Here is a 49465-nt window from a genome sequence, read left to right on the forward strand (position 1 = left end):
TCATTATTGGCATTTAGCTATAAAAATGAGTAAGATTGAGCAGAATTAGCTAGATTTTCTGGAACTGCATTTACCCCCATTTTTCGCTGTTGGCGGAGTCTCGCGACAGGGACTGGGAGCCTAACAAGCTTTCCTCTAGGTGCATCCTTTGCTCCATCTGGCGGAGGAAATAGCCTGTCATCATTGCCGAAGCCAGCAGACCAGCCAAGTTTTCCCGGTCAGTGGTAATTTGAACGTTAAAATGCTCCCCTGGTAACATCCCGACCAGACCCTGAACGTTGTGAGAAATAATTTGCTTAATTTCGGGACTGGCCGCCTTGGCTACAAGGGCTAAAACCTCCGGTGATTGGTGCTGTAGATAGGTCAGCAGGGGATTGGCTTGGACATCTTCGGTGCCGGAACTTAAATAGTCAGGATTGAAAACCATGAGGCTCCTAAATATTTCATTTAATTCTAATCTAAACGAGTCACAGATGGGAGCAGGTTTTGGAGGCGGGTAACCCGTACATTCTTTGGTGGTGATGCCGAACGAACAGGTTCTAGCTTCTCAAGCTTGGGTCGGCTCATCCACCTGCTGTGGCAGTCGATCCACTTGAAAATACTGATGAAATTTGTCGGTCACCTGTAGCCGATAGGATCGACTATCTGCTTGACGACGTTTGTGAATATAGCCCAGTTCCACGAGTTCCTGCACTTGCTGATAGGCTCCCGAACCCCGCAAATCGACGAGTTCTGTTTGCGTGAGGGGGCCTTTGAGGGCGATCGCAGCTAGCGTCCGCAAAGCTCCCACACCTAATTCTGATGGGATCAAATTTTGCATTAAGCCCTGAAATGATGTCCGCAGTTGCAGGCAGTAGCCCTCCGCTGTTTCGACGACTTCCAACGCGCTATCTCGGTGGGCGTAGTCAGCCATGAGTTCCAGCAGTGCTTCTTCGGCTTTGGCCTTGCTGCATTCAGCATACTCTGCGATCGCCGCAATTGAAAGAGGTTGTCCTTTTAGGTAGAGAATGGCTTCAATTTTAGTTGCTAAACGAGGCATTATGATGTGGCTGTTGAACTGGAATCTCGATCGTATTCGCCGTAGGCGTTCCCCAAGGGTAGCACGATCGCAAACTCCGCTCCCTCGACTGGCGCTGAGATACACTTCAATTCTCCACCGTGTTTTTCCACCACAATTTGGTAGCTGATAGCTAATCCCAAACCAGTACCTTTGCCTACGGGTTTCGTTGTAAAGAAAGGATCGAATATTTTACGGCGTACCGCCTCTGTCATGCCGGGGCCATTATTGGCAATGCAAATCGCGATTCGATTATCGTTTAAGACTTTGGTGCTAATCCGAATAGTTGGTAATTGCTTATTTGGATTTTCTGAGCCTTTACCCATTCCCTCATCCAAAGCATCAATAGCATTGGTGAGTATGTTCATAAATACCTGATTTAGCTGACCTGGATAGCATTCCACAAAAGGCAATTTACCATAATCTTTAACTATCTCAATAGCAGAAGAAGTAGCCTTTTCTTTCAACCGATGTTGCAAGATTAGTAACGCGCTGTCTAGTCCTTCGTGAATATCGACAGGCTTCCTTTCAGCTTCATCCAGACGGGAAAAATTACGTAAAGACAAAACCAGTTGGCGAATGCGATCGGCCCCGACCTTCATTGATGCGATCGTCTTTGGCAGATCTTCAGTCAAAAACTCTAAGTCAATAGTATCAATTTGTTTAAGAATCTTAGGAGTAGGATCGGGGTAATCCTGCTGGTAAAACTCTAGTAGATTTAGCAAATCTTCAGCATATTCATCAATGTGGGTGAGATTGCCGTAGATAAAATTGACTGGGTTGTTAATTTCGTGGGCAATACCAGCTACTAGCTGACCCAAACTCGACATTTTTTCTGTTTGAATTAGTTGAGATTGGGTTCGTTGCAGTTCGTCGAGGGCTAACTCTAGCTGTCGAGCTTTCTCCGTTGCTGTGGCGGCAGCAATGCGGCTTTCTTCGTATAGTTCCGCTTGATGAATTGCGATCGCAGCTTGATCCCCTAACTGTTGCAGCAGATCGATTTCCCCAGCCTGCCAAACTCTTGTAGAATAACACTCATGGGCAATTAGTAATCCCCACAGATAATCGCTTCTCCTAATCGGTACGACTAAGTTACCTTGTACCTGAATCTTTTGTAAAAATTCTACGTGACACAGACTCAAACCTCCCTCAAGTATATTACCAATAGCCCGAACCCTTCCCGCTTGGTACTGATAGGTGTACTCCACTGGAAAACAGTTAGCGTGGTAAACTTCTCCCAAGATTGACAGGTTTTGGTCAATAACTTCTTCGACCACCACCTTGCCGCTCCAGGTTTCCAGGAACTGATAGATTATAACTCTGTCTGTGTTTAACAGAGCGCGAACTTCTCGGACAATAGTTTGCAAAATAGTCGGCAAATCTAAAGTGCTGCGGATTAGATTTGTCACTTGCTTGAGGACTCTGGCTAATTCCAACGACTGCTGCAATTCCAGCGTTCGCCGCTGCAATTCCAGAGTTCGCTGTTCAATTTGATGCTCCAAATCAGTATTCATAACCTGCACTTGTTTGTAAAGATGATTCTGCTGAATTGCTATCTCTAAAAGTAGATGTACTATAAGACGGTTTCTTGCTTAAATATGACTTTAGTTATAAAACTTATGTTTTATTTACAAATTTTAATTGTACAGAATTTACTTCTGGGAGGGATAAAAGGTAATTGTTGCTAAATTGTCAAACAAGAAACAAGGAAAAAACCAAATTTAAGAAACTGCAAACTAGAGCATCGGTTGAGTATAAAAGTTGAAAGATAAAAGCCAAAAAAAAGGTAAGCGAAATATCAAAAACCTGGCTTACTTAAATCGCACTATTCTTGAGGGGCTCTTTCCGAGTTGTTATGCTTTTGTTCACTGTGTTTGTACGGCTGACCTTGCACCTTACTATACAGACAAACTTGCTGACATGGTTTTAGTTATCAAAGATACCTTAACTAAAAGTTAACTTTTTTATAATCTTTATAACATAAATTTTTAATCTTTCCATAAAGTTACATAATAAGCTCTTAACCATAAACAGGTATCCTACTAAAGTTCAGATTTAAATGGCGCTTAGCGTCAGGGAGAAAACAGTATGGTGGTGAATAAGCTCAAATTCAAGCTTAATCGCTTGACGTTAGTAGGTGTTATGGCAATTGTAGCTACCACCATAGGCGTATCAGTATCGTCTGTCAAATCCCAAAGTCCAGCCTTAATTAAAATTGATGGGTCGAGTACGGTTTACCCCATTAGTGCAGCAGTAGCAGAAGAATTCCAGCGGGCTAGAAGAAATGCAATCAGAGTTACCGTTGGCATTTCTGGAACTGGGGGAGGCTTCAAAAAGTTTTGTCGTGGCGAGACGGATATTTCTAACGCATCCCGGCCAATCCTAGCCGAAGAATTGCAGGCTTGTAGAGCAGCTGGCGTTCAGTTCATCGAATTACCAGTGGCTTACGATGCGCTAACAGTAGTGGTTAACCCCCAAAACAACTGGGCCACTAACATGACTGTTCCTGAACTTAAGAAAATGTGGGAACCTACGGCACAGGGTTCTATCACAAAATGGAATCAAGTACGTCAGGGATGGCCTGACGCGCCCTTGAAATTATTTGGCGCAGGTGCCGACTCTGGTACGTTTGACTATTTCACCGAAGCTATTGTTGGTAAATCTAAGTCCAGTCGCGGTGATTACACGGCCAGTGAAGATGATAACGTATTGGTACAGGGAGTGAGTCGCGATCGCAATGCCTTGGGCTACTTCGGCTATGCTTACTACGAAGCCAATAAAGCCCGACTGAAGGCGGTGGCGATAAACGGCGTGCTGCCTTCTCGCCAAGCAGTTGAGAATGGTTCTTACAAACCACTTTCTCGGCCTATCTTTATCTATGTCAATGCCAAGTCTGCTCAGCGGAACGAGGTAAGGGATTTTGTCAATTTTTACATCAGCAATGCGCCCCGTTTAGTACCAGTGGTGAGATATGTCCCCTTACCGGCCCAGGTTTATAGAATTGCGACAAGCCATTTCCAAAATCGCAAGCTCGGTACGGTATTTGCCGGTGATGCACCAGTTGGACTGACAATTCAGCAACTACTACAGCGCGAAGCTAGCCAATAAAATGTTTTGATTCAAACGAAAAGCGATTAGCATTTGAAATTTAATTGCTAATCGCAAACCGATTACTGATTTTATGAACGACAAACAACTGCAACTATCTAAGCAAAAGCAAATAACCCCAAAGCTAATCCGCGATGTACGAGAACGAGCGATCGAGTTTTTGTTGTTTCTAGCTGCCTTTTCCTGCGTAGCGACTACCGTTGAGATCCTTTTTATCTTGATTTCTGAATCCGTAGCTTTCTTCGAGAAAGTTTCGATCGTAAAATTCCTCACGGACACCCAATGGACGCCCCTATTTTCTGATGCCCACTACGGGATATTACCTCTTGCTTCAGGTACTTTTGTCACCACAATGGTGGCTTTGTTGGTGGCAATTCCGCTAGGTACTATCTCTGCCATTTACCTGAGCGAATTCGCCGATAACCGCCTGCGCGAGTGGATCAAACCCTGTTTAGAATTGCTGGCAGGTATCCCCACAGTAGTTTATGGGTATTTCGCCCTGGTTTTTGTCACTCCCCTGTTGCAGAAGTTTTTTCCCGAACTGTCAGGGTCCAATATGTTAAGTGCGGGGCTGGTTATGGGAATCATGATTATTCCATATATCAGTTCCGTGAGTGAAGATGCCATGCGTGCGGTGCCGGTACAGTTACGAGAAGGTTCTTATGCAATGGGGGCGACGCGCCTAGAAACGGCTTTGCGAGTCGTATTCCCGGCTGCCATTTCTGGAATTTCAGCGGCTTACATCTTGGGAATTTCTAGGGCAGTGGGAGAAACAATGGTAGTAGCGATCGCAGCTGGCTTGCAGCCCAATCTCACTTTGAACCCAATGGAACCCGCCGCCACAATCACCGCTTACATTGTACAAGTAAGTCTCGGTGATTTGCCTCATGGTAGTATTGGATATCAAACCATTTTCGCTGCTGGACTTACACTGGTTCTAATTACCCTGGTATTGAACATTGCGGGACATTTTTTGAGTAAACGCTATCGAGAAATTTATTAATGTCAGGAGATAATCTACAGGAAATACGAAAACTTATTGCACGTAAAAATGTCTGGGACAGAATTTTTGCTGCGATCGGCTTGTTGTCTATGCTAGTGGGAATTGTTACCCTGCTGGCGTTGATAATTGACCTGTGCAGTGACGGCTTACCGCGTCTTTCATGGCAATTTTTGACTTCATTTCCCTCCTACAAGCCTGAACAAGCAGGCATTCTCTCTGCCTGGGTAGGAACAACTCTCGTCATGTTGTTAACTGCAATAGCTGCAATTCCATTAGGTGTAGCAGCTGCGATTTACCTAGAAGAATATGCCCAGAAAAACTGGATTGCCGATTTAATCGAGATCAATGTAACCAACCTAGCGGGTGTTCCCTCAATTATCTACGGGCTTTTGGCTTTAGGCTTGTTCGTTTATAAACTCAATCTGGGTGAGAGCATTATGGCAGCCGGGTTGACTTTAGCACTGTTGATTTTGCCGATAGTCATTGTTACCACTAGGGAGTCTATCCGCGCCATTCCCAATATTATTCGCGAAGCGGCTTATGCCCTTGGCGCAAGCAAGTGGCAGATGATTTGGGATCACGTATTGCCCTATTCAATTGGGGGAATTATGACGGGCGTTATTGTTGGTTTGTCGCGAGCTATCGGCGAAACTGCCCCTATAATTACGATCGGCGCTCTCACTTTTATCGCCTTTTTGCCGGATTCCCCAATTAAGAACGAGTTTCCCTACATTTCTTTTTCATGGCTGATGTCTCCCTTCACAGTCATGCCGATTCAGATGTTTAATTGGGTGTCCAGTCCAGAGCCTGAATTTCAGGTAAATGCAGCAGCGGCAGGAATTGTGTTAATTCTGATGACGCTAGCGATGAACTCCTTAGCAATCTATCTGCGCTATCGTTTTCGCAAAAATATCAAATGGTAGAAAAAACAACCAATTCCATGTCCGAATCAATTGCAGTCAAGCCTAAAGCTGAGGTGAATAACCTCAATTTTTACTACGGTTCTGTACAAGTTCTTAAAAATATCAACCTAGCACTGGCGTCAAAGCGGGTTACGGCGCTGATTGGGCCTTCAGGCTGTGGCAAAACCACTTTGTTGCGGTGTTTCAATCGTATGCACGACCTTTACCCCGGCAATCGTTACGAAGGGGAAATCATCTTAGACACTGATGGGATCAACATCCTGAGTCGTCGGGTCGATCCGATCGAAGTCCGAATGCGGATTAGCATGGTGTTTCAGAAGCCAAATCCCTTTCCTAAGTCAATTTATGAAAATGTGGCCTATGGTTTGCGGGTGCGGAATGAATCGAGACGTAACGTTATTGATGAAAAGGTGGAAAAAGCCCTACGAGGTGCTGCTTTGTGGGATGAAGTGAAAGACCGCTTGAAAGACCAAGCTTACAACCTTTCTGGCGGTCAACAGCAGCGCTTGTGCATTGCTAGGTCACTAGCGACCGAACCTGAGATTATTCTGTTTGATGAGCCTACATCTGCGATCGATCCGATCGCAACTATGAGCATTGAAGAATTGATTGAGGATTTGACGCAACAGGTGACAATTCTAATTGTGACTCACAGTATGCAGCAGGCCGCTAGGGTTTCTGAGTTTACCGCTTTTATGTACATGGGCGAGATAGTGGAGTTTGACGACACTAAGACCATTTTTACTAATCCCTCGAAGAAGCAAACAGAAGATTATGTTAAAGGAAAGTTTGGATAATTTCAAAGCTATAGCTAGGGACTAGGGGCTAGGGGCTAGGGGCTAGGGGCTAGGGAAGAGGAAAAAGCTTGACGAAGTAAGGGATTATGGACTAAAGGTAGCTTAACCAGGATTTGGTATAAGCTATAGTTGTGCGATCGCAACTTGCCACTTGCCTTTTTTCTGTTCCACCTTAAAAGAGGTAAAATACTGCAAAAATTTAAGTAAATTACCGTTTAGCTTCAAATTATCCTTAATAATTGCATTAATCGAATAGCCATATTTCTTGCTAAATTCCGTGCCGATGACTTCCAGAGAAATCGATCTTCCGGGATAATTAACAGTTAACTCATTTACAAGCATAAGTAACACTTTTTCTAAATCTGCTGATGAAGTAATTGCAGACATGAGATTATTCTTAGGCTCGCCTCGATCTTGCTGTTCGTCACCTTTACTTTCTCCATTGTTTGCTGGTGGGGTATGAAACAAACTCACATAAAGAGGAGATTGACTTGATGGCTGGTGTACCACAAAATCAGTAGGGTACTCATAAAAAATATCTCTAGATTTTTTACCGGGAAGATGAGTAGATACGACTTGGCTAATGGTTAAATTGTACTTAGTTTGAAAAAGGTTGGCAACTCTAGATAATTTTATCCATTGCAAACCAGTTCTTTGTTGCTCATCCTTGATTAAATCCTTCAGTTGGGCGAGGGATTGAGTCAGAGATGGAATAACGGGTAAAGGCTTAAGCGAATGTTTCTTTATTTCGGAAGTCTTGCTATTTAAAACTGTAATAAAATCGCCTTGTTTGCGAACCCGATACACAGTTAATCCGTGGGTTTGCAATGTATTGTATAAATGAGTTAATCCGTTGTCCGAAGAACAGACTAAAACTTCCTTCGCATTGGGATAATGTACAAAAATAGACGAGCCAACGGTTGCCATTTTGAAATCTGCGCTATCTTTGCCCGGTGGTACGTGAATCAGTTCGTAACTGCGTCCGTGAAATTCCAAATCTTGCTTTCCCATACTGCGCCAATTGGCGAAGGCAACTTTAATTTGGATGGGATACTTGCAGATTCCAGCCAAGAACTTTTCTGTTTCCAGATCGAGTTGTAAATTTTCCGCGTCTAGAAGTAGAATAGCAATACTATTACTCTGAGCAACAGACTCCGCAACAGGTTCTGCTGATGTTGGTATTTCTGATATTTCACTTTTTGCTGTTAGCTTTTTATCAATAGAAATCTCTTCCCTGGGTGAAATAATTTCTAGCTGAGTTATTTGCCTAACTTTTACCATTAAAGACTTAAATTCAGTCGCGTCAAAAAAGCTGCGAACCAGAAGAATTTGGAGAAATTTTCTGACTTTAAGAAGTAAAACCTTTCGATCTGTGGTATTGCCAATCTCTTCTTTCAATCTTCCCAGAAAGATAGATTGGCTTTTAGCATCGCGCCAGTTAACCTTCTTGTACTTTTCATTCAGCCACTCAGGCTGGTGCTGGTGAATATCAAGGAAGGCTTGATAAACACAGGTGCTGATTTTGTCGATAATGGCAGATTCATTCACGTTAGGCAAATTTGAGTTAACTGGCATAGCCCTCTACGCGCAGGGGGTCGGGGTTAAGTCCATAATATGAGGAAGACAAAGCTTCACATATTTTAATTATGACTAGAGACTTGCGGGGATTCATCAAACTGCTGGAAGAAAGGGGACAATTGCGGCGAATTTCAGTGTTGGTTGACCCAGATTTGGAAGTGGCCGAAATTTCCAACCGGATGTTGCAACGGGGTGGCCCAGGGTTACTGTTTGAAAACGTGAAAGGGTCGCCGTATCCTGTAGCTATTAACCTGATGGGGACGGTGGAACGGATTTGCTGGGCGATGAATATGGAACGTCCAGAGGAGTTGGAAGGACTGGGTAAAAAGCTGAGTATGCTGCAACAGCCTAAGCCGCCGAAGAAGATTTCGCAGGCTGTGGAGTTTGGTAAGGTGCTGTTTGATGTGCTGAAGGCGAAACCGGGACGTGACTTTTTCCCCGCTTGTCAGCAAATTGTCATCCAAGGGGACGATCTGGATCTGACTAAAATTCCGATGATTCGGCCTTATCCGGGAGATGCTGGTCAGATTATCACGCTGGGGCTGGTGATTACAAGGGATTGCGAGACGGGTACGCCGAATGTGGGGGTGTATCGGCTGCAACTGCAATCTCGCAATACGATGACGGTGCATTGGTTGTCGGTGCGGGGTGGGGCGCGGCATTTGCGGAAGGCGGCGGAACGGGGGAAGAAGTTGGAAGTTGCGATCGCACTCGGCGTCGATCCCCTCATCATCATGGCAGCCGCCACACCCATCCCCGTAGACTTGTCGGAATGGCTGTTTGCTGGACTCTACGGCGGTTCTGGGGTAAATTTAGCGAAATGCAAAACGGTGGATCTGGAAGTGCCAGCGGACTCGGAAATCGTCTTAGAAGGTACGATTACCCCCGGCGAAGTGTTGCCGGACGGGCCGTTTGGCGACCACATGGGATATTACGGCGGAGTGGAAGATTCGCCCCTGATTCGGTTCCAGTGTATGACTCATCGCAAAGACCCGATTTATTTGACCACGTTTAGCGGTCGTCCGCCGAAGGAAGAAGCGATGATGGCGATCGCGCTTAACCGCATCTACACTCCCATTTTACGGCAACAAGTAACGGAAATTGTCGATTTCTTTTTACCAATGGAAGCCTTGAGTTATAAGGCCGCAATTATTTCAATTGATAAAGCTTATCCCGGTCAAGCACGACGTGCGGCTTTAGCTTTTTGGAGTGCATTGCCGCAATTTACTTACACCAAATTCGTCATTGTTGTGGATAAAGATATCAACATTCGAGATCCGCGTCAAGTGGTGTGGGCAATTAGTTCCAAAGTCGATCCATCAAGAGATGTGTTTATTCTGCCCAATACACCTTTTGATAGTTTGGATTTTGCTAGCGAAAAGATTGGTTTGGGCGGACGAATGGGAATTGATGCAACTACTAAGATTCCGCCGGAAACAGAACACGAATGGGGGGAACCTTTGGAGTCTGATTTGGATGTAGCGGCGATGGTAGAAAGGCGTTGGGCAGAGTATGGTTTGGCGGATTTGCAATTAGGAGAAGTTGACCCGAATTTGTTTGGATATGATATGAGGTAGACCCCACCCCCCCAACCCCCCAACCCGCAACGGGGAGGGGGGGGAAAAAGAAAGCAAAAAAGAAAGAAACTTAAATTGTGTTTGAGGTAATTTTATGCCTTCTCCTTTTCCCGGAATGAATCCTTATTTAGAACATCCTGAATTATGGTCTGGAGTACATCACTGGCTGATTATCGCCATTGCAGAGTCTTTAGTTCCCCAACTGCGCCCTAAATATCGAGTCGCAGTAGAAGTGCGAATTTATGAAACCATTGGGGATAAATCGCTGCTTGTAGGTGTTCCTGATGTGACGATGCGAAGTTTAAGGAATACAACAAATCAAACCAACCCGAATGTCGCTATTGCTGCACCCCCAACAGAACCTTTAACAGTGGCAATTCCTACACCCGATCCTGTTAGAGAAGGCTATTTGGAAGTGCGAGATGTGGGAACAAACGAGGTAGTGACAGCGATTGAAGTTCTCTCTCCTAAGAATAAGCTTTCAGGTGAAGGACGCCGCACCTACGAACGCAAGCGTCGCCGGGTGTTGGGAAGTTTAACTAATCTAGTAGAAATAGATTTGCTGCGTGTAGGGCGACCAATGCCTATTTTGAACGATCGCATCCAAACTCATTATAATATTTTGGTCTGTCGGGGCGATCGGCGTCCTTTAGCTAATCTATATGCGTTTAATTTACCAGATGCAATTCCTTTATTTTCCCTGCCGTTGCGAGATGAGGATGCTGAACCTTTGGTAGATTTGCAAACCTTGATAAACGGAGTCTACGATCGGGCCGGTTACGATCTGGTGATAGATTATAGAAACGAGCCTGTACCTCCTCTGTCGGAAGCAGATGCAGCTTGGGCAGATGCACTGTTGCGAGAGAAAGAGTTACGGTAAATTCTTCCGAGTATCCGTGGATCTTAATTTTTTAACCCGATGTCAGCGTCATTCTCAGAGGATGAAACTCTTTATAAAAAAGAAGAAGTTCGGATTACCAGGACTTTGCTCGAAATCGACGGTACTCAATATCAAATTCGGAATATCGATACTGTCAAAATTGTTACAAAAAAACCCGATCGCAGTCAAGCTTGGAATTGCTTTCTTATTGGTGTTTTAATGCTGATAGCGTGTGTGTTTTACCCATCGCTGGAATTCTTCTTGGTAACGCTGATAGTAATAGGACTTGGAATTAATTGGCTGATTTCTTTGAAGGATACACACACACTTTTAATCGCCACTACTGGAGGCAACCAGACAAGTTATAGTTCTGAGAATCTTGAGGAGATTAAAGCGATTCGATCTGCATTAGAAGCAGCGATGGCGAGATTAGCATAGAGATATGGAACTGCAAACAAAAATTATGACTAATGACTAAAATTGACGCGACCAATCTTTTGGCCATCGCTCCACAACCACTTTAGTTTGCGTGAAGAATTCGACAGCATGACGCCCTTGTCCGTGCAAATCTCCAAAGAAACTTGCCTTCCAACCGCTGAAGGGAAAGAAAGCCATTGGAGCTGCTACGCCTATATTAATACCGATATTCCCAGCATCAACTTCGTAACGAAATTTTCGCGCTGCTGCACCACTGGTGGTAAACAAACAAGCCATATTTCCCCATTCACTGCTATTTACCAAAGCAATAGCATCATCAATTGTATCCAAATGAATCAATCCCAGCACTGGGCCAAAAATTTCTGTGCGGGCAATTTCACTTTTGGGATTGACATTTTGCAAAATGGTTGGTTTAATAAAATTACCTTTTTCGTAACCGGAAATATTAGGATGGCGACCATCTACTAACGCCGTTGCGCCTTCATCAATTCCCTTTTGAATTAATCCCTCGATTCGAGTTTGACTTTCGCGGGTAATTACTGGCCCCATTTGCACTTTTTCATCCAAACCATAGCCCACAATTCGCGTTTCGGCAACTTCAACAATAGCTTCTGTAAATGTCTCGCGTGCTTTTCCCACTGTGACTGCCAAAGAGGCGGCGAGGCAACGTTGTCCGGCACAACCAAAAGCACTATCTGCCGCAATTTTTATGGTAGTTTCTAAATCCGCATCGGGCAATACAATAATAGGATTCTTCGCTCCTCCTTGGCATTGAGCGCGTTTGCCGTTGGCGGCGGCGCGACTGTAAACGTACTTCGCTACTGGTGTGGAACCGACAAAACTAATGGCGCGAATAATTGGATGATCTAAAATGGCATCGACGACTTCTTTGGCACCGTTGACTAAGTTAACCACCCCTTTTGGTAATCCGGTTTGTTCTAACAAATGGAAGATTTTTTGCATTGTCAGCGGCACTTTTTCTGAGGGTTTGACAATGGTGGTATTGCCGCAAGCTAAAGCGTATGGCATAAACCAAAAAGGAATCATGCCGGGAAAGTTGAAAGGTGCAATAATGGCAGTTACTCCGACTGGTTGACGGATCGAAAATTCGTCAATGCCACGCGCCACATCTTCCAGGTAGTCTCCTTGCATTAGGATGGGAATTCCGCAGGCGACTTCTACATTTTCGATCGCACGGCGAATTTCACCCTTAGACTCAACTAAAGTCTTGCCGCATTCGAGGGTAATGGTACGCGCAAGCTCATCAAAATGCTCTTCGAGGAGGTTTTTGAGTTTGAACAAGTATTGCACCCTTTCTGTTGGCGGAGTTCGCCGCCAGGTGGTAAAGGCAGTTCCTGCTGCGACAGCTGCTTGCTCCACTTCCGTTGCAGGCGACAATGGTACAGTACCCAGCACCTCGGCGGTAGCCGGATTAATCACATCCAGGTAGTTTGTAGCGCTGGATGTACACCATTCAGCATTTATATAGTTTTTTAACACGCCTATTCCTTAATAACGGTTACTATTATTTGAGTGGTCAGCGCTGTACCCTATCTGGGTATGCGTTTGGAGTATATCATTTCAGGAGTGTACAATGTCAGAGTTTCAAGATTTTTTGAAATATAAATGTGCCTACGTTGCTATTGGTGAGTTCAAACCGGGTAAGTTTCCAGAGGCGGAACAACTTTACGAACAAGCTGTTTCAAGCTACGGACAAGGTTTCAAGGGGTCTTACTTACTGCAAGAACCGGGGACTGATAAAGGAATTGCGATAATTCTATGGGAAAGTGCGGAAGATATGGAAGCGAATCAAAGCGAGGTTAACCAGGCTATTTTGCATGAGATAAATCATTTATTTGCTAAACCGCCGATGACTGGTTGCTATGAAATTGTTAGTGAAGTTCACCACACAGATTAAAGTGGTTAATCTTCATAGCTTAAGCGGGAATAGGTGAGGAAGTGAGGAAAAGCGAGCGCTTTATTTTAGAGTGAATTTCTTTCACTCACTTTCCACCATTTCTAGTGTCAAAATGCCTCTCTGTTTATTTACGGCTAACTCCATGATTTCTAGCCATCGCGAACCGATTAAAATGTCAGGAAGCGCATCTCCAACGTGAACGGGAATAATAAACTCTTGCCCATCCAAAATTACTTTCCCTTGATAGATGTCGAAGAACTCATCTCCCCGCGCTGTCCGCAACTCAATTTTAGACCTAATTAAAGGCCAGTCTAGCGCCTCTAGGTCTTGAACATTAATCGCCAGAAAACCTGTGGTAAAACCCGTGTCTAGCAGCGCTTCAACTGGGAAGCGTTCTCTGTTATTGGCAATCAATTCAATTTCAAAGAACAACTCCCCATCTTCCCCAAACCTGCCTGCTATCATATCCTTCCGCAGAATCCTTCTTCATTAAGGCGAAAAGTTGTTAACATAACCTTCTCATCGCCATACCGTTCCTTAATTTTTTGGATGATGCCTTCTAATTTGGGGTCAAGTACATACTCGCCAGTGTCCGGTTCTATGGCAATTAACCAATTGTAATACTTTTCCATCAGTTCCGGGCGGATTCGTTCAAAGATTGCTTTACAGCGCAGTCCGAGTTCTGTTCTTTCAGCTCTGCGTCGAGCTATTTCTTCAGGCGGGACGGTGTATTCTGGAAAGATTCTACCCCGTCGCGGTTGTCGCTTTTCTGGTAAGTCGCTCATATCAATTGCAAAGTCGATTATTGTATTATTTTATAATAGTACCTATTCAGTTAGTAGAGTGGGCAATACCGAATATACTCAAATTTGATTGTTAAAAGTAGCTAACTCAAGAGGATAGTCAATGGACTTTTTCACAGGAACAAGCAGGCGGTCTTTTATCTTTGGTCTTTTCGCCTTCCTGGCATCGGAATCAATTATTGCACAGATGGAGGAGATTGTAGTCAGCACGGTTGAAGAATTCGTTGCTGCGATCGGCCCCAACCGTACTATCAAACTCAAACCGGGAGCCTATTCTCTATCCGATCTCGATCCTGCCGCTAGTAGCAGATACGCCTATTTTGAGAAAGCCTTCGATGGCAACGAACTGATTATTTCAGGAGTAGAAAACCTGCAAATCATCGGTTTGGGTATTAAACCGCCTCTGCTACTCACCCGACCCCGTTATGGTGATGTTTTGAAATTCCGCGACTGTCAAGATATTACCATTAAAAATATCGAAGCCGGACACGGGCCGGAAAAAGGATTTTGCAGAGGTGGCGTCTTCACTTTTGACGATTCAGAAAATATTCAAGTGAATAGTTGCATCCTTTTTGGCAGCGGTATCTTGGGTATCAGAGCCAATAATGTTAATAATTTAACCTGTAGTAATACGGTGATTAAAGAATGTACCTATCACATTCTCAGTTTGTTCAATTGTCAAAATATTGCCTTTAGACAATGCCAGTTTAATAATAACAAAGAATACGAGCTAGTTAACGTACTTAACTCTCGAAACGTACAATTTTTACAATGTGGATTCCGCAATAATAGTATCAGGGTAGACTACGACTTTTTCTTCAATGTCAAAGACAGCGAGCCTGTGAAATTGCAAAGATGTACAATTGAGAACAACAATGTGCCATATTTCGCCTCGTCGCCGAGCTTGGTCAATTTGATTGAAACTGACTTAGAAAGCAATACTTTCCGCAAGGGCTCTGCATATCCACCCAACAGTTAGTATTAGTAGCATTTCGTAGGTTGGGTTGAGCAATAGCGAAACCCAACCTATAATTCTATTACTACCTAAAATTGACAAGAACTGCGGACTAAAGCTACTATCGCTGGAATTGTTGGATTGCTGGTTGATAGAGGGCCACAAGGATAGTCAATGCCGTTTCTAAAATACACACCTCCGCCATGATATTGAAGACCTGGTTTTTTAGGTATAGCTACATGAATTACTATTTGGCGACCATCGAAAAGCAAAATTAAATAGCGATAGTTTTCTGTTTCCAGTGAATAATTCAGATTGCTGGCATCGTCTGTAAAAACTGAATTTTCTAAATAGTAATTTCGCTCAGCCGTGATAAAATTTTTAATTCTAACGGTAGCTTCAACTCCTTTAGCTTTGTTCACTTGTTTGAGGAAAGAAGGCAAAGCAATAGCTGACAAAATCCCAATTATAAAGATGACGACGAGCAATTCGACTAGCGTTAATCCCTGCTCTGGATTTTTCAGGTAAGAATATCTCAAAAACTCATTTTTGAAGTTGTTCATAATTACCTCAGCGAAAAATAGGTTAACAGAAATTTATGTAATTTTAGTCTCTATTACCGCTTGCAATTGACTCAAGGATTCGTTATAATTAAGATGAGATGAGCAGATAAATTCTCGCCACATCCGGGGAATTTCGGCTTGATTCTGGCAAATTACTGGCAACCAACTAGCACAGGGAAATTTATCCTCCATGCGTTGCAACTTTTGTCGCGCTTCTCGCACAGAAACGTATAAAGATTTGCCCGAACAAAAAGTTGCGATCGCGTTTTTGAGAAATTCCTGTGCGACTAAATCGGGTACAGGTTCGCGCATCACAATGATTTGCGGGATGTGCAAATCTTCCAGTTGTTCCGCCAATCCCAAACCGTCGCAAGAGTTGAAAATTGCTAAATGCAAACCGCGATCGATCGCAGCTTTCAAAGCATTTTCCAACTGTTCTATAGTTAGCCTTTCTGTTTGATTAATATCAATCCAACCGTTAATTTTATCCCATTTAGTCGAACTGTGTCCCGAAAAGCAGAGGATATCCCAACCTTGTTCATCCCACAGATATTCATCAAATTGTTTGCGAGTTGGTTCTACTAAAAATACCGTTTCGGCGGCGGGTAAATTTTCTAGGATTTGCCTATCTTCTTCCAGATTCAATCCTTTGCTATTCCCCAGAATCGCCAAGATTCTCACTTTATTTCTGGAAGGAACAGATTTTGTCATTCTGTCACCTTTTGTAGCGCTCAAAGCGACTTCAGATTGGCGATAATCTTCGCACAAATCCCACAAATGCCAGGGAAGGCGTCGCACTTGGATATCTTCGGATTGGATAATTATTCGGATTTGGTCAGATATATTTAATTTTGTCCGTAACTTATTTTTAATTGGACTAAACGCTTCCGAGTTAAGCCAAGTATTGAGTTGCTTTTTCAACTCGTTAGCCAAACTTTCAATTTCTTTCTTTAACTTAGGAATATCTTGAATCGAAACCTGCTTTACCTGAGACTGTGGTTTGATGCGGGGAAGCACACCTTGCGCTTGATAGCACAACCTGAGATTTTCATATTTTACTTGCCATTGTTGATAAAGTGCCGGTATTTCTGGTTTGGCAGGTAAGCTGGCGGTAAAATTGGCGGGGAGGGGATTTTCGTCCCACCAAATCTGCGCCGTGACTGCGGGAAATCCTATCTGAAAATCGCCTTTTCCCAGATTCAAAACCACTAATTTTTCAGATATACTAGGTTTAGCAGCTATCTGTTTAATCACCGACAGCATATCTACATTTTGTTGATGATAGCGTTCCAGCAGGGCCGATCGATCTTTTAATTCAGCTTGATATTTTTGCTCTAAAGCTTTCAGGTTATCTTCATAAATTTGGATGAAATCGCTGTGAATTTTGGCTTTATTCGCATCGACAGGTACTCTGACCTTGACGATCACAACGCCATCGCCTTTGTTTTCAATGCTTTGGATATCGAGTTTAGTGCCTTCATTTTCGACTTGCACTTGTTGGAAAGATTGGGTGAAAGCTGTGGCGTCGATACCGTTGCGGAAAATCAAATCGACAGTGTTCAAAACCTCTTGAAACAGACTGGTAAATTCTCCTGGTGCAAACTCGCCGCTGCTGGGACGGCGTTCGCGATCGTCCGTTCTCGGCTTGGGATTTTCTAACAGATAAACCCACCGACAATCGACCCATTCCAGTATAGTGCTGCTGTCAATATTCCACGTTCCCAAACCGCAAGCGCCTGTTAGTTTGGCGTTCGTGAAATCAGTGCTAATTGCCTGAACTTGGGTTAAATTTGTCCACTCCAAACAGGCGTCCTCAAACGTAGCTTCGCTGAGATCCGCTTCTCTCAAATTAGCATAGCTGAGGTCTGCTGCCATCAGGTTTGCTCCTTTGAGATTAGCATTAGTATATGATTGCTCGCGTCCATTTCCGCTAACCAGAAAATCTCTAACTTTTGAGTTCATTAATATTGTACCACTTAATCTTGCCCAGTCAAGATTTATTGCTCTGTGCCATAAGGTGCGCGTTGTATTAGCAAATCTAATATCGGTGCTTTTGAGTGTGGCATAACTGAAGTTCGCATTAGTTAAATTAGCACCACGAAAACTGGTTCCGCCTATAGCTGCGATCGCAACGCCAATTTGGTGCAGAATGATATATTTATCGTCTTCTGCTAAAACTCGATCGGCAATGTAATTAGCCAATAAAACTAAAACAACAGCTAAGATTACGGCGATGGAAATGACGGTAATTTGAGCAGCAAGTGCCACCGATTGAGGTAGAGGAGGTTTTAATTTAAAAAAATATCTAGAACCATTGCGGGTGACGATCGCAGTGGCAATTATCGCGATCGCCATTGCCTCACCTACAACCAAAAATTTTATCCCCTCTCCCGCCACAACTACAGCTAAAAATACGGCTAAACCTAATGATACCACTACCGCAATGGTCGCCGCAACTGCGATCGCCAAATACAAAATTACATAAGCCGAACTTGACGCACCAGCTTGTCCGTTGGCAGCATAAATAAAATTACCTAATCTAAAAGCTCTAAACCAATCAAAAAACTTGTTGTTATCATTACTAATAGCGCTGAAAATCCCGATCGTAGAACCACACACAGCTACCACACTCGCGACAATGGCGATCGTTCTTTGGATGCCTTGGTTAATGGTGATAATCAACAATACTATATTGATAGCTAGGATGAAAAAGAAGCATAATAAACTAGCAGTGATTCCAAGTTGCCTATCTGGGTATGGTATTAAAAAAGTCGTTGTTCGATAAGCTGTAGTTACAGCCGCCACACCTGATATTGCTGATAGCAGTGCGGCAATAATTAATATTCCTATTCTCCAGTTAAGTGGGAGTCCCGCTTGAGCATTGGTGAAGTTAGCATTTGTGAGATTGGCATTAGTAAAATCTGCACCTTGGATGTTTGAATAAGAGAAATCGGTATTTGAGAGGTTTTCACCTCTGAAAGAACGTCCTTGGAGATTTCTGCGCTGTAGTTCGAGGTACATGATTGATGAGGAAAAATGTTAGTTAAGTTGTCCAGACCCGCCTGGGGTTCAAACCCCAGGCTAATAGCGAAAGTCCACTGAAGTGGACTGGAAAACAAAAAAACAAATATTTTGTCCAGACCCGCCTGGGGTTCAAACCCCAGGCTAATAGCGAAAGTCCACTGAAGTGGACTGGAAAACAAAAAAACAAATATTTTGTCCACTTTAGTTCACTGAAGTGGACGTTGGCTAAAAGCTCTTGCGTTTTCACCTCTGGTGGGCTATAAGGCGACTGCATAATGTTAATGAATTTAACTTTGTTCATTTATTCAGTCCACTTCAGTGGACTTGGGCTATTAGCCTGGGGTTTGAACCCCAGGCGGGCTATGAGGTTGGAGTTTTCACCTCTGGTGGGCTATGAGGTTGGAGTTCAAACCTCCGGGCTAATAGCGAGGGGCTACAAACAAAAGTCTTGCTTCACACTCGTTTCTCCCAGCGCCACGGCGACGGTGAAACGTTCTTCTAATTCAGCACTGAAATGCAACTGAATAAAATTATCCGCCTCCCTCGATTCTGTGTCAAGAACTATTTCTCCCGATTCATCTATTACCATCAACTTCACTCCCGGCGGCAAAAAAGTTTGACCTTTCATCGGATGCACCTGCACCCGAATATCTACTTCTGAATCTGGTTCTGGCGGCAGCATAACTACCAGCGCCAGGGACTGTTCCCCCAGTTCCATTCCTAAGTCAATCTGCTGACCCCGCGTAATATTCACGGCGCCTCTAAACATATATGCCAGTTCGACTTTTTCTAGGCTTAAAAGCTGCTCGATCGCTTGCCAACCAGCCTCAATTATCCCTGAAAACCATTGTCTCAGATTTACAGGTTCAGATTGTCGTTTTTGACACAAAAAATCTGTAAATTTTTCTAAAGATTGCAGTTGGCTGAGGTGGATTTCTTTGGCTGGGTTTTCGGTGAATCCCAACAATGTCGCTTCTTTCAAAGATTGGTTTAGCCGCACGGCAACATAGCCAAGCCTGTTTTCCCAAACATCGGGAGGAATGTGGCAAACTTCTGCATCTGGTAAGACGGGGCGACATTCTAATTTGCCTAGATATTTTATATCCAAATCGGCAACATCCATGAATTTCAGCATCACCGGATTGCGGCTATCACTTTGAGACCAATTGGTGTCAAATCCCAGGCAGCGGATGTAAAAATCAACGGCGTATACGGCTAATGTATTGAGATAAACCTGTTTGGCTTTTTGAGGTGATGGTTGATGTTTGCAGCACTGTTGGGCGATCGAATGGGCTTCAAAAGATAGGGGTACTGCGAATGTCAAATTTTCAGTTAGTTTACTCATAATTATCTCTTTTCCAACCTCTTTGGCAACTATTCCTGTAAATATCTATTGAAATAAGGCATTAAATTACGCAAATTCCGATTGAAAAAACTACAAAGAGTCTGAGGTGAAATGCCTAAGTTTTTGGAAAGTTCATCCCAGGAATAGTCTTCTACAAATCTTGCCCACGCTAAAATTTGAAATGTCACATCGGGACGGCCTCTGATTGATTCAGCTTGCAAAAGATTTTCTGGGTCGTCTTGGAGAAATCGCCGCACCAAAATGGCGTCGTCAAGGGTATCTTCCTGTGATGCAAACCTCTCTAAATCGTCGAGGGATGGAAGGGAGATTATCCTGTTGTTGTTATAGTCGTTGACAACAGCAATAAATTGATATCGCAGCAATGAATTCACCCACGCCATGACGGGATATTGTGGTTTGTATTTGTCTATATTTTGGCAAATTTCTAGCATGGTTCGCTGGCGGGCTTCATTATAAAGGTCTTCGTAAACATCAGGTAGCCATAACCCACTTTGGGGATGACCAAGCTGGTTTGATTGCCAAATTTCATTTATCAGTTTATTTAATGTTTGCAGCCGTTGACTGCTCTGGGGCGGGTGCTGTTGAGCTTCTATTGCTAGTTTCTGAAGTTGCCGATCGAAATCATCGCCTGGTGGGGCAACCATCTCACTCTCCTTGTTTGTTTGGGATTTTCTGTAGGACACTTCCGATAAGGCTGTGGGTGAACCTCTACTTGTTCTTATGGTTTAGCGCCAAGTTTTTACGCATTTACACCTGATTTGTTATAAAACTTTACTTTTACCTGGCTCTGAAAAAAAGTTTCGAGATTTGCGTAAAAAGTTTGGCGTTTTCCATAGAAGAGGTTAGCAGGGGTTGACACAAGTATCTTTGCTGTCAATTAACCCAAGGTTAAGGGGTGTGTGCGATCGGCTTTCTGTGAGGATATGCGATCTTTGCTCGCAATCTTTCTATTTTCAACTTCTGACTTCTGAAAGGAGTGAATTCTATGCCTACTTCTACTCTTGTGAAAAAACTAAAAAAGCTTTCCTTCTCACTGACTACCATCACTGCACTAGGACTTGCAACATCTCAGTCTGCTGAAGCTGCATCTTTCTACTCCATCAGTGATCTCGGTACACTCGGCGGGACTGAAAGCATGGCTTATGGTATTAACAACTTAGGCCAGGTAGTTGGTCAATCGCAAACAGCTAGTGGAGCTAAACGTGCCTTCCTATGGACGGATGGTGTCGGAATGAGTGACCTTGGTCATTTTGGTAGCAACGGCAGCTATGCCACAAGCATTAACGATAGTGGACAAGTTTCGGGTACAAGTGGTTTATTCCCCGATTCTAGAGGTGAAGCTCGTGCCTTTCGTTACACTGACGGTGTTGGCAAAGTAAATCTCGGTGTATTGCCCCCCAATGGAGGAGATAGCCGGGGCAACGACATCAATGCTAGTGGACAGGTCGTAGGTTGGGCTAATAGAGGTCATGGCTTTGGCTATCCAGAATCAAATGATAATCCAGGTTACGCCGTTCGTTGGACAGGCAGTTCCATTCAATCTCTCGGTACTCTGGGCGGTTATTACAGTGTTGGCACTGGTATCAACGACAACGGGCAGGTTACTGGTTACAGTGCCACAGCACGCAATGCTGCTACTCACGCTTTCCTCTGGACTGAAGGTGTTGGTATGACTGACCTCGGTACGCTCGGCGGTAAGAACAGCTACGCATCAAAAATCAACAATTCTGGTCAGGTAGTCGGTAAATCTCAAACTGCTAACGGAGACGAACGAGCCTTTTTATGGAACGAGAGTGATGGAATGACTGACCTCGGTACGCTCGGCGGTAAGAACAGCTACGCTTGGGGCATTAATAAATTCGGCCTAGTGGTTGGTAACTCGGATGACGCTAATGAAAGTTCTCGTGCGTTTCTCTGGGAAAATGACGTAATGACCGATCTTAACAGCTTAATTGCTACTGACTCCGGCTGGGAACTTAAGCAAGCACGCGATATTAATGATCTAGGACAGATTGTGGGCTGGGGTTCTATCAATGGCAAAACTCATGCTTTCTTGCTAACGCCTGTTTCTGAACACAAGTCAGTTCCCGAACCTTCTTCTACATTAGGTTTATTAGCATTTGGTACTTTCGGTGTCGCTTCCCTACTGAAACGCAAACAGCAAGAAAAAGTTTTGAATTGAGTTGTATCTGATTGATGAGAGTGCGATCGGCCTTTCTGTGAGGATATGCGATCGCTCGGATCTCAACCACTGCTTCTGATGCGATCGCAACAGATCCTGGACTAACCTCTCACCCGCCAGAGAATCAATTCTCTGGCTAATAGCAGAAGTCCTCTCAAGAGGACTAGAAAAGCGTCTTCAGTCCGCTGTGCGATCGGCTTTCTGTAGGGATGTTCGATCGTTCCTTAGAATATCCGCCTTATCCAGCCTATCCTTCTATAGTTTAAAGGAGTAATTTCTGAGGACTGCAAATCCTACCACAAATTCTTCATGTCCAAAATATTCCATTTTTCGGAGAAACCTGTTTTATGAATACTATGAAAAAGCTATCTATCGCTTTAGTGGAATCAACGCTAGTCGCCTTCGGAACAGGAGGAATGGCACAGGCGGCTATCTTGTTCAACTCAGATACAGGACATTACTACGAGTTTGTATCCGAAGCTCTCACATGGAATCAGGCAAAAGCTGCCTCCGAAAATAAGTCTTACCAGGGTCTTCAGGGGTATCTGACAACAATTACCTCTCAAGCAGAACACAATTTTATTATTTCAAACGTGACTAAGATTGGAGCATGGTTAGGCGCGAGTGATGCAGAAAGGGAAGGAGTATGGAAGTGGATGACAGGGCCGGAAGCAGGAACGGTATTTTGGCGTGGAGGTAACAAAGCTACTGGGGGCAGACCAGTTAATGGTCAATATGCAAATTGGGATATCCATGCACCTAATAATGACTATCTAGGTCAAAGTGATGAAGATTATGCCCATCTATGGTACGGCTCTAAGGGCCAGTGGAATGATGCACCAGGTTTTGCACGTATGTCTGGCTACGTGGTTGAGTACGGTGGGATGGAAAGCACGTCGCCTGAACCAACATCAGTTACCGAACCTTCTTCTATGTTGGGTCTATTAGCATTTGGTACTTTCGGTGCCGCTTCCCTGCTGAAACGCAAACAGCAACAGAAAGTTTTGAATTCAGTTGTAAGCGATCGATGAAAAAGGAGTGCGATTATCTACGGTACGCTTTGCGATATGCCGAAGGCACGCTACGCGATCGCGCATAAAAGTGCGATCGCCTACCTGGAATTAATCGAAGTGCGATCGAGTTTGGGAATTAATCGAAATGCGATCGAGTTTGGGAATTAATCGAAATGCGATCGAGTTTGGGAATTAATCGAAATGCGATCGCGTTTGGGGATTAATCGAAATGCGATCCCTCCTCCAAAAACCAATATTTAATTAACTCAAACTTTGGAGCGATCGTTTTTCACTAATTGTCAGCTAACACAGATGGCGGCCCAACAATTGTAATTCCATCAGGTTGAAATATCCGCCAATCATCAGTATCATAAGTGTAAACCTCGTTAACGCCTGCAACTAAAGCAGTAGCAGCGTGTCTTGCATCATGAATACGACGAGCAGTTAGCCTTCGATTTGACGCAATTTCTAACATTTTTAGCGTCGCCTGCAAATTAGTTGGTAAAACAACAATTGCCGATGGCGGCTCTACCAAAAGACGAGCCGCTTGACTAGCAAGCTCCGGTGTTTGGGGAGGTTGAGCGCCTATCCAAGTCAGTGCAGCATATACTTCACTCAACACACCAGCAGATGTACAAGCAGCAAGTTCACCCCGTCGAGCCGCTTCTACAATTGGACGCGCTTCCACATGGCGAGGATCGCCACTCAGCAAAGCGCCGATGAAAATTCCCGCATCTAAAAATACTAAGGTCATGTCAATGCTTGTAAATTTCCTCTTTCCATCCTTGCGGTACATACCCATCCAATATGGGTAATGGCGCTAGTTCAACTTTCGCCTGTACGATTAGCGATTCACCGTTGGGAAATTGCACTTCCAGGGCAGATTTTTGTCTTAACAAGCTCAAAAAATCTTCTACTGAAATGTTTCTTAGACTTTCAATGGTAATGGTTTGTTTGACGTTCATTCAATTTTCCTTTTGCTTCAAAAGTTGCGGTAATTACGGGTTAATTAGTTAACACTGTAACCACAGTTAGCTACCTGTTCTTCCACATAAGTTCCCATTGAGTCTGGCAGAGAAATGTTAATGCTTTTCACATTCGTTACTCGATCTACTTGACTTTCCTATTATGGCAGGTTTGGCCATTTTATGCCAAATTGAGTTCGCATATCCTCCCAAATCCCTTCTTAAGCTTGCAGAGAAAGGTGTAAATCAGCCAAAATTGGTAATTCAAACACATTACTTTCCTGGAACCGCTTCGAGAAGAACATCACTTCCAGATTCTCAATTTCCTCAGTCACAGGATTAAGACGAGCAACAATTCCGTAGTCAATTTCTGCTGATTCTTGTTCTGCATAAGGAGAGCATTTGTTTATGTAGAGAATATCACCGACGCGATCGTATTCAACAGTTAATTTCGCTGCCATATTATTTCACATTGAGTTATCGTTTTGCTGATGTAAGCTGTCACAATCCAATTTCGTACTTCGGGAAATGAATCAGTTACTACGGCTACTACAACATACCTACCTCGACGCCCTTTATCATAACCTCGCGAGAATAGAATTGTATCCTCGAAGCGCACATCGCACCGAACCTCATCGGGGTCAGCTAGAGTCTCAGCAATTCTTTCCTGGTACGTTGGTAGCAGATCGGGATGTCGATCTGCAATGTGCGATTCCCGTTCATCTGTCAGTTCAACCTCACTATCGAGATACGGACAAAAAAATCTTGTTGTCACAGTTCTCCAGCACCACCCATCGTCGTTACTTGATCGACTTCATCTGACTATTATGGCATTTTTGTCAGCGATCGCTACTTTCAAAGAAATTCTACGCGATCGCGCATTTCCTCTGGTTCAAGACACTCCCAGATTAAAACCAATCCACTGACAATATCGCCAATTGATCGAGTATTCTTACGACAGAAAGCAATTCCAGTGTGAGTGGCACCAGCTTGATTTAGCCGTAAAAAATCTGCATCTTGGGTAAAAATTACCCGTTCCTGAGAAATTGCAAAAGCTAGTTGTTCCTCATCTGATGCAGAAATAAGTCCTTCTTCTGGTGTGGTAGTTACATCAATCCCACGTCGTCTTAGGCTATCTGCTATGGAATTACTAACATTTTCATCCGGGTGAAATCGAATCATTCTTGACATTTTGCTTCCTTAGTTTTTCCTGAACCAAAGAAGGAGTTTTAGCCTCCAACTCCCGTACAAATTTTTCATCTTCATCAATCTGTTGTCTGATCTCTTGGATATGGTCGTGATAATACGCCAAAGCAGCATACACATCAGCCAAGGTAATACTTGGATAATGATACACAATTTCATCAGGAGACATTCCCATTCGTTCGTGCCAAATCACAACATCCTGCACTTTAATTCGATGTCCGGCAATACGCGGTTTACCGCCGCACACACCAGGAGTGATTTCAATATGTTCCGAAATTACGCTTTGAATAACCATCTTTGCTTAGTACCTGATGACAAGCAATTGACAAACATTTTTATTATGGCACTTTTTGCCATCTTCTGCCAAATTCAGTTGTAAGAGAGCGATGAAAGAGGGATAGGATTACCTACGGTACGTTTTGCGATATGCCTACAGGAGGCTGCCCCAACGCGCCTAAATGAAAAAGTGCGATCGCGCCAGCGATGCGTAGCATTATCGCCTACCTGGAATTAATCGAAATGCGAATGCCTACGGCAGGCTGCGCCAACGCTACTTTCAAAGAAATTCTATGCGATCGCGTATAAATGAGAGAGTGCGATCGCGCATAGCGTGCGTTCGGCATATCGCCACCATAACGAGTAATTCAACGTAAATATGACTCAACCAATGGTAAAATACATGGAGTTAATAGCTCCGACTATTCAGGAGGAGACAGATATGCAAGTTAACAGCAACAATCCAATGGGAAAAGTTTTCGCAACTATCACGATCGTTAATCGCGCCGACCAAATTCGAGCCGAAGATGGTACAATTTCACCAGAACAAATCCGGTCTATAACGCTCAAAAATGTGTTAGTAGACACAGGAGCCACTACTTTGTGTTTACCACAAGATGCGATCGCGCAACTGGGACTTAAACTCCTGAAAGAAGTAGACGTAGCAACGGCAATGGGAATTGGTAAAGCGCGAATTTTCCGAGATGCCACCATATCTATGTTCGAGCGGGAAGGAACCTTCGAGTGTTTGGAGTTACCGGGAGGTGGAGATGCTCTTTTGGGAGTGATTCCTTTGGAAGCTTTGGGGTTAGAAATCGATCTGCAAAATCAAACTTTGAAGCTTTTACCTATTAGTCCAACTGAAACTTATTTAACGATTTTGTAAGGATTTAGACTTGGCTGAGATTGTACTTATAAGTCAAAGTGCGATCGCTACTTATAAATCAATTATATGCGATCGCAATCCTTTCAATTGAGAACAAATTCGATCGGATACTAGAACGAAGTCAAGGCGAACGCAGTGTCGATAGTGAGTGAGAGGGCGGCTGAGAGATATGTGCGATCGCACGAACAAAAATCAAATCTTTTTTCTACTTTTCGATCACCTCCGTAGAACCGCCGTGATAATTATTGTAATAGTGGCGCTAGCAATCAAAGTAAAGGCAAGTTGAACCACCCATTGAGTTGCCTGCTGGTAGTTGGTAAATCGATCATTGAACTTTTCTACATCAGTGGATAGCTTATCAAAATCAGTCGATAGCTTGTCCAACTTTTCGATTACATCTGTTAGTGTTGGTTCCTTGTTTGGTGTGCTGGTCATAGCTGTTTCCTAAAGTGGATAATTCCATTATAGCAACTATGACTGAAATGAATAAACAATAGCGATCGCTGAAGCGTGAGAGTGCGATCGCATTTTCAAAAAAGCGTCGCTATTCTCCCTTACTCTCTCAGCAATTGATTAAATCGCTTTAACACTTTCAAGACAGTATACAAGTCATCCTTGTTATCAAGTGAAAACAAATTAGACCGCGCATACTTCGGCTTGCCTTGTTTAGTCAGTTTCAGGAAAATAAAATTAGGGCCATTCGTGATGAATCCAAACCCAGGTTTTTCAGAATTAGGATTACCCAGCATATATGCCAGTGCTTGCGGTATCCCAGCTTCCAAAGAAAATTGTGCCTTTTTTGCCTCAATTACCAGTATCCAAAACTGGGGAGTAAAAACCAGTAAATCCAGGCGTCCCGTCACAATAGTTCCTTCATCTTCCGATACAATTCTCACCTCCTTTTCAGCGCTTACGTAAAATGGCGCACGATAAAAACCTGCTAGTCTCAACAACGGAGAAAGCACGACCATTTTGACGATCGGTTCCAGTATGGGATACTCCGACAAGTGAATATAGTCGCCTTTTACCTCGTCTAGAGCTTGCTTTTCAAAATCCGTCAATTCCGGCAAATTATCTTGCCATTCCCGGAAGAATTGCTCGTCGCCATTGCGCTCTAAGCCAAATTTTTCAACTAAGTCGTGCAGGATTATATTTTGGGATTGAATTGTTTCAACCATGAATTTATCTCCTTTCCATTTCTTTAATTATAGCTCGCGCACTTTGCCACACATTAACTTCAAATATTGTGGAGAAATCAGTCCAATGACTACATTATCGTTATCTTATCAAACTCCTCATCGTTCCATTGATTCAATTTCTAAACGCCTGCTGGATATTGTCGGCAGTTTAGTTGGATTGCTAATTCTCGCTTTGATTTTTATTCCTATTGCCATTGCCATCAAACTCGATAGTCCCGGCCCAATTTTATACACCCAAAAGCGCTACGGACTCTATGGCAAACCATTCAAAATCCGCAAATTCCGCTCTATGGTACAAAATGCCGATTCCCTCAAAGAACAAATTACCAACGAAGCAAAAGGGCTAATTTTTAAGAATGAAAACGACCCCCGCATCACGAGATTAGGACGTTTTTTACGTAAAACAAGTCTCGATGAATTTCCCCAATTTGGGAATGTTTTGGTAGGAGAAATGAGCTTAGTTGGCACTCGTCCCCCCACTGCCGATGAAGTTATTCACTACACGGAACGCCATTGGCAAAGGTTAAATGTAAAACCTGGTTTAACTGGTGAATGGCAGGTGAGCGGTAGGTCGGATGTAAAAGATTTTGAAGCCGTAGTTGCACTCGATTTGCGTTACCAAAACAACTGGAGTCCTTGGTATGACTTATCGATAATTGCCAAAACAATCTATGTAGTTCTCTCTCGGACTGGTGCTTGCTAAATCCGGCTACCAGCGTAAAGTGGGACATCGCATTTCCGAATTAATCGGGATGCGATTGCCTAATTCAAACCCGCTCTGCAAATTTCAAGCTAAAATATAATAAACTCTTTAAAAAAAACATAGTTACACCGTAAATAAAGAGAAAAGATTGCTGTTATGGACGTTAATAAAGTCTGTATAATAGGTGCTGGTTCATCCGGAATTGCCACTGCCAAGATTCTGCACGATCGCCAAATTCCTTTCGACTGCTTTGAAAAAGGCTCTGGCATCGGCGGTAACTGGCGCTACAACAACGACAATGCAATGTCATCTGCCTACAAGTCTTTGCACATCAACACTTCCCGCTACACGATGTGCTACTCCGACTTTCCCATGCCGGAAGATTACCCCGACTTCCCGCACCACAGTCAGGTACTAGCCTGTAAAGCGGGATTGCCAAGCGTGGAAACGATGAAGGAAGATATCGCGAAAGAGGAAGCAGCAATTGCTAAGCGTTATATTAATTCAAAACGACACAGGATGCAAGTAGACTTTTATCCTTATGTATATGAAGTGGAAAAAGAGATGAAACAAGGTCGCTTGCGTCCGGCAAATGCTGCTCTCAAACAATCTGTGTCAGCCATTTAGCGCTAAAACATATCTGGCATCCACGGATGAAAACCAGCAAACATTTGCGAAGCAATTAAAAGTGCTTTATCAGTTGCTTCCAGTTGACCCGTTAGTTGCAACTGTAATGCCGTAAACAAACCTGTATAAAGCGGTGCCAAGAAGCGAATATCCAGTTGCAAATCGCCTCTACCGCCTCTAGTTACTTCCCCTTTCCCTCCCGAAACTCTAAGGATAAAGTTATCATGGTTTTCGGGGATCGAGTTGTCTCTTACTGCTAAATGCAACTCTGCTTCAACCCCCTGTGGATAACCGCGCAACTGAAGTGCTTTTTCCACATCAATTACCCGCAAAAACCACAGTTCGTAATTGCGGATTTTTGCTGTTTGTTCTGGAAGTAGCAGCAGTCGAGAGTCAATAGCGCCAGAATACCACCTGACATTCTTAATTAGGGAGCGATGATCGGCTAGAAATGTCCACAAACATTTAATTGCTGCTGGTGTTAGCGCTACCCAATCCCAGATTTGTAGATATGAACTATTACCTTCGATTTTTTGGGTGCAAATAATGTATCCTTCCGGTTGGGTTTCGGCACCAATAAGATAAGCATAAACTACATTTTCTTTGTGTTCGATAACTCGCTGCCAAATTCCATAATTGCGGTCTAAATTGCCGTTTATTTGTTTTGCTTGTTGGCGGTAAAGGTCATGGAAAATTTCGGTAGGGATGATTTTTACTTTCTGGATGGGTAAAGTGCGATCGATCGACCTAATACTCTCCGTTGGCAATTCCCAACAACAGCGACTTCCCCCTTGTTCGTATCCCACTTGACGGTAAAGGCGCTGAGTAGCCGGGTAAAGTGTTGAAATTGGTACACCTTTGCTATAAAGTTCGCGAATAGTATTGCTCAAAAGTTCAAGAGCGACCTTTTTTCCGCGATGTTCTGGAGAAACGCCAACAGCTGCTATTCCCGCCATCGGTACAGACTCTTGACCGAACCACTGTCCCATTTGGTAAATACCCAAACCTCCAACAATTTCTCCGCTTTGACGGACTACTCGGAAGTTTTCTAAGCTAATGCGATCGCGATATTCCGGCCAATCAGTTAAGGGAAAATTAAAGCACTGGCAGAGAATTTCCCCCAGACGTTGAGCCTCTTCTGGATTTGAGACAGTATCAAATTCAATCTCAGGTTTCATAATTCGATTTTAGATTTTAGATTGCCCCTCGGAAAGTCGGATTCTGGAAGATTTTAGATTTGGGATTTATTCCTTAGTTGAAAGCAAGGGCTTATAACTTACCAATAAACCAAAAATCTAAAATCTGCCATCATAAATCTAAAATCGTATTATTCCTTTCTTTCTACAACAAGTGTAAGATGCGCTACAACTGCACCGATCGCGCCAATAGCTGCAATAACGGGAAACATCGCCGCACCAATCACTCCTCCAACTACACCGACAGTTAGAGGTATTTCTATCAGAGTACGTCCTTCTTCATTCTTGATAATGATGCGACGAATATTGCCTTGATGAATCAGTTCTCTTACCTTGGCAACCAGGGTATCGCCGCTAATCTTTAACTCTTCTACACGAAATTTTTGTTCTGTCTCCTCTTCGGTCACCACTTCCGTCATTTTGGTTTCCACCTGCGTTGAATTTACAGGGTCTGTTGTAGATTCGTTAATTCCTGCCTTAAATTGGTTGTCTTGCCGCTCTAAATTTTCGTTCATAACTGAAATTCCTGACCGCTTATGCTTACAATTCTAAGGTACATTAAAGGACAAGGAGGTGACATCACCAAAACGATCGATCCAAAAAGGTGATTTCAGTGTTATTAGTGGGCTAGCGTCAACGTCTGCTGTCGTACTTGTGTGCGATCGGCCCCAAAATCTTGGTATCCTGATGTGCAGGAGAGTTTGGGCTGGCAGGCGATCGCATCTTAAGTTAATATGGTATAAGTGCGACGATTAATGCCATAAATATGAACAAACCATTGGATGCGGCTCTCTCAATAGACATTGCTAAACGCATCGAAAGCAATGAAGTAAACTGCTTTGACAATGCTTATCATGCAGCATTGTCAACTCCAGGATCGATGTATATTCAAGGTTTTTTAGTTTTTCCTGGAAAGCCTTACAAACCCATTGAGTATAGCTGGATCGAACTCGATCATTGTATTGTCGATCCTACACTACCATATCTTAACAAAAATCCTGATGAATTATACTACTTTCCAGCACAAAGGCTGAACGCTAAGCAACTTCAAGCAGCGCTAGAAGAAGCTAAGGAAGATTATCCAGAAGATGATCCGCTTCCCGTATACGGTTCTATGCCTTATGAATATTACGGCGATATAATGTTGGGCGGTAAGGATTATAAGGACGCCTATGAAGACGCGCAAGCTAAATGCTCGGAATTGAATAAACCAAAAATACAAGAGGCTAACTAATATAGCTTTCCATTGCAAATTTAAGATTTAAAATTTGCAATGGAAAATCGCCTCATCTTGCCCACTGATGCAAAATATATTCGTAGAAGCCTTCTTTATCTACCTTTTCCATTGCCTTAATGGGACGTCCACCTGACACAACTTTAGTACGACCCTGACTGACACCACTCGTCACAATAATTGTTTCCCATTCGCGCAGTTGATAAAATTCAGGACGAGCTAGATAAGCTGTAGCTAACACATCCCAAAAATAATAATCTTGGGGAATGACTAACGCATAACATTGTCCTGCTAAATCGGAAAGCGGGTAGCGACGCTGTTTGCCAATTCGGCGCACAAATTCTGATGTTACTGGCACGTTGTTAGTAACATCTAAAGAGCAAAGAACGATCGCAATTTCCGTGTCCCAAATTCTCTTTGCAGCAATTGGGTCCCAGTAGACATTCCATTCCGCCGAACCATCCCCTCCAGCTTCTAAAGAACGCTCCACGTTGCCGGAAACGTTCAGTGCGCCTCCCATCCAGACAATTTGTTTAATTTTTGATTCAATGTCTGGAGCGAGATCGATCGCACTCGCTACCGTGGGGATTTTGGATTTTGGATTTTGGATTTTGGATTTTATTTTGGATTTATCAATTTAACTCTGTTTTGAAATTTAGTAACATCATAAAATTGTACAGCCTTATGATGATAGTAAGTAGATGGGCGTAAATAAACTAAACACTCATAAACCCAGTTTCTCCAAGAAAACGGGTTTCTAAGGGCGCGGCAGTTTTATGTTTAATTATACCCAGCAAAACAGCAACTGGATGCCAGCGGATTGTTTGGCATTTGTAAGCGAGAACCTTATTATCGCCAGCAACTTGCCGAACTTGAAATAGATTCAGAACAATGGCGGTGGAACTGTATAAAGTTAGACCAACAGCGACGAGTAATAGAAATAGAAAAAGTTTTCCAGCATTAGTTTACAAAAAATCCAGTCTAGTACTGTTGATTGTTACAAAAATTTTTGGTTGACCGTCTCAGCAATTAGTACGCTATAGATATTGCCAACAGTACCATCCACTAGCTAGTAAAGCTCCGCATCAGAAATAACAACAAATATATGGAGGCAAGTATGCTTACGCAAAAGTACGATCCGACTCTCCCCCGTAGCATAGCAGACCTGGTTCACAGACACGGGTTTAGAACGGTGGTAAAAGAACTCGCAGCTTACTGCGAAGTCGAGTGGGTTCAGGCCAAAATCAGAAGCGAACCGGCAGACGACTGGCGCAATGCTGGTGTGGCGCTGGTCAAGATAGCTGAAGGTTCGCAGTCTCAGGAATAAGCTTCGCTCAAGCTCAGCAACTTTATCTCTAAGCGTTTCTACCGTTAAACCGCTTGGCGATCGCGCTTGACGCACCTAAACGTTTAGAAAGAGCTTAGTTAGCATTGTGGTTATCGAGGTTTAGTTTTATATCCAGCTTCGTCAAGCCATTTGCAAATATTTCGCCAGTTTTCTACTTTTTAATTACATATTAAAATAAAGGTCAGTCTCATTTGAATCGAAAAAATAAGCGCGATCGCATTTAGTCTAATTGCGATCGCATTTTACCACCTACAGATCCGGCTCAATCCCTGCTGCTCTTAGCTGATCTGCCAATCGATCGGCCCGTAGTTGTTCCTGTTCAGCCCGTTGCCGTTCCTGTTCAGCCCGTTGCCGTTCCTGTTCAGCCCGTTGCCGTTCCTGTTCAGCCAACTCCGATCCCCATAACAACTGTTCTCCATTGTCATCCCACCACCGCAACCACCAACCTGTCCGGTTTTCTCGACTTCCTTGCCATAATCCTAAAAACAAACCCATTTCAGCAATCCAGTAACGATTATTTGCATCGGGTTGACGCACCTGATACTGTCCAGAATCATCAAGTTGATAAACCTCCAAAACTCCCGTTTGTGGTTCAAAAATGGTGTAGTTAGGAATGCACAAAACTTGCTCGTAAAAAAACCACTTTCCCGGTGGATAAGTTGGTTTCGTAGAATATTCTCCACCTTCCGTATCAGAGACAAATTCCATCACCATAACCGGAAGATTTCCCTGAAGCTGGGGAGTATAACTGCGCCTAACTTCATCTCGCGAAACGCGAATTTCAGGAACATAACCCCAATCTGGAGCTTTTACCACAATTTTGTCATTGACGGTAGCGCAAATCCCGTAATTTGTGAACGTCAAGGCATTGGCTGGTAGTCTTCCAGCAAGTAGCAAGCTTTCGGTTAAAGCGGCGGCGAGAGATGGTTGATTGATATTGTCCACAGGCTCATCATCTAATATAAAATCATCCGGGAGTTTTTCCCAGGTTATTTGATAAGGGGCGGTACTGGTTAACATGGTTTCTCTGACTCCTTTTATTTTATGCCTTACTTATGACTAAATTCTACTCTTATGTATTTTTTCTAGGACAGCACAAGCAGTTACGGCTGCAATTACGGTTTGTTGTACCTCTAAACTAAGTCTTCCTCTCGAATTAATTAACTCATCTTCTTGAAATTCAAATATTTCTCTACAGTCTACATAATAATTCCTTCTAGCAACTCCAACCTGAATTATATCATGTCCTTAAGCATCGGTTACCTAAAAAATTCGTGTAATTACTCTTATCTGTGTTTATCTGCGTACCCTGCGGGAAGGCGCTATCGCGTCTATATCTGTCTTCATCTGTGGTTAAATTTTTACCACAGATGAAGACAGATGAACACAGATGAACACAGATAAGAGAGTTATTTTTTTTGGACAACCGATGCCACCGGACATGATATCACTCATATATAGCAACCGCCAAGGCGGTTAAGGCATTCTTAATTCCTGAAACCCTTGATAATAAACCTTTCTTACCCTAGCCCCTAGCCCCTAGTCCCTAGCTATACTAACGATGCAAACTGACAAGATATTATATCATCAAATCCTTTGATATTGCAACTTGCTATGTTTTCCAGTGCCGCTCAAATAAAGATTTCCATTCACAACTTCCTTTCCAAAGGCCCACGAGTCACGCCCAACTGATTTTGCAACTTCAGTTCTCGCCAAAGTTGGGAACCTGTAATCTCTCCTTGCAGCAATTGACGGTAGCGCTGAATAGTCTGAGTTACTTGGTGAGGCGTTTCATTAACAAATTCAATTCGGAAATAAGACACACCCAATTTTATCAAACGTTGCACATATTCTGCCCCAGTTTGAGCGGTGCCGTTAAACACAGTATTCCGACAACCTGCATCAGCTTTGAGGATATGTTCTGTACCGACGCGATCGCGCAATTTCACCTCATACTTATCGCAAGGACGACCGCAATTGGTGTAATCAGTTCCCGTTGATAAAAACGCACAGAATACGCAATGCTCCATGTGGAACATCGGCATATGCTGATGAATTGTTACCTCAAACCAATGACGCGGAGAACTTGTCAGCAAATCTTCCAATTGAGTAATGTTCAAATCGTAGGACGCGGTGAGACGTTCTAGTTTATATTGCTGTTTAAAGTAATCTGCCGTTAAAAGATTGGTAACATTGAGAGAGAAATCACCAAGACAGCGTTTGCCTGCAAAAAACTGCATTTGGTCGTAGTTCCGCACTAGATAACCATCAGCATTAGCAGATACCACTTGTTCCAAAATATAGTTTTCCCCTGGTTTGATAATTCGGGGTGGCGCAACCCAGATAGTTTGATTGGAAACGCTGTTATTTTGATGTACTAAATCCACAGCTTCGCGATACTTGTGGGGATCTTCAAATTCACAATAAATAGTTTCAATTCCCGCTGACTTGGCAGCTTGTAATTGCTTGAGGTTTCGCACTAACACAATTAGAGTGGGAGAAGCTGACCGCGTAGTTTCTTGGGCGGGTAACAGATCCGAAAAAGAAACATTTGAGTGCAGTTGCCAGCGTTTGGGTTGCGTTCGCAATTCTTCCAACTGCCCCACCATCTCCCGCCGCAGATGGTTCAACTCGCTCACGGGCAACATCACCGCACCACTGAGGTGATTTTGCAACGATCGCAAACAGAAGGAAGTATTGCCGAGACGACCGAATTGCTCCTGCAAGCGATCGCTCGTGAGCGGTTTGGTGTGCGCCTCCGATAGCGGCATCGAGGACTCCACCTGCACCAGATGACCCTGTTCGTCGCGTGCGATCGCAATTAGAGGTTGACCGACTTCCCCATAAACTTCCAAACGAATAGGACGCTGAAATTGCGGCGTATCACCGGCAAAACTCTGACGCAATTGGCGATCGAGTTTTGGATCGCTAGTTTTCCAAACCTTATCCCCGATATGCACCCGTCGCAGATTGAGATCTCGTCGCCCAAAACTCAGCACCGCATCTTGACCCCGCAGTTCCACCCCATAAACTCGACCGCCTTCTTCCTGCACTTCCGGGCGACCCCAGTCAAAAACGATACCATCCCCAGGTTCTAGAGGCGCTTGCAGTCGCACCGTCACTTGTTCGTTGTGGATGCGGGTAACATCGCCCAAGTAAACTCCGCGCTTTTTCCCGAAACGCGCATGAACAAGTTCCTGATTGTCAATTCCCCGAAACCAACCTGTGTAGAGTCCGCGAGAGAATGCCATCTCCAAGTTGTAGCGTTCTTGAGAAGACGGGGAGAATGTCTCCTTGTCCCCTTGTTCGCTTGTCCGCTTGTCCACCACAGACAAATCTGCGATCGCGCGATCGATCGCTTCTCGATAAACGCGGGTAACATTAGCAACATACTCTGGCGTTTTCAGACGACCTTCGATTTTCAAAGAAGTTACCCCTGCCTTTACCAACTCTGGCAAAACCTCTAATCCTGCCAAATCTTGAGGACTGAGAAGGTATTTTCTGTCTCCCAAATCCACCTCTTTCCCATCAGCAATCAATTCGTAAGTCATCCGACAAGCTTGGGCACATTCACCTCTGTTAGCAGAACGTCCCCCCAGCGCTTCACTCGTCAAACACTGACCCGAATAAGCAACGCACAAAGCACCGTGAACAAACACTTCCAAAGGCAGCGAAGCGTCTTTTTCGGCAATCTGCTGCCGAATTTTGTTAATTTCCTTAAGAGAACATTCGCGAGCAAGTACCACCAGCTGGCAACCCAGGGATTTCGCAAATTCCACCCCCGCCGCACTGGTGATCGTCATCTGGGTAGAAGCATGGAGCGGAAAATCTGGCGAAAGATGCCGAATCAGGCGACAAATCCCCACATCCTGCACTATTACCGCATCTACACCCGCCGCAATAATCGTGCGGAGATACTGTTCCGCCTCTGCTAGTTCTTTTGGAAAAACCAGCGTATTGAGGGTGACATACCCCTTCACACCGCGACGGTGCAGAAATTCCATCAATGGGGTCACGTCTGCCTCGGTAAAGTTTTGCGCCCGCATCCGGGCATTAAACCGCTCCAAACCGAAATAGATTGCATCTGCCCCGTTTTCCACCGCAGCTTTGGCACAGTCCCAATGACCCGCTGGTGCAAGCAGTTCGGGTCTTTCAAAAGCGGGTGTTGTAGCTTTGGGGACTTGTTTAGGAGCGGTATTCATGGGCTTCTGGGTAGAACAGATGGGGCGATCGAATTTTTAGGACTCTATTCTTTATATCTTAATTGGTAAGTAGCTGGGCATAATTAAACGTAAAACTGCCGCGCCCTTAGAAACCTGGTGAGCGCAGGAGTTATAAGCTAACACGCATCTAATTCGGATATTTCTAATCCGGCAATCAAACCTTCAATTCCTCTCCCACTCCCCCACTCCCCCACTCTCCCACTCCCGCTAAACATACAAATTAAATGCGTAGCAGCTTATCATGTCCGATTGCATCGGTAGCGTAAGCGTGATGCGAGAAATTGTCTGTGGGAATCGAGAGTTAAATTTTAACCACAGATGAAGACAGATGAACACAGATGAACACAGATAAGAGAGTTATTTTTTTTAGACAACCGATGCCACCGGACATGATATTACCGGGTTTCTGGGTGTTCAGTTTATTTACACCCACCTATTTAGATCCTCAGTTTATGCAGCCTAAAAGAAATCGGAATCTAAGCTTAACAAATTCACACATACAGGTGAATTCATCCGAAAATTTGTCAGCGATCTAGATTGATAGATATTGCTATTTTTAACAACAAAATTAACTAGAAAAAAGTGTGAATATGTAAACCTAAGCAATATAATTGGTAATTGGCGATATATCATCGCCAATTACCATTATAATTTCGGCAATTAAGCCTTTGGCTTATATGTTGACTGAACTTGCAATTCCTTCAACTGTTTCTCATCCACACTAGAAGGAGCATTTGTCAACAAACAACGCGCTTGCTGCGTCTTCGGAAATGCAATTACATCGCGAATTGATTCCTCACCAGCTAATAGCATCACCCATCGGTCTAAACCGTAGGCGATCCCACCATGAGGCGGTGTGCCATATTCAAATGCGTCCAGCAAAAAGCCAAATTTATTACGCGCTTCTTCTGGAGTTAAACCAATATGTTTAAACACTTGTTCTTGAATATCGCGCTGATAAATCCGCCGACTTCCGCCGCCTATTTCTATGCCGTTATATACCAGATCGTAAGCTTGCGCTCGTGCTGTTTTCAGGTCGTGCAAATCGTCGGGATGAGGTGCTGTGAATGGGTGGTGCAATGCTTCTAGTCGCTTCTCGTCTGCATTCCACTCAAACATGGGGAAATCTGTTACCCAAAGCAAGTTAATCTTGTTTTGGTCAATTAATCCTAATTGTTGTGCAACTACTTGGCGCAGTCGATCGAGTGTTTTATTGACGACGGCTACTGCATCGGCTGCAAATAACAAAAGATGTCCTGGTTTTGCATCTGTGCGATTCAATAATTCCTGTTTTTGTTCTTCACTCAGGTTATCTTTAATCGCGCCAATGGTATCGATTTCGCCATTATCCCGGACGCGGATATAAGCCAAACCTCTAGCGCCAGCTTCGGCGGCTTCTTTGAACAAGTCGCCACCTGGTTTTATCCGCACGTTGGAGATAGCATCGTTACCACTTGGAATGGGTAATACTTTTACTACACCTCCAGATGCGATCGCACCTGAGAACACTTTGAATCCAGAATTTTTGAACAAATCGGCAACATTCACTAACTCTAAGCCATAGCGAGTGTCCGGTTTATCGCATCCGTAACGTTCCATCGCTTCGGCATAAGTTATGCGCGGGAAAGGTTTAGGCAAGTCCATGCCTTTAACCGCCTTGAAAACATGAGAAACTAATTCTTCATTGAGATGGAGAATATCTTCTTGCGACATGAAACTCATTTCCATGTCCAGCTGAGTGAATTCTGGCTGTCTGTCGGCGCGTAAGTCTTCGTCGCGGAAACAACGCGCAATCTGATAGTAGCGATCGAATCCAGAAACCATCAGCAATTGCTTGAATAATTGCGGCGATTGTGGTAAGGCAAACCATTCACTGGGATTGACGCGGCTGGGTACGAGGTAATCCCGTGCGCCTTCTGGTGTGGAGCGAGTGAGGATTGGCGTTTCAACTTCGATGAAGTCTTGTTCGTCTTCTAAGAAGCGGCGAATGGCTTTGACAACATTGTGGCGCAGTTGCAGATTCGCGGTCATGCGATCGCGCCGCAAATCCAAATACCGATATCTCAGCCGCAACTCTTCCCGCACCGACTCATTTTCACCCGCTGACACCTGGAAAGGCAGCTGTTTGTGTACCTGATTGAGCAGTTCGATTCGATCTGCGTAAATTTCAATCTCGCCAGTAGGCAATTTCGGATTTAGGGATTCTTCTGGACGTGGCGTGACACGACCAGTAATTTTTACAACATACTCATTACGTAGCTTTTCGGCTTGTTCGTAGGAGCCTGGGGTGCGTACTGGGTCGCTGACAATTTGGACAATGCCGGAGCGATCGCGCAAATCCAAGAAAATCACGCCCCCGTGATCGCGGCGACGGTCTACCCAACCACAAAGGGTAACAGTCTCTCCCAGATGGGAGCTTCGGATTTGGCCGCAATAATGACTTCGCATAGCAGTTAATTCAGAGTTCGTGCTGGAGAATGGGGAATTTAAACAGTTTAGTCGGATCGTCTTTGAGGTTGGAGTAAGAAGCGTCCTACCTTCAGTAGACTATGTGAGAAAACTTCCCCATTATGCAGCATCGGGGGCACTCCTGTAATGCCGTTTTAGAGGGACGGAGTGGGGGAGTGGGAGAGTGGGAGAGTGGGAGAGTGGGGGAGAAGGAACAACATTGAGGCCGAAAAAGGGGGTAGCTAACCCGGATTTGGTAAGCTGCTACGCATCTAATTTCACAGTCAGTTTTTCTCTTGCTTGTTGTGGGATGGGCAGGAAAGCCCGTCTTTGTATTCGATTTAGATGCGTAATAGCTTATTAGTTGCGATCGGACTTTGACAAAGAAGCCATCAGAGCATTCCAGGCCGTTTTGGCAGCATCCGCCAAACGCACCCCAATAGATTCTATTTCGCTAGCGATCGTCAGCCAATTCTTTTCAGCTTGCTTGTGAATCTCGTGAACTGCCCCTTCAATTCGCTCCCGTTCGATGAATTTATTTTGTTCAACAGTTTCTCTGGCTTGACGAACCGCCTTGAGATAGTTCTCGCGGGTGACATCGCCAGCAGATTGAATTTCTGCCTGTGCGCGAGTTTTAATGGCATCAATCACCAGCCAATTTTTCTCGGCTTCTTGCTGAATTAGGCCAACTGCTTGGTCGATGCGCTCTTTTGCGATCGCCTGATTTTGTTCTATAGCTTCCTGTGCTTGACGAACCGACTTAAGGTAAGCCTCGCGAGTGAGGTCGCCAGCCGCCTGCATTTCTAATTTGGCCCGCTTTTGAATCGCTTCAATCAGCGCTGCTGTTTCCTTTTTCACCTCTTCGGTAGCGTCAGGCATCTCCTTTTTTACTAAGTCAGTTATCTCTTGGCTGACTTCCACAATCTCAGTTGTCTCAGTCACGTCCACAATTGCGGAGTCTTTAGGAACAGTCGGTTCAGTCATAGTTTTTTCTCCTGTATTCGCCGATCGGTAGTTCTTGCTGTAGCTAAGCATTTGTGATATTTTGCTTAATTCTATCCAGATCGTTCCAGTTTCGCTGACGGTGTACTCCCTCTTAGAGGTACGGTTTAACACACCGGGCTGCTTGATACAGCGGCTTGCAGGCTGATGAAGTCAATCTTCTGCGCGATGCCTTCGGCTCGGAAAAAGACCCACGCAGTTATCTGGCAGCAGGTCTTTATGGGGCAGGCAGTGCAATACTGGGAATTATCAGCGTTCAGCTGAGTATCATTTTAGGTCGATCGGTAAAGTAGGGCAGCTGGTATCATGTGGCAACAACTGAACATTTACATTGGGGAATCCGATCGCTGGGACAACGAACCCCTGTATATCGCCCTGATTGAACTTGCTCGCCAACACGGATTAGCTCAAGGAACGGCAATGAGAGCGATGGCTGGATATAGCAAACACATCACGATCCAAACCACGCATTTTTTGGACTTGTCCACCAACCTGCCTGTCGTAGTCAGCATAATTGATCGCGAGGAGGCGATTTCACAATTTATGCCCTTAGTCCGAGAAATGGTTAAAAACGGATTAATCACCCTACAACCCTTAAAAATTGTACATTATGCGCCAATTTCATCAGACTGAGGGCATCTCAAGATTTCGTGGCGTTTGAGGACTTGAAGGTGCGGAACATGGTGAAGAATCATCGCTTAGCCAAATCAATTAATGATGTTGGATGGTATTTGTTTAGGGAATGGTTAAAGTATTTTGCGATTAAGTATGGCAAAGTAGCGGTAGCCGTACCACCTCATCAAACTTCACAAGAATGTTCCAATTGTGGTAATAAAGTAAAGAAATCTCTGTCTGTATGAACCCATGTTTGTAAGTGTGGGACTGTACTGGACAGAGATGAAAATGCCGCAATTAACATCTTGGCGAAGGCATTAAAATTGATGGGCTATATTGCAAATACCGTAGGGCATACGGAAATTAACGCTTGTGGAGAGATGACTCTCTACTTGAACCTCGAAAGTGCGTTCAAGCAAGGTCGCTTTGCGAAACAAGAATCCCCGTGCCTAAAGGCCGGGGAGTGTCAATAAATAGTGATTACTGGATGTCATGGACTTGCAAAACTTGCATAACCTTAAAGATACCTCACTGCTCAGACTGATATGATTAAGAAGAGAGGAGCTGATTCAGAAGTGTTTAATGCTTAACAACTCCCGTCGGTTAGAGATTGCGGAATATGTTTCCCTGGCTGGCTCAGTTGCTGGCTCAGTCGTGGCAGCCCTCAGCGGACAAGCCATCTACGTCGCTGTACCCCTGTCTGCTTCAGTGATATTGAACCTGATCAATCGTCGTCGCGCCGAGATACTGACGAAGCAGAGTAACAATGCTGCAATTACCCGCCTTCAGCGACAAATATCTGGAGAGCTTGAGTCTTTATACGCCTCAGATCGCTCTTTGCCCTTTTCCGCAGAATCAGTCCGCTTCAATTCAGATAAGGTACAAGAGGTTGTGGCTACCTCGATCAGGGCTAACCTGAATCCCATCTATCACGATGTGGCTGAACTTAAGGAGCAGTGTGCTAGCTTGCAGGACTCACTGACAAGTGTGGTGCAATATCTGAATAGTTCGTCTCTATCAGTAAGGATAGACAATTTGGAGCAGACGATCGCTAAGCTTTCTCAAGGAATCTCAACTGTTGCTAACGAGCTGGAAGTGTCGCTACAGAACCAGTTGGATGAGCTAAAGCAGCAGATGCAAGCGATTCAACTCGAAAAACAAACCAGGGACGAAACCAAGAGCCCAAAAACAAAAGAGCCACAGTTCGATTCTTCAGGGCTACAAAATCAGTTGGATGAGCTAAAACAGCAAGTACAAGCGATTCAACTCGAAAAACAAACCAGGGAAGCCGCTGTGAAAGAGACAACCACACAGCAACAGTTCGATTCTTCAGGGCTACAAAATCAGTTGGATGAGCTAAAACAGCAAGTACAAGCGATTCAACTCGAAAAACAAACCAGGGAAGCCGCTGTGAAAGAGACAACCACACAGCAACAGTTCGATTCTTCAGGGCTACAAAATCAGTTGAATGAGCTAAAACAGCAAGTGCAAGAGATTAAAGAAAGCAGAGAAGCTCTGGAAGAATTTAGCTCTAAAACAGCAAAGCAAACAGATAAAATCTCCCCCCAGTCTGTAGGGGCAAACAATTCGGGCGAGAATGAACAGGCTTCGCCCTTACCCAGTTCCCAATCAAGAGTTCCCGAACCACCAACTCAGACTTGGAGTTGTGTCCAAACTGTGAGGGCGCATTCTGATTGGGTGGCTTCTGTGGTGATTAGTTCGGATGGACAAAAGATAGCCAGCGGCAGTTTTGATGGTAGGATTAAAATCTGGAACTTGCAGACTGGGGAACTAATTCGGGTTCTATCGGAAAAGGCTGGTGTGGTTTATGCTCTAGCCTACGTCACCTCTGAGACAAGCCTTGCTAGTAGCTGCTCAGATCCGCCTTCGGTGAAGTTATGGGATGTCGATACTGGCTCGCTGATTGACACTTTCAAGCAGCATTCGGGCTCGGTTCGCTCTGTGGCAATTAGCCCAGATGGACGAACGCTTGCTAGTGGCAGTTTTGACCAGACGATCAAAGTATTGTCTCTGGAGACTGGAAAACCGATCTACACTCTCACGGGGCATTTAGGGGCGGTAGGTGCGATCGCTTTCAGTCCCGATGGACAGTTCCTAGCCAGTGGCGGTGCGGACGGCAATATCAAATTTTGGCATGGGAATACGGGGCAACTGTTGCACACTTTCAGCGGCGATTTAGGATCGATTGGTGCGATCGCATTTCATCCAAATGGACAGGTTCTCGCCAGCGCCAGTACCGATAGAACGATCAAATTATGGCATCTCGGCAACCGCGATCGTCTCTGTACTCTCACAGGTCATGCAGGTGCAGTCACATCTGTTATCTTCAGTCCCGATGGGGAAACTCTCATCAGTGGCAGCGCAGATGGTACGATCGCAATTTGGCATTTAGAAACAGGCTTACAGATATGTACCTTGACTGCTAATTCAGCTAGTTCGGCGATCTCCGTTACCCTTAGTCCCAACGGTCAAATGCTTGTCAGTGGCAATGCGGACGGTTCGATCCAAATTTGGCAGCGCGATTAAACCCCTACTCCCCTTCCACTCAAAGAATATCTATATGAGGTAGCAGGGGTAGCAGGGGTAGCAGGGGAAGCAAGGGGAGAAAAGGATAGATAATTTTCTACCGGAAAGGGAGTAAATATATTTTATAGCAACCGCCAAGGCGGTTAGGACAACTCCAACTCTTACCTCTGGTCAGAGTTATTGGAGAATGGGAGAATATGGACTTTGATGAGCGAATTCAGGCTGACCCTACATATATAGATAGGGTCTAGGCGTAAGGCATACAGAGTAGAGGGACTGGGTAATTTGGGTTAATGGGGCGGCGGTAGCTGCCCTTTATGGTTTATTGGTTTGGCTAGGCTCAATGGAAAATTTTCCATTGAGTGAGCAGTTGTGATAGGATAGCTTATGACTGTTACCCGTCCGTGCGGCAAAACCAGTTTCTGAACACGCAAAGTATAAAGTCAGACTTGCGGCTCTGCTCAATCGGTGATACTATTAAGAAAATGACAATCTTGGTAAAAAATTGTCAGCATAACCTACGTGCAACATAAGGTAATTTTGTTTCCTTTAGGATTTTTAGTGAAACAAATATAAATCTGTTCTGTCGCTAGGAAGCCTACTGGTAGATCCAAGCCATTGTCTCAATGTCATTAGTCTTGGGAAGTTTTTACTTTTCATCAAAATCTCTGAATTGTTTCCATTAATTTTTGCTTAACTTTTTTAAATATGTCGATATTTGATTTTTTAAGTAGCAACCTTTTAGCAGCCAATATTGTTTGGGTGGTATTAATGGTTGTTATTTTGATATATTTAATAGCGTTTCTTCAAGGAAGATCAATATCATTTTGGCCTCCCAAAATTGGGCAAAAGCCATCTCCAGAAACTGGTAAAAAAGCGTCCATTAAGACAACACCTTTGGAAAACTGTGGAATAATTAAAACAGATTATTTCACAGAATTTTCCGATGATTTTAATATTTTGTTTGAAAATTCAGAAAACATAACGCTATACTTCATCCATTCACGTAGATGGAGAGAAAATCATATAGATCATCTTGCTGATTTTCTCGAAAAGAGACAAAATCAGCTTACTGTTATATTACCCAATCTTGCCAATGCCAAACTGATTCAAATTCTTAAGGATCACTTTGATGATGGTCAGAATATGGAAGCCTTTATCAAAGATGCTTATCGATACTTTGCTTCGTTTCTTCAAAGAAGACCTGAAGGAATAAATGTTCGTTTGTCAGATATATATCCCACATATAGTTTCTATAAATTTGATGAAGTTGTTATTGTAGCCATGTATCCCACATCACCTCGTCGGAAAAATGTTCCTACTTTCCAAATTATGAAAGATAGTAAGTATTGGGATTTTATTAGTAATGATGTTCAGTGGTTACTATCTAACACAAAGTCAGTTAATCTAGTTGAATTACAATATCTTATAAATCAGTAGGAGCTATTTATGCCTGAACTGCCAGATTTAGAACTATACACTCGCAATTTAAGTAAAATCTTTAATGGTGACAAAGTTGAAGATGTTTTAATTATAAAGGATAAGAAACTAAATGCTAATAAAGATGAGGTTGCCAAAGTCCTAAAAAACCAAATTCTTGAGCAAATAACCAGAGAGGGTAAAGAAGTCTGGTTTAAGTTTTCAAGCGGGATTAACATAGCAGTTCATTTAATGTTAAAAGGTCGTTTCGATCATGTTGAAACAGACGGACAAGTAAAATATAAAGTAGCCTTACTTAAGTTTGAAAAAAATCAATGTCTAGTTATTTCTGATCAGTTAGGTTGGGCAACTATAACTTTTTCACCACCAAAGCCAAGTGTACCAGATGCCTTAAGTGAAACATTTAACTTAAGTTACTTAAGGGAAAAACTCTCTGAAAGAAAATCGGATATTATAAAAGCATTTTTACTAAACCAAAACATTGTTAGAGGCATTGGAAATGCTTATGCAGATGAAATTTTGTGGGATTGCAAAATAGCACCTGCATCCAAATGTGGAAGATTACCTGATACCGCTGTTGAAGCACTACACAGTTCTATAAAGAAGGTGCTAGAAAATGCAATACAGGAATTATTTAGAGCTACGCCGAATGCAATCAATGGTGAATATCGAGATTTTTTAATTGTGCATAATCCTGCCAAAAAAGAAACACCTTCTGGCTATGAGATTAGAACTGATAAAATTGCTTCTAAAACAACCTATTATACAGAAGAACAAATTTTGTATGAGTAGTTTATAGTTAATTCAGGCGCTCTTTACATTTGCGATTTATCAAAAAAGAGCTTTTCCCATATTCTGGACTTTGTTAGATAAACAAGGGGCTTCTAATTTAGCTAAACACCACCACCAATATCTCTTGATACAGTCCACTTTATCGCCCGTGTTGGGCTGCGACTCTAGCGGTTCAATCATAACCCACCTCTGAGGCTAATGAATCTGAGAGTATCTGGCATATATCAGATGATACCTCTTCAATAGGACGCATAGCATCAATTTTAGTGAGTAGGGATTTGGTGCGGAAGTATTCCCAAACAGGGCTTTCTGTAACAAGATATGTATGCAAACGATGACGAACTAATTGCTCTTTATCATCTGTTCTGCGTTCTAAAAGTGCGCCATCTATCTCACAAATTTCTAGCTGTTGGGGAGGAAAATAATAAAGGTTGTATATATGTCCACATATAGGGCATATACGTCTACCTGAGATACGCTTAACCAACTCCTCAACTTCAACATCAAGGAAAATTGCTTGTTTAATGTATCCATCCTTAGCTGTAATGAAGCTTTCTATAGCCGCTGCTTGAGGTAATGTTCGGGGAAAGCCTTCAATGACAAATGTGTTAGAAAGAGCTTGTTGAGCGAGATGTTCAAGAAACATCATAGTTGTTTCCTTATCGGGAGTAAGTTCACCACGCGAAATATATGTAGTAGCTTTCTGACCAAATTCAGAATTACTTTTGATATGCAAGCGAAAAAGATCACCACAAGATATATGCTGCAAGCCAAACTTCTCAGCCAGCCTTTGAGCTTGAGTACCCTTCCCTGATCCTGGTAAACCAAACAATAAAAAAGTATTCTTCACTTTAGATTCTCAACTTAGAGAGGATAGTCTAATATAAGCTTCATAGAATTAACTTGTTTAGATCGAAAAACAACTAAATCAGTATAGGCTTTTGGCAATTTCTTAAGAAGTGTAGGTAGAACTCTCGCATAAGACTTTGATAGTCCAATATCATGCAACAACTGGAGAGAATCAACCGGTTTTTCTTGTTTATCAAGATACCACATAACTCTATCTGCCAGTTCATAAGGTATAGGATCAAACAGTTTTTTCTCTCTACTAACTGCGTCACCAATACGCATACGCCCTTTATTGAGAAAAGAACCTAATACACCTCGTTGATGCGGTATTTTTTGGAGGTTAACTTTATCTCGAATAACTTTACATGGCTCACAATGAAAAGTTAATCTTATTAACGCTTCACCTATCCGAAGCACCACCCCCGAAGCTAGTTCGTGCAAGCCGTCATTGTCCACCACTACATTTTCTCTCAGATCCCCAACCTTCAAGTCAAACTGCTTTAAGGTGGCTTGCGGTATAATTAGAACCTGACGTAACGGCAAGCATTGTAAGTTACCTGTAATTCCGTTCGTATCAAATTCCAATTGCTCTACGGGCAATAAAGGCTTTCCCTTTTGGATTTTAATTAATAGATCAGTGACCATCTGAATTTAAATAAGAATGTTGCTAGGGAGGGTAAAAGTAGTTTTAGCAGCACTTCGTAGATCGGGAGTATGCCCAAGCAACTGTTGCGTGCGATCAAGAGAGTCATACCACATTTTCTTGAAGATCACATCGGCGATGCCCAGCATATCCATATCTGCTAAGTGGATAACTGATGGAGGTGATTTTTTCATTACCCTCGCATAGTTAGGACGTGGTTTAACCCGAAAGATGATTTCGGTATAAACAGTTTGCCTTGTTTTGGGAAAGCAATCAAAGTGACCAAAGCCAGAAACCCACGATAGCAATTGATCAACTCTAACACGGAAGCCTAGACAACGGGAACGGGAGTCATCCAATATTACGTCTTGCTCAAGGAGTATGTATTTACATTTGGTCATTACCCTTATGAGTTCTATAATCCCTTCCAGAGAGTCTACATCGGGAAAGATTAGCGATAAAGTAGTAACCTCTGGCAGGTCTATAGCTTGTGCTATTTCTGCATCTATGGCACAGGCATCAACGTTTAGTATTTTGTGTATCCATCCATATTTTAGGGGGTTGCCCGCAACGTAAGCAGCAAAGACACAACCAGCTTTACCTTGGCGAAAAAAATCCAATTGGGTAGTTATAACCGAAAAGTCCTCATTCATCTCAGCTTCCTCAGCATTGGCGGTAAAAAATATTATGGTCATACCGCATATTTTGTTTTGAGCTAAATATCAGTCTAGTGTGGTGTTATTGTTTCACTTGCGATAGATTTCAACACCGTACACACCGACTGCTGGGTGATATAAATCGACCTCGCCGTCCCACTCTCCAAATCAAAATAAGTCGCAAACCGTTTAAGATTCCCCCCAGCCATCCGATACAGATAATCTGCCGCCTCAGCCGCCACCCGAACATTCACGCTCTCGCTCTGCAAGTTCAGCACTGCCATCTCAGCACAAGATAGGTTATTTGTCAATTCTTCTGGCTTCGATTTCAAAAGGTCAGGAGCCTGAAGCATCGGAGATGGCAACCTCGCACATCCCAATCCCCCCAAATTATAGAACTCCCGGTCAGTTTCCAAAGAACTGCCCAGCAAAATTTGTCCTGCTGCTGCATGATTCCCACAATCCAAATACCACACGCGGGGGATTTCAGAGCGACTATAACATTGGTTCAACTCAAGAGCCTGGTTAATTGCCGCTCTCCCGGCTGCCGTATCCACGCACCCTACCAGGATGGTCAGCTTGTCGTAGGCGTAGCAAATCAACTTGGGGTCAAATTCTTGCACGAAAGCCGTCGCGTCCACTCCCCAAGCTATAGAGTATCGCAACGCTAGAGCCTGCGCCTTGGGCAGTCCAATTTCCTTGTCGCAGAAAGCCTGCCTGCTGATGTTGGCTTCTTCAACTATATCGGAATCTGCGATCGCCTACGGTACGCTATGCGATCGCGATACTACTGACACAACGCTACGCGATCGTTCAGCACTGCCATCTCAGCACAGGATAAGTTTTCTGTCAACTCTTCTGGTTTTGGTTTTAGAAGGTTGGGGGTTCATCAACAGTAGTCACTTTCCTAACATTTACTTACAAACATTCACTTTTCCGGCGCGATGCTTGCCACACTCGCCCAAATCCATAGTAAAATTTGGCTATGCTACTGGGATTATTAACCGAAATCAAAGTCAATTCTTCGCTGCGGCCATCTCTAGCCAAACACGCAGGCGTAGCACGTCACGCCTGGAATCAAGGTTTGGCTTTATGTCTTGCCGTCTTAGAACACAACCGTTCTCATCCAGAATCCCAAATTAAATTCCCCACAGCCATTGACCTCCATAAATGGCTAGTAGCATCAATAAAACCCCAAAATACTTGGTATTACGAAGTAAGCAAATGCGCCCCCCAATATGCCTTAAGGCATTTATCAGAAGCATTTAAACAGTTCTTCAAAGGTATAAAAGGGTTTCCTAAATTCAAAAAGAAAGGTCACTGTGACTCATTTACTCTAGATGGTTCAATCCACATAGAACACCAGAGCATCAAAGTACCAATATTAGGAAAGCTAAAAACTTTTGAGCGATTACCAGTAGGGAC

Annotated in this window: 54 protein-coding genes; 24 read left to right on the forward strand and 30 right to left on the reverse strand. The window is 43.7% G+C overall.

Annotation, left to right across the window (positions count from 1 at the left end):
* Positions 1 to 70: 70 nt before the first annotated feature.
* The 3 genes from LAY57_RS21870 to LAY57_RS21880 form a co-directional block, all read right to left on the reverse strand.
* Positions 71 to 427 (reverse strand): DUF760 domain-containing protein, encoded by a 357-nt coding sequence (locus LAY57_RS21870; RefSeq protein WP_249068971.1) that lies wholly within the window; start codon positions 425 to 427, stop codon positions 71 to 73.
* A gap of 120 nt (positions 428 to 547) precedes the next feature.
* Complete coding sequence (gene scpB / locus LAY57_RS21875; RefSeq protein WP_249068972.1) at positions 548 to 1039, reverse strand: SMC-Scp complex subunit ScpB; 492 nt, start codon at positions 1037 to 1039, stop codon at positions 548 to 550.
* The gene (locus LAY57_RS21880) at positions 1039 to 2571 is read right to left on the reverse strand and encodes a sensor histidine kinase (protein ID WP_249068973.1); all 1533 of its coding nucleotides are present in this window, start codon (positions 2569 to 2571) and stop codon (positions 1039 to 1041) included. Before LAY57_RS21880 ends, scpB begins: the two co-directional genes overlap by 1 nt.
* Before the next feature lie 574 nt (positions 2572 to 3145).
* Between LAY57_RS21880 and LAY57_RS21885 the strand changes: the two genes are divergently transcribed.
* The 4 genes from LAY57_RS21885 to pstB all read left to right on the forward strand — a co-directional run bounded on the left by LAY57_RS21885 (position 3146) and on the right by pstB (position 6888).
* Positions 3146 to 4165: a PstS family phosphate ABC transporter substrate-binding protein gene (locus LAY57_RS21885; RefSeq protein ID WP_249068974.1), complete on the forward strand. Its 1020-nt coding sequence runs from the start codon at positions 3146 to 3148 to the stop codon at positions 4163 to 4165.
* Positions 4166 to 4238: 73 nt separating this feature from the next.
* Positions 4239 to 5168, forward strand: a complete 930-nt coding sequence (gene pstC, locus LAY57_RS21890; protein ID WP_249068975.1) for a phosphate ABC transporter permease subunit PstC — start codon at positions 4239 to 4241, stop codon at positions 5166 to 5168.
* Positions 5168 to 6091, forward strand: a complete 924-nt coding sequence (gene pstA / locus LAY57_RS21895) for a phosphate ABC transporter permease PstA (RefSeq protein WP_249068976.1) — start codon at positions 5168 to 5170, stop codon at positions 6089 to 6091. Before pstC ends, pstA begins: the two co-directional genes overlap by 1 nt.
* Positions 6085 to 6888 (forward strand): phosphate ABC transporter ATP-binding protein PstB, encoded by an 804-nt coding sequence (gene pstB, locus LAY57_RS21900; RefSeq protein WP_249068977.1) that lies wholly within the window; start codon positions 6085 to 6087, stop codon positions 6886 to 6888. The genes pstA and pstB overlap by 7 nt, the downstream gene beginning before the upstream one ends.
* A 123-nt stretch (positions 6889 to 7011) precedes the next feature.
* Here the strand turns inward: pstB and LAY57_RS21905 are convergent, their stop codons facing one another.
* The gene (locus tag LAY57_RS21905) at positions 7012 to 8463 is read right to left on the reverse strand and encodes a PIN domain-containing protein (RefSeq protein WP_249068978.1); all 1452 of its coding nucleotides are present in this window, start codon (positions 8461 to 8463) and stop codon (positions 7012 to 7014) included.
* Between the two features lie 71 nt (positions 8464 to 8534).
* Between LAY57_RS21905 and LAY57_RS21910 the strand changes: the two genes are divergently transcribed.
* The 3 genes from LAY57_RS21910 (at position 8535) to LAY57_RS21920 (ending at position 11361) form a co-directional block, all read left to right on the forward strand.
* Positions 8535 to 10043: a UbiD family decarboxylase gene (locus LAY57_RS21910; RefSeq protein WP_249068979.1), complete on the forward strand. Its 1509-nt coding sequence runs from the start codon at positions 8535 to 8537 to the stop codon at positions 10041 to 10043.
* Between the two features lie 94 nt (positions 10044 to 10137).
* Positions 10138 to 10923, forward strand: a complete 786-nt coding sequence (locus tag LAY57_RS21915; RefSeq protein WP_249068980.1) for a DUF4058 family protein — start codon at positions 10138 to 10140, stop codon at positions 10921 to 10923.
* Positions 10924 to 10962: 39 nt separating this feature from the next.
* The gene (locus LAY57_RS21920; protein WP_249068981.1) at positions 10963 to 11361 is read left to right on the forward strand and encodes a DUF6232 family protein; all 399 of its coding nucleotides are present in this window, start codon (positions 10963 to 10965) and stop codon (positions 11359 to 11361) included.
* A 36-nt stretch (positions 11362 to 11397) separates the two neighbouring features.
* On the opposite strand, the gene LAY57_RS21925 is transcribed toward LAY57_RS21920, so the two are convergent.
* Positions 11398 to 12861, reverse strand: coding sequence for a CoA-acylating methylmalonate-semialdehyde dehydrogenase (locus tag LAY57_RS21925; protein ID WP_249068982.1), 1464 nt, complete (start codon positions 12859 to 12861; stop codon positions 11398 to 11400).
* Positions 12862 to 12955: 94 nt separating this feature from the next.
* Here LAY57_RS21925 and LAY57_RS21930 point away from each other — a divergent pair, with 94 nt between their 5' ends.
* On the forward strand, positions 12956 to 13279 hold the full coding sequence (locus LAY57_RS21930; RefSeq protein WP_249068983.1) for an antibiotic biosynthesis monooxygenase: 324 nt from the start codon (positions 12956 to 12958) through the stop codon (positions 13277 to 13279).
* A gap of 81 nt (positions 13280 to 13360) precedes the next feature.
* On the opposite strand, the gene LAY57_RS21935 is transcribed toward LAY57_RS21930, so the two are convergent.
* A complete protein-coding gene (locus LAY57_RS21935) occupies positions 13361 to 13744 on the reverse strand; it encodes an aspartyl protease (protein WP_249068984.1) in 384 nt (127 codons plus the stop codon).
* A complete protein-coding gene (locus tag LAY57_RS21940) occupies positions 13741 to 14064 on the reverse strand; it encodes a hypothetical protein (protein ID WP_249068985.1) in 324 nt (107 codons plus the stop codon). The genes LAY57_RS21935 and LAY57_RS21940 overlap by 4 nt, the downstream gene beginning before the upstream one ends.
* Positions 14065 to 14185: 121 nt before the next feature.
* Here LAY57_RS21940 and LAY57_RS21945 point away from each other — a divergent pair, with 121 nt between their 5' ends.
* Positions 14186 to 15061, forward strand: a complete 876-nt coding sequence (locus tag LAY57_RS21945; protein ID WP_249068986.1) for a right-handed parallel beta-helix repeat-containing protein — start codon at positions 14186 to 14188, stop codon at positions 15059 to 15061.
* A gap of 65 nt (positions 15062 to 15126) precedes the next feature.
* Here LAY57_RS21945 and LAY57_RS21950 read toward each other — a convergent pair whose 3' ends face one another.
* The 4 genes from LAY57_RS21950 to LAY57_RS21965 form a co-directional block, all read right to left on the reverse strand.
* Positions 15127 to 15600, reverse strand: coding sequence for a type IV pilin protein (locus tag LAY57_RS21950; RefSeq protein WP_275994283.1), 474 nt, complete (start codon positions 15598 to 15600; stop codon positions 15127 to 15129).
* A 33-nt stretch (positions 15601 to 15633) separates the two neighbouring features.
* Positions 15634 to 18621, reverse strand: coding sequence for a pentapeptide repeat-containing protein (locus LAY57_RS21955; protein ID WP_249068987.1), 2988 nt, complete (start codon positions 18619 to 18621; stop codon positions 15634 to 15636).
* A gap of 436 nt (positions 18622 to 19057) precedes the next feature.
* Positions 19058 to 19969, reverse strand: a complete 912-nt coding sequence (locus tag LAY57_RS21960; protein ID WP_249068988.1) for a DUF1822 family protein — start codon at positions 19967 to 19969, stop codon at positions 19058 to 19060.
* Positions 19970 to 19998: 29 nt separating this feature from the next.
* Positions 19999 to 20634 (reverse strand): sigma-70 RNA polymerase sigma factor region 4 domain-containing protein, encoded by a 636-nt coding sequence (locus tag LAY57_RS21965; protein WP_249068989.1) that lies wholly within the window; start codon positions 20632 to 20634, stop codon positions 19999 to 20001.
* 341 nt (positions 20635 to 20975) lie between these two features.
* Between LAY57_RS21965 and LAY57_RS21970 the strand changes: the two genes are divergently transcribed.
* Together LAY57_RS21970 and LAY57_RS21975 are read left to right on the forward strand one after the other, a co-directional pair.
* Complete coding sequence (locus LAY57_RS21970; protein WP_249068990.1) at positions 20976 to 22172, forward strand: DUF3466 family protein; 1197 nt, start codon at positions 20976 to 20978, stop codon at positions 22170 to 22172.
* Positions 22173 to 22519: 347 nt separating this feature from the next.
* Entirely contained in the window at positions 22520 to 23203 is a 684-nt protein-coding gene (locus tag LAY57_RS21975; protein WP_249068991.1) for a C-type lectin domain-containing protein, read from the forward strand.
* Positions 23204 to 23477: 274 nt separating this feature from the next.
* Here LAY57_RS21975 and LAY57_RS21980 read toward each other — a convergent pair whose 3' ends face one another.
* From LAY57_RS21980 to LAY57_RS21990, 3 genes are all read right to left on the reverse strand, one after another.
* The gene (locus LAY57_RS21980; protein ID WP_249068992.1) at positions 23478 to 23939 is read right to left on the reverse strand and encodes a type II toxin-antitoxin system VapC family toxin; all 462 of its coding nucleotides are present in this window, start codon (positions 23937 to 23939) and stop codon (positions 23478 to 23480) included.
* Position 23940: 1 nt separating this feature from the next.
* On the reverse strand, positions 23941 to 24150 hold the full coding sequence (locus LAY57_RS21985; protein ID WP_249068993.1) for a hypothetical protein: 210 nt from the start codon (positions 24148 to 24150) through the stop codon (positions 23941 to 23943).
* Positions 24151 to 24371: 221 nt separating this feature from the next.
* A complete protein-coding gene (locus tag LAY57_RS21990; RefSeq protein WP_249068994.1) occupies positions 24372 to 24611 on the reverse strand; it encodes a DUF2283 domain-containing protein in 240 nt (79 codons plus the stop codon).
* A gap of 67 nt (positions 24612 to 24678) precedes the next feature.
* On the opposite strand from LAY57_RS21990, the gene LAY57_RS21995 reads away from it, so the two are divergent.
* On the forward strand, positions 24679 to 24972 hold the full coding sequence (locus LAY57_RS21995) for a hypothetical protein (protein ID WP_249068995.1): 294 nt from the start codon (positions 24679 to 24681) through the stop codon (positions 24970 to 24972).
* 33 nt (positions 24973 to 25005) lie between these two features.
* Here LAY57_RS21995 and LAY57_RS22000 read toward each other — a convergent pair whose 3' ends face one another.
* The 3 genes from LAY57_RS22000 to LAY57_RS35920 all read right to left on the reverse strand — a co-directional run bounded on the left by LAY57_RS22000 (position 25006) and on the right by LAY57_RS35920 (position 25979).
* A complete protein-coding gene (locus tag LAY57_RS22000; RefSeq protein WP_249068996.1) occupies positions 25006 to 25332 on the reverse strand; it encodes a DUF5615 family PIN-like protein in 327 nt (108 codons plus the stop codon).
* Entirely contained in the window at positions 25310 to 25651 is a 342-nt protein-coding gene (locus LAY57_RS22005) for a DUF433 domain-containing protein (RefSeq protein ID WP_249068997.1), read from the reverse strand. Before LAY57_RS22005 ends, LAY57_RS22000 begins: the two co-directional genes overlap by 23 nt.
* Before the next feature lie 205 nt (positions 25652 to 25856).
* On the reverse strand, positions 25857 to 25979 hold the full coding sequence (locus LAY57_RS35920) for a hypothetical protein (RefSeq protein ID WP_275994285.1): 123 nt from the start codon (positions 25977 to 25979) through the stop codon (positions 25857 to 25859).
* Between the two features lie 95 nt (positions 25980 to 26074).
* Here LAY57_RS35920 and LAY57_RS22010 point away from each other — a divergent pair, with 95 nt between their 5' ends.
* Positions 26075 to 26518: a retroviral-like aspartic protease family protein gene (locus LAY57_RS22010; protein ID WP_249069022.1), complete on the forward strand. Its 444-nt coding sequence runs from the start codon at positions 26075 to 26077 to the stop codon at positions 26516 to 26518.
* Between the two features lie 216 nt (positions 26519 to 26734).
* Here LAY57_RS22010 and LAY57_RS22015 read toward each other — a convergent pair whose 3' ends face one another.
* Both LAY57_RS22015 and LAY57_RS22020 read right to left on the reverse strand, forming a co-directional pair.
* Positions 26735 to 26953 (reverse strand): ssr2422 family thylakoid membrane protein, encoded by a 219-nt coding sequence (locus LAY57_RS22015; protein WP_249068998.1) that lies wholly within the window; start codon positions 26951 to 26953, stop codon positions 26735 to 26737.
* A gap of 119 nt (positions 26954 to 27072) precedes the next feature.
* On the reverse strand, positions 27073 to 27696 hold the full coding sequence (locus LAY57_RS22020; RefSeq protein WP_249068999.1) for a type I restriction endonuclease: 624 nt from the start codon (positions 27694 to 27696) through the stop codon (positions 27073 to 27075).
* Between the two features lie 85 nt (positions 27697 to 27781).
* Here LAY57_RS22020 and LAY57_RS22025 point away from each other — a divergent pair, with 85 nt between their 5' ends.
* Together LAY57_RS22025 and LAY57_RS22030 are read left to right on the forward strand one after the other, a co-directional pair.
* Positions 27782 to 28420, forward strand: coding sequence for a sugar transferase (locus LAY57_RS22025; RefSeq protein ID WP_249069000.1), 639 nt, complete (start codon positions 27782 to 27784; stop codon positions 28418 to 28420).
* A gap of 156 nt (positions 28421 to 28576) precedes the next feature.
* Complete coding sequence (locus tag LAY57_RS22030; protein ID WP_249069001.1) at positions 28577 to 29047, forward strand: NAD(P)-binding protein; 471 nt, start codon at positions 28577 to 28579, stop codon at positions 29045 to 29047.
* Between the two features lie 2 nt (positions 29048 to 29049).
* On the opposite strand, the gene LAY57_RS22035 is transcribed toward LAY57_RS22030, so the two are convergent.
* On the reverse strand, positions 29050 to 30225 hold the full coding sequence (locus LAY57_RS22035; protein ID WP_249069002.1) for a GNAT family N-acetyltransferase: 1176 nt from the start codon (positions 30223 to 30225) through the stop codon (positions 29050 to 29052).
* A 149-nt stretch (positions 30226 to 30374) separates the two neighbouring features.
* Positions 30375 to 30758 carry a DUF4342 domain-containing protein gene (locus tag LAY57_RS22040; RefSeq protein ID WP_249069003.1) on the reverse strand — a complete coding sequence of 128 codons (384 nt, stop codon included), beginning with the start codon at positions 30756 to 30758 and terminating at the stop codon, positions 30375 to 30377.
* Between the two features lie 251 nt (positions 30759 to 31009).
* On the opposite strand from LAY57_RS22040, the gene LAY57_RS22045 reads away from it, so the two are divergent.
* Positions 31010 to 31477 carry a hypothetical protein gene (locus LAY57_RS22045; RefSeq protein WP_249069004.1) on the forward strand — a complete coding sequence of 156 codons (468 nt, stop codon included), beginning with the start codon at positions 31010 to 31012 and terminating at the stop codon, positions 31475 to 31477.
* Positions 31478 to 31529: 52 nt separating this feature from the next.
* Here LAY57_RS22045 and LAY57_RS22050 read toward each other — a convergent pair whose 3' ends face one another.
* Positions 31530 to 32114 carry a nucleoside hydrolase gene (locus LAY57_RS22050; RefSeq protein WP_338022463.1) on the reverse strand — a complete coding sequence of 195 codons (585 nt, stop codon included), beginning with the start codon at positions 32112 to 32114 and terminating at the stop codon, positions 31530 to 31532.
* Between the two features lie 480 nt (positions 32115 to 32594).
* On the opposite strand from LAY57_RS22050, the gene LAY57_RS22055 reads away from it, so the two are divergent.
* Positions 32595 to 32804: a hypothetical protein gene (locus tag LAY57_RS22055; RefSeq protein ID WP_249069006.1), complete on the forward strand. Its 210-nt coding sequence runs from the start codon at positions 32595 to 32597 to the stop codon at positions 32802 to 32804.
* A gap of 270 nt (positions 32805 to 33074) precedes the next feature.
* Here the strand turns inward: LAY57_RS22055 and LAY57_RS22060 are convergent, their stop codons facing one another.
* The 4 genes from LAY57_RS22060 to LAY57_RS22075 all read right to left on the reverse strand — a co-directional run bounded on the left by LAY57_RS22060 (position 33075) and on the right by LAY57_RS22075 (position 40480).
* The gene (locus LAY57_RS22060; RefSeq protein WP_249069007.1) at positions 33075 to 33845 is read right to left on the reverse strand and encodes a Uma2 family endonuclease; all 771 of its coding nucleotides are present in this window, start codon (positions 33843 to 33845) and stop codon (positions 33075 to 33077) included.
* Positions 33846 to 34474: 629 nt separating this feature from the next.
* Positions 34475 to 37027 (reverse strand): U32 family peptidase, encoded by a 2553-nt coding sequence (locus LAY57_RS22065; RefSeq protein ID WP_249069008.1) that lies wholly within the window; start codon positions 37025 to 37027, stop codon positions 34475 to 34477.
* 681 nt (positions 37028 to 37708) lie between these two features.
* Positions 37709 to 39496 (reverse strand): aspartate--tRNA ligase, encoded by a 1788-nt coding sequence (gene aspS, locus LAY57_RS22070; protein ID WP_249069009.1) that lies wholly within the window; start codon positions 39494 to 39496, stop codon positions 37709 to 37711.
* A gap of 360 nt (positions 39497 to 39856) precedes the next feature.
* Positions 39857 to 40480, reverse strand: a complete 624-nt coding sequence (locus LAY57_RS22075) for a hypothetical protein (protein ID WP_249069010.1) — start codon at positions 40478 to 40480, stop codon at positions 39857 to 39859.
* 155 nt (positions 40481 to 40635) lie between these two features.
* Between LAY57_RS22075 and LAY57_RS22080 the strand changes: the two genes are divergently transcribed.
* The 6 genes from LAY57_RS22080 (at position 40636) to LAY57_RS22105 (ending at position 45892) form a co-directional block, all read left to right on the forward strand.
* Positions 40636 to 40791, forward strand: coding sequence for a hypothetical protein (locus tag LAY57_RS22080; RefSeq protein WP_249069011.1), 156 nt, complete (start codon positions 40636 to 40638; stop codon positions 40789 to 40791).
* Between the two features lie 13 nt (positions 40792 to 40804).
* A complete protein-coding gene (locus LAY57_RS22085; protein ID WP_249069012.1) occupies positions 40805 to 41131 on the forward strand; it encodes a putative PII-like signaling protein in 327 nt (108 codons plus the stop codon).
* Positions 41132 to 41178: 47 nt separating this feature from the next.
* Complete coding sequence (locus LAY57_RS36790; protein ID WP_476727021.1) at positions 41179 to 41358, forward strand: zinc ribbon domain-containing protein; 180 nt, start codon at positions 41179 to 41181, stop codon at positions 41356 to 41358.
* 337 nt (positions 41359 to 41695) lie between these two features.
* Positions 41696 to 43660: a WD40 repeat domain-containing protein gene (locus tag LAY57_RS22095; RefSeq protein WP_249069013.1), complete on the forward strand. Its 1965-nt coding sequence runs from the start codon at positions 41696 to 41698 to the stop codon at positions 43658 to 43660.
* Positions 43661 to 44368: 708 nt separating this feature from the next.
* Positions 44369 to 45100, forward strand: a complete 732-nt coding sequence (locus tag LAY57_RS22100; protein ID WP_249069014.1) for a hypothetical protein — start codon at positions 44369 to 44371, stop codon at positions 45098 to 45100.
* Positions 45101 to 45109: 9 nt separating this feature from the next.
* On the forward strand, positions 45110 to 45892 hold the full coding sequence (locus LAY57_RS22105; RefSeq protein WP_249069015.1) for a DNA-formamidopyrimidine glycosylase family protein: 783 nt from the start codon (positions 45110 to 45112) through the stop codon (positions 45890 to 45892).
* A gap of 172 nt (positions 45893 to 46064) precedes the next feature.
* On the opposite strand, the gene LAY57_RS22110 is transcribed toward LAY57_RS22105, so the two are convergent.
* From LAY57_RS22110 to LAY57_RS22125, 4 genes are read right to left on the reverse strand one after another with little or no spacing between them, the layout of a single operon-like run.
* Complete coding sequence (locus LAY57_RS22110) at positions 46065 to 46742, reverse strand: adenylate kinase family protein (protein WP_249069016.1); 678 nt, start codon at positions 46740 to 46742, stop codon at positions 46065 to 46067.
* 14 nt (positions 46743 to 46756) lie between these two features.
* Entirely contained in the window at positions 46757 to 47386 is a 630-nt protein-coding gene (locus tag LAY57_RS22115) for an MOSC domain-containing protein (RefSeq protein WP_249069017.1), read from the reverse strand.
* Between the two features lie 6 nt (positions 47387 to 47392).
* A complete protein-coding gene (locus LAY57_RS22120; protein ID WP_249069018.1) occupies positions 47393 to 48079 on the reverse strand; it encodes a hypothetical protein in 687 nt (228 codons plus the stop codon).
* Between the two features lie 32 nt (positions 48080 to 48111).
* The gene (locus LAY57_RS22125; RefSeq protein WP_338022464.1) at positions 48112 to 48798 is read right to left on the reverse strand and encodes a ThiF family adenylyltransferase; all 687 of its coding nucleotides are present in this window, start codon (positions 48796 to 48798) and stop codon (positions 48112 to 48114) included.
* A gap of 227 nt (positions 48799 to 49025) precedes the next feature.
* Between LAY57_RS22125 and LAY57_RS22130 the strand changes: the two genes are divergently transcribed.
* Positions 49026 to 49465 (forward strand): helix-turn-helix domain-containing protein (locus LAY57_RS22130; RefSeq protein WP_249069020.1); only part of this gene is annotated, 440 nt, incomplete at its 3' end.

It is taken from the genome of Argonema antarcticum A004/B2 (assembly GCF_023333585.1).
GTDB lineage: Bacteria > Cyanobacteriota > Cyanobacteriia > Cyanobacteriales > Aerosakkonemataceae > Argonema > Argonema antarcticum.

Bases quoted from the DNA above. Each gene is read 5' to 3' on its own strand.
- LAY57_RS21965 (WP_249068989.1), bottom strand. From the start codon at position 20,634: ATGGTTGCCCCACCAGGCGATGATTTCGATCGGCAACTTCAGAAACTA.
- LAY57_RS22100 (WP_249069014.1), top strand. From the start codon at position 44,369: ATGTCGATATTTGATTTTTTAAGTAGCAACCTTTTAGCAGCCAATATT.
- LAY57_RS21990 (WP_249068994.1), bottom strand. From the start codon at position 24,611: ATGGCAGCGAAATTAACTGTTGAATACGATCGCGTCGGTGATATTCTC.
- LAY57_RS21985 (WP_249068993.1), bottom strand. From the start codon at position 24,150: ATGAACGTCAAACAAACCATTACCATTGAAAGTCTAAGAAACATTTCA.
- LAY57_RS22000 (WP_249068996.1), bottom strand. From the start codon at position 25,332: ATGATTCGATTTCACCCGGATGAAAATGTTAGTAATTCCATAGCAGAT.
- LAY57_RS21980 (WP_249068992.1), bottom strand. From the start codon at position 23,939: ATGACCTTAGTATTTTTAGATGCGGGAATTTTCATCGGCGCTTTGCTG.
- LAY57_RS36790 (WP_476727021.1), top strand. From the start codon at position 41,179: ATGGTGAAGAATCATCGCTTAGCCAAATCAATTAATGATGTTGGATGG.
- LAY57_RS21880 (WP_249068973.1), bottom strand. From the start codon at position 2,571: ATGAATACTGATTTGGAGCATCAAATTGAACAGCGAACTCTGGAATTG.
- LAY57_RS21910 (WP_249068979.1), top strand. From the start codon at position 8,535: ATGACTAGAGACTTGCGGGGATTCATCAAACTGCTGGAAGAAAGGGGA.
- LAY57_RS22030 (WP_249069001.1), top strand. From the start codon at position 28,577: ATGGACGTTAATAAAGTCTGTATAATAGGTGCTGGTTCATCCGGAATT.
- LAY57_RS22010 (WP_249069022.1), top strand. From the start codon at position 26,075: ATGCAAGTTAACAGCAACAATCCAATGGGAAAAGTTTTCGCAACTATC.
- LAY57_RS21945 (WP_249068986.1), top strand. From the start codon at position 14,186: ATGGACTTTTTCACAGGAACAAGCAGGCGGTCTTTTATCTTTGGTCTT.
- LAY57_RS22085 (WP_249069012.1), top strand. From the start codon at position 40,805: ATGTGGCAACAACTGAACATTTACATTGGGGAATCCGATCGCTGGGAC.
- scpB (WP_249068972.1), bottom strand. From the start codon at position 1,039: ATGCCTCGTTTAGCAACTAAAATTGAAGCCATTCTCTACCTAAAAGGA.
- LAY57_RS22095 (WP_249069013.1), top strand. From the start codon at position 41,696: ATGCTTAACAACTCCCGTCGGTTAGAGATTGCGGAATATGTTTCCCTG.
- LAY57_RS22020 (WP_249068999.1), bottom strand. From the start codon at position 27,696: ATGGTTGAAACAATTCAATCCCAAAATATAATCCTGCACGACTTAGTT.
- LAY57_RS22040 (WP_249069003.1), bottom strand. From the start codon at position 30,758: ATGAACGAAAATTTAGAGCGGCAAGACAACCAATTTAAGGCAGGAATT.
- LAY57_RS35920 (WP_275994285.1), bottom strand. From the start codon at position 25,979: ATGCCGAACGCACGCTATGCGCGATCGCACTCTCTCATTTATACGCGA.
- LAY57_RS21935 (WP_249068984.1), bottom strand. From the start codon at position 13,744: ATGATAGCAGGCAGGTTTGGGGAAGATGGGGAGTTGTTCTTTGAAATT.
- LAY57_RS21950 (WP_275994283.1), bottom strand. From the start codon at position 15,600: ATGAACAACTTCAAAAATGAGTTTTTGAGATATTCTTACCTGAAAAAT.
- LAY57_RS22065 (WP_249069008.1), bottom strand. From the start codon at position 37,027: ATGAATACCGCTCCTAAACAAGTCCCCAAAGCTACAACACCCGCTTTT.
- LAY57_RS22105 (WP_249069015.1), top strand. From the start codon at position 45,110: ATGCCTGAACTGCCAGATTTAGAACTATACACTCGCAATTTAAGTAAA.
- LAY57_RS22025 (WP_249069000.1), top strand. From the start codon at position 27,782: ATGACTACATTATCGTTATCTTATCAAACTCCTCATCGTTCCATTGAT.
- LAY57_RS22075 (WP_249069010.1), bottom strand. From the start codon at position 40,480: ATGACTGAACCGACTGTTCCTAAAGACTCCGCAATTGTGGACGTGACT.
- LAY57_RS22120 (WP_249069018.1), bottom strand. From the start codon at position 48,079: ATGACCATAATATTTTTTACCGCCAATGCTGAGGAAGCTGAGATGAAT.
- LAY57_RS22035 (WP_249069002.1), bottom strand. From the start codon at position 30,225: ATGAAACCTGAGATTGAATTTGATACTGTCTCAAATCCAGAAGAGGCT.
- LAY57_RS21975 (WP_249068991.1), top strand. From the start codon at position 22,520: ATGAATACTATGAAAAAGCTATCTATCGCTTTAGTGGAATCAACGCTA.
- LAY57_RS21870 (WP_249068971.1), bottom strand. From the start codon at position 427: ATGGTTTTCAATCCTGACTATTTAAGTTCCGGCACCGAAGATGTCCAA.
- LAY57_RS22005 (WP_249068997.1), bottom strand. From the start codon at position 25,651: ATGGTTATTCAAAGCGTAATTTCGGAACATATTGAAATCACTCCTGGT.
- pstB (WP_249068977.1), top strand. From the start codon at position 6,085: ATGGTAGAAAAAACAACCAATTCCATGTCCGAATCAATTGCAGTCAAG.
- LAY57_RS22055 (WP_249069006.1), top strand. From the start codon at position 32,595: ATGCTTACGCAAAAGTACGATCCGACTCTCCCCCGTAGCATAGCAGAC.
- LAY57_RS21995 (WP_249068995.1), top strand. From the start codon at position 24,679: ATGAATCAGTTACTACGGCTACTACAACATACCTACCTCGACGCCCTT.
- LAY57_RS21915 (WP_249068980.1), top strand. From the start codon at position 10,138: ATGCCTTCTCCTTTTCCCGGAATGAATCCTTATTTAGAACATCCTGAA.
- LAY57_RS21955 (WP_249068987.1), bottom strand. From the start codon at position 18,621: ATGTACCTCGAACTACAGCGCAGAAATCTCCAAGGACGTTCTTTCAGA.
- LAY57_RS22015 (WP_249068998.1), bottom strand. From the start codon at position 26,953: ATGACCAGCACACCAAACAAGGAACCAACACTAACAGATGTAATCGAA.
- pstC (WP_249068975.1), top strand. From the start codon at position 4,239: ATGAACGACAAACAACTGCAACTATCTAAGCAAAAGCAAATAACCCCA.
- LAY57_RS21920 (WP_249068981.1), top strand. From the start codon at position 10,963: ATGTCAGCGTCATTCTCAGAGGATGAAACTCTTTATAAAAAAGAAGAA.
- LAY57_RS22045 (WP_249069004.1), top strand. From the start codon at position 31,010: ATGAACAAACCATTGGATGCGGCTCTCTCAATAGACATTGCTAAACGC.
- LAY57_RS21930 (WP_249068983.1), top strand. From the start codon at position 12,956: ATGTCAGAGTTTCAAGATTTTTTGAAATATAAATGTGCCTACGTTGCT.
- LAY57_RS21940 (WP_249068985.1), bottom strand. From the start codon at position 14,064: ATGAGCGACTTACCAGAAAAGCGACAACCGCGACGGGGTAGAATCTTT.
- LAY57_RS22115 (WP_249069017.1), bottom strand. From the start codon at position 47,386: ATGGTCACTGATCTATTAATTAAAATCCAAAAGGGAAAGCCTTTATTG.
- aspS (WP_249069009.1), bottom strand. From the start codon at position 39,496: ATGCGAAGTCATTATTGCGGCCAAATCCGAAGCTCCCATCTGGGAGAG.
- LAY57_RS21885 (WP_249068974.1), top strand. From the start codon at position 3,146: ATGGTGGTGAATAAGCTCAAATTCAAGCTTAATCGCTTGACGTTAGTA.
- LAY57_RS22060 (WP_249069007.1), bottom strand. From the start codon at position 33,845: ATGTTAACCAGTACCGCCCCTTATCAAATAACCTGGGAAAAACTCCCG.
- LAY57_RS21970 (WP_249068990.1), top strand. From the start codon at position 20,976: ATGCCTACTTCTACTCTTGTGAAAAAACTAAAAAAGCTTTCCTTCTCA.
- LAY57_RS21905 (WP_249068978.1), bottom strand. From the start codon at position 8,463: ATGCCAGTTAACTCAAATTTGCCTAACGTGAATGAATCTGCCATTATC.
- LAY57_RS21960 (WP_249068988.1), bottom strand. From the start codon at position 19,969: ATGAGTAAACTAACTGAAAATTTGACATTCGCAGTACCCCTATCTTTT.
- pstA (WP_249068976.1), top strand. From the start codon at position 5,168: ATGTCAGGAGATAATCTACAGGAAATACGAAAACTTATTGCACGTAAA.